General features: G+C 36.5%; 45 protein-coding genes. 32 read left to right on the top strand and 13 right to left on the bottom strand.

All coding sequences use genetic code 11. The features are described 5' to 3' along the window. Both B4D49_RS08440 and B4D49_RS08445 read left to right on the top strand, forming a co-directional pair. Positions 1-475 (top strand): SpaA isopeptide-forming pilin-related protein (locus tag B4D49_RS08440; RefSeq protein ID WP_286784103.1); only part of this gene is annotated, 475 nt, incomplete at its 5' end. Between the two features lie 188 nt (positions 476-663). Next, positions 664-1,491, top strand: coding sequence for a class C sortase (locus tag B4D49_RS08445; protein WP_286784104.1), 828 nt, complete (start codon positions 664-666; stop codon positions 1,489-1,491). 295 nt (positions 1,492-1,786) lie between these two features. Here the strand turns inward: B4D49_RS08445 and treR are convergent, their stop codons facing one another. Further along, positions 1,787-2,500, bottom strand: coding sequence for a trehalose operon repressor (gene treR / locus B4D49_RS08450; protein WP_286784105.1), 714 nt, complete (start codon positions 2,498-2,500; stop codon positions 1,787-1,789). A 195-nt stretch (positions 2,501-2,695) separates the two neighbouring features. Between treR and treP the strand changes: the two genes are divergently transcribed. Beyond that, positions 2,696-4,723 carry a PTS system trehalose-specific EIIBC component gene (gene treP / locus B4D49_RS08455; protein WP_286784106.1) on the top strand — a complete coding sequence of 676 codons (2,028 nt, stop codon included), beginning with the start codon at positions 2,696-2,698 and terminating at the stop codon, positions 4,721-4,723. A gap of 11 nt (positions 4,724-4,734) precedes the next feature. Next, positions 4,735-6,387: an alpha,alpha-phosphotrehalase gene (gene treC, locus B4D49_RS08460; protein ID WP_286784107.1), complete on the top strand. Its 1,653-nt coding sequence runs from the start codon at positions 4,735-4,737 to the stop codon at positions 6,385-6,387. On the opposite strand, the gene B4D49_RS08465 is transcribed toward treC, so the two are convergent. The 7 genes from B4D49_RS08465 to B4D49_RS08495 form a co-directional block, all read right to left on the bottom strand. Next, on the bottom strand, positions 6,361-6,642 hold the full coding sequence (locus B4D49_RS08465; protein WP_286784108.1) for a hypothetical protein: 282 nt from the start codon (positions 6,640-6,642) through the stop codon (positions 6,361-6,363). The two genes, treC and B4D49_RS08465, sit on opposite strands and share 27 nt — an antisense overlap. Positions 6,643-6,784: 142 nt before the next feature. Beyond that, entirely contained in the window at positions 6,785-7,321 is a 537-nt protein-coding gene (locus B4D49_RS08470) for a 2'-5' RNA ligase family protein (protein ID WP_286784109.1), read from the bottom strand. 229 nt (positions 7,322-7,550) lie between these two features. Continuing rightward, a complete protein-coding gene (locus B4D49_RS08475; RefSeq protein ID WP_286784110.1) occupies positions 7,551-8,816 on the bottom strand; it encodes a tyrosine-type recombinase/integrase in 1,266 nt (421 codons plus the stop codon). Between the two features lie 93 nt (positions 8,817-8,909). Further along, positions 8,910-9,170, bottom strand: coding sequence for a MerR family transcriptional regulator (locus B4D49_RS08480; RefSeq protein WP_199545019.1), 261 nt, complete (start codon positions 9,168-9,170; stop codon positions 8,910-8,912). A gap of 69 nt (positions 9,171-9,239) precedes the next feature. Further along, a complete protein-coding gene (locus B4D49_RS08485; RefSeq protein WP_286784111.1) occupies positions 9,240-10,274 on the bottom strand; it encodes a replication initiation factor domain-containing protein in 1,035 nt (344 codons plus the stop codon). 2 nt (positions 10,275-10,276) lie between these two features. Continuing rightward, the gene (locus tag B4D49_RS08490; protein WP_286784112.1) at positions 10,277-10,699 is read right to left on the bottom strand and encodes a hypothetical protein; all 423 of its coding nucleotides are present in this window, start codon (positions 10,697-10,699) and stop codon (positions 10,277-10,279) included. Positions 10,700-10,968: 269 nt separating this feature from the next. Next, positions 10,969-11,412 (bottom strand): hypothetical protein, encoded by a 444-nt coding sequence (locus tag B4D49_RS08495; RefSeq protein WP_286784113.1) that lies wholly within the window; start codon positions 11,410-11,412, stop codon positions 10,969-10,971. Between the two features lie 183 nt (positions 11,413-11,595). On the opposite strand from B4D49_RS08495, the gene B4D49_RS08500 reads away from it, so the two are divergent. Together B4D49_RS08500 and B4D49_RS08505 are read left to right on the top strand one after the other, a co-directional pair. Further along, positions 11,596-12,516: a helix-turn-helix domain-containing protein gene (locus B4D49_RS08500; RefSeq protein ID WP_286784114.1), complete on the top strand. Its 921-nt coding sequence runs from the start codon at positions 11,596-11,598 to the stop codon at positions 12,514-12,516. Positions 12,517-12,521: 5 nt separating this feature from the next. Continuing rightward, positions 12,522-14,060 carry a glycosyltransferase family 39 protein gene (locus B4D49_RS08505; protein ID WP_286784115.1) on the top strand — a complete coding sequence of 513 codons (1,539 nt, stop codon included), beginning with the start codon at positions 12,522-12,524 and terminating at the stop codon, positions 14,058-14,060. 486 nt (positions 14,061-14,546) lie between these two features. On the opposite strand, the gene rpmG is transcribed toward B4D49_RS08505, so the two are convergent. Together rpmG and rpmF are read right to left on the bottom strand one after the other, a co-directional pair. After that, positions 14,547-14,696 (bottom strand): 50S ribosomal protein L33, encoded by a 150-nt coding sequence (gene rpmG / locus B4D49_RS08510; RefSeq protein WP_002262412.1) that lies wholly within the window; start codon positions 14,694-14,696, stop codon positions 14,547-14,549. Between the two features lie 16 nt (positions 14,697-14,712). Beyond that, complete coding sequence (rpmF, locus tag B4D49_RS08515) at positions 14,713-14,889, bottom strand: 50S ribosomal protein L32 (protein ID WP_003066947.1); 177 nt, start codon at positions 14,887-14,889, stop codon at positions 14,713-14,715. 289 nt (positions 14,890-15,178) lie between these two features. Here rpmF and hisS point away from each other — a divergent pair, with 289 nt between their 5' ends. The 5 genes from hisS to B4D49_RS08540 all read left to right on the top strand — a co-directional run bounded on the left by hisS (position 15,179) and on the right by B4D49_RS08540 (position 21,730). Beyond that, complete coding sequence (hisS, locus tag B4D49_RS08520) at positions 15,179-16,456, top strand: histidine--tRNA ligase (protein WP_286784116.1); 1,278 nt, start codon at positions 15,179-15,181, stop codon at positions 16,454-16,456. Positions 16,457-16,611: 155 nt separating this feature from the next. Further along, on the top strand, positions 16,612-18,360 hold the full coding sequence (gene aspS, locus B4D49_RS08525) for an aspartate--tRNA ligase (RefSeq protein ID WP_132869629.1): 1,749 nt from the start codon (positions 16,612-16,614) through the stop codon (positions 18,358-18,360). Further along, on the top strand, positions 18,353-19,291 hold the full coding sequence (locus tag B4D49_RS08530) for a YitT family protein (protein ID WP_074482317.1): 939 nt from the start codon (positions 18,353-18,355) through the stop codon (positions 19,289-19,291). Before aspS ends, B4D49_RS08530 begins: the two co-directional genes overlap by 8 nt. Before the next feature lie 47 nt (positions 19,292-19,338). Then, complete coding sequence (locus B4D49_RS08535) at positions 19,339-20,205, top strand: YitT family protein (protein ID WP_286784117.1); 867 nt, start codon at positions 19,339-19,341, stop codon at positions 20,203-20,205. 103 nt (positions 20,206-20,308) lie between these two features. Then, complete coding sequence (locus tag B4D49_RS08540) at positions 20,309-21,730, top strand: prolyl oligopeptidase family serine peptidase (RefSeq protein ID WP_286784118.1); 1,422 nt, start codon at positions 20,309-20,311, stop codon at positions 21,728-21,730. A 29-nt stretch (positions 21,731-21,759) separates the two neighbouring features. Here the strand turns inward: B4D49_RS08540 and B4D49_RS08545 are convergent, their stop codons facing one another. After that, positions 21,760-22,053 carry a bacteriocin immunity protein gene (locus B4D49_RS08545; protein WP_132869075.1) on the bottom strand — a complete coding sequence of 98 codons (294 nt, stop codon included), beginning with the start codon at positions 22,051-22,053 and terminating at the stop codon, positions 21,760-21,762. 111 nt (positions 22,054-22,164) lie between these two features. Beyond that, complete coding sequence (gene argS / locus B4D49_RS08550) at positions 22,165-23,856, bottom strand: arginine--tRNA ligase (RefSeq protein ID WP_199545044.1); 1,692 nt, start codon at positions 23,854-23,856, stop codon at positions 22,165-22,167. A 189-nt stretch (positions 23,857-24,045) separates the two neighbouring features. Between argS and argR the strand changes: the two genes are divergently transcribed. The 18 genes from argR to nrdG all read left to right on the top strand — a co-directional run bounded on the left by argR (position 24,046) and on the right by nrdG (position 42,012). Beyond that, the gene (gene argR / locus B4D49_RS08555; RefSeq protein WP_074482322.1) at positions 24,046-24,483 is read left to right on the top strand and encodes an arginine repressor; all 438 of its coding nucleotides are present in this window, start codon (positions 24,046-24,048) and stop codon (positions 24,481-24,483) included. After that, a complete protein-coding gene (locus B4D49_RS08560) occupies positions 24,480-24,833 on the top strand; it encodes a YlbF family regulator (protein ID WP_199545058.1) in 354 nt (117 codons plus the stop codon). Before argR ends, B4D49_RS08560 begins: the two co-directional genes overlap by 4 nt. Continuing rightward, complete coding sequence (gene mutS / locus B4D49_RS08565; protein ID WP_286784119.1) at positions 24,820-27,387, top strand: DNA mismatch repair protein MutS; 2,568 nt, start codon at positions 24,820-24,822, stop codon at positions 27,385-27,387. The genes B4D49_RS08560 and mutS overlap by 14 nt, the downstream gene beginning before the upstream one ends. A 119-nt stretch (positions 27,388-27,506) precedes the next feature. After that, complete coding sequence (mutL, locus tag B4D49_RS08570; RefSeq protein ID WP_286784120.1) at positions 27,507-29,450, top strand: DNA mismatch repair endonuclease MutL; 1,944 nt, start codon at positions 27,507-27,509, stop codon at positions 29,448-29,450. A 1-nt stretch (position 29,451) separates the two neighbouring features. After that, a complete protein-coding gene (gene ruvA / locus B4D49_RS08575; protein WP_074482326.1) occupies positions 29,452-30,045 on the top strand; it encodes a Holliday junction branch migration protein RuvA in 594 nt (197 codons plus the stop codon). A 29-nt stretch (positions 30,046-30,074) separates the two neighbouring features. Further along, complete coding sequence (locus tag B4D49_RS08580) at positions 30,075-30,626, top strand: DNA-3-methyladenine glycosylase I (protein ID WP_165941978.1); 552 nt, start codon at positions 30,075-30,077, stop codon at positions 30,624-30,626. Between the two features lie 182 nt (positions 30,627-30,808). Further along, on the top strand, positions 30,809-32,011 hold the full coding sequence (locus B4D49_RS08585; protein ID WP_286784124.1) for an MFS transporter: 1,203 nt from the start codon (positions 30,809-30,811) through the stop codon (positions 32,009-32,011). A gap of 97 nt (positions 32,012-32,108) precedes the next feature. After that, positions 32,109-33,368, top strand: coding sequence for a competence/damage-inducible protein A (locus B4D49_RS08590; RefSeq protein ID WP_286784121.1), 1,260 nt, complete (start codon positions 32,109-32,111; stop codon positions 33,366-33,368). Between the two features lie 49 nt (positions 33,369-33,417). Next, complete coding sequence (gene recA, locus B4D49_RS08595; RefSeq protein WP_074482330.1) at positions 33,418-34,572, top strand: recombinase RecA; 1,155 nt, start codon at positions 33,418-33,420, stop codon at positions 34,570-34,572. A 163-nt stretch (positions 34,573-34,735) separates the two neighbouring features. Continuing rightward, complete coding sequence (gene spx, locus B4D49_RS08600) at positions 34,736-35,134, top strand: transcriptional regulator Spx (protein WP_004233512.1); 399 nt, start codon at positions 34,736-34,738, stop codon at positions 35,132-35,134. A gap of 238 nt (positions 35,135-35,372) precedes the next feature. Further along, positions 35,373-35,642, top strand: a complete 270-nt coding sequence (locus B4D49_RS08605; protein ID WP_003066890.1) for an IreB family regulatory phosphoprotein — start codon at positions 35,373-35,375, stop codon at positions 35,640-35,642. Continuing rightward, positions 35,639-36,058 carry a Holliday junction resolvase RuvX gene (gene ruvX, locus B4D49_RS08610; RefSeq protein ID WP_132869863.1) on the top strand — a complete coding sequence of 140 codons (420 nt, stop codon included), beginning with the start codon at positions 35,639-35,641 and terminating at the stop codon, positions 36,056-36,058. The genes B4D49_RS08605 and ruvX overlap by 4 nt, the downstream gene beginning before the upstream one ends. 32 nt (positions 36,059-36,090) lie before the next feature. After that, on the top strand, positions 36,091-36,408 hold the full coding sequence (locus tag B4D49_RS08615) for a DUF1292 domain-containing protein (RefSeq protein WP_006531413.1): 318 nt from the start codon (positions 36,091-36,093) through the stop codon (positions 36,406-36,408). 295 nt (positions 36,409-36,703) lie between these two features. Beyond that, a complete protein-coding gene (locus tag B4D49_RS08620; RefSeq protein ID WP_199545070.1) occupies positions 36,704-38,278 on the top strand; it encodes a DUF2079 domain-containing protein in 1,575 nt (524 codons plus the stop codon). Between the two features lie 100 nt (positions 38,279-38,378). Beyond that, positions 38,379-40,604 (top strand): anaerobic ribonucleoside-triphosphate reductase, encoded by a 2,226-nt coding sequence (gene nrdD / locus B4D49_RS08625; protein WP_286784122.1) that lies wholly within the window; start codon positions 38,379-38,381, stop codon positions 40,602-40,604. 99 nt (positions 40,605-40,703) lie between these two features. Then, positions 40,704-40,850 carry a hypothetical protein gene (locus B4D49_RS08630; protein ID WP_165941999.1) on the top strand — a complete coding sequence of 49 codons (147 nt, stop codon included), beginning with the start codon at positions 40,704-40,706 and terminating at the stop codon, positions 40,848-40,850. A gap of 11 nt (positions 40,851-40,861) precedes the next feature. Next, positions 40,862-41,365 (top strand): GNAT family N-acetyltransferase, encoded by a 504-nt coding sequence (locus tag B4D49_RS08635; RefSeq protein WP_132869759.1) that lies wholly within the window; start codon positions 40,862-40,864, stop codon positions 41,363-41,365. Positions 41,366-41,397: 32 nt separating this feature from the next. Then, entirely contained in the window at positions 41,398-42,012 is a 615-nt protein-coding gene (gene nrdG / locus B4D49_RS08640; protein WP_199545073.1) for an anaerobic ribonucleoside-triphosphate reductase activating protein, read from the top strand. A gap of 671 nt (positions 42,013-42,683) precedes the next feature. Here nrdG and B4D49_RS08645 read toward each other — a convergent pair. Then, entirely contained in the window at positions 42,684-43,295 is a 612-nt protein-coding gene (locus B4D49_RS08645) for a TetR/AcrR family transcriptional regulator (protein ID WP_199545075.1), read from the bottom strand. A 409-nt stretch (positions 43,296-43,704) separates the two neighbouring features. On the opposite strand from B4D49_RS08645, the gene B4D49_RS08650 reads away from it, so the two are divergent. From B4D49_RS08650 to B4D49_RS08660, 3 genes are all read left to right on the top strand, one after another. Then, positions 43,705-43,983 (top strand): DNA repair protein, encoded by a 279-nt coding sequence (locus B4D49_RS08650; protein ID WP_132869591.1) that lies wholly within the window; start codon positions 43,705-43,707, stop codon positions 43,981-43,983. Positions 43,984-44,001: 18 nt separating this feature from the next. Next, complete coding sequence (lepB, locus tag B4D49_RS08655; protein ID WP_132869592.1) at positions 44,002-44,616, top strand: signal peptidase I; 615 nt, start codon at positions 44,002-44,004, stop codon at positions 44,614-44,616. A gap of 34 nt (positions 44,617-44,650) precedes the next feature. Further along, on the top strand, positions 44,651-48,608 hold a 3,958-nt coding region (locus B4D49_RS08660), incomplete at its 3' end, for a beta strand repeat-containing protein (protein WP_286784123.1).

A 48,608-nucleotide genomic window follows, 5' to 3' on the forward strand; every position in this document is an offset into this window, starting at 1 on the left:
AGTTGTTGTAAATAAAGTTGACCAAAATGGTGAAGCTTTGGAAGGTGCTGAGTTCACACTTTCTAAAAAATTGGCAGATGGCTCACTTCAAGAAGTGGCAGTTGTAAAAAATACTGCTGGAACTACTTTCACATTCTCAGGTCTTGATGATGGAGATTACGTTCTTTCAGAAACAACTACACCAAATGGTTACAACACAATTGATGATGTTGAATTTACAGTAACTGCAGACCACGATGTAGAATCTGATAGCCCAGCATTGAACTCACTTTCAGGTGATGTGACAACTGGTAGCATTGAATTTACTTCAAGCACTACTGATGGTTCTTTAACAACTAATGTTGTCAACAAAAAAGGTTCAGTTCTTCCTTCAACTGGTGGTATGGGAACAACTATCCTTTACGTTGTAGGTACTATTCTTGTTCTTGCTGCTGGTATCTTGCTTGTTACTAAAAAACGCATGGATGCTAAATAAACACTAGGCAGACTGTTGTTATAGGCGTTAGGTTGCAAGGCGGAAAAATAAAGCGTTAATACTTTGTAATGAGTTTTAGACCGATTGGTCGGCTGTTAGAGCCTTGTTACCTAGCAGGGAGTGGATGAGGAGTGTCAACTTTTCTTTCGCTCCCTTTCCTATTGCAATGGTGAGGAGAGCCCTTTATTATGATAAAAAAGATTAAAGAGAATTATTTGACGATTAGCCTCGTCGGCATATTGTTAATCGGGCTGTCCTTGTTATTGTATCCGACAGTTAGCGATTATTGGAATTCATTTCACCAATCAGAAGCTGTGGCTGGCTATGTGCAAGATGTTGAGGATATGAGTGAGCAGAAGAAAGCAGAGATGTTGGCTGCTGCACAAGCTTATAATCAGACGTTGCAAACAGGGGTTATTCCTGATTTGAATTTGTCGAGTGCTGAGACTAAGACCTATGACCAGACGCTTGATGTGACTGGTACGGGGATTATGGCTTATGTTGAAATTCCTAAGTTGAATACGACTTTGCCGATTTACCATGGTACGGACGATAGTGTCTTGCAGGTGGCTATTGGGCATATCCCAGGGACATCACTTCCTGTGGGTGGTAAGGGAACGCACGCTGTGATTTCAGGTCACCGTGGCTTGCCGTCTGCAAAGTTGTTTACGGATATTGACCGCTTGGTTGAGGGCGATACTTTCATGATTCAAGTTCTAGATGAAACCTTGACTTATGAAGTAGATCAGATTTTGACGGTCTTGCCAGATGATGTCTCAGCGTTAGCAATCGACCCAAATCAAGACTATGTGACTTTGGTGACTTGTACGCCGTATGGAGTCAATACTCACCGTCTCTTGGTTCGTGGTCACCGTATCGCTAATCAGGAAAATGCTGCGCGTGTGACATCTGAAGCCAGTCAGGTGAAACCATTGATGGTTGCGCCATTCCTTGGAATATTTATTTTAATCGTGCTTTTATTGATAGTAAATGTTTACCGCAGATTACGACATTAATGCAAAAGCAGCTGGACACGAAATGTCCAGCTGCTTTTTTGGTTGAAGAAAAAGTCTTTTTGAGATGCTTGCTTTGGTTTCCATGCTTTTCAATTTCTAGGTTCAGACTATTGAACGGCGGTAGATATCATTTTTGTGCTTGCTTTGCTAGCAAGTATTTCTGAAATTAGCTAGCAATAATCATTGTTTTTTCCTTAGTTGGTGTGGGTGGTAGGGCTGACAGTTCGGCAGGAAATCCAAGGCATTTCAAAGTTTTCAAGATGTGGGAGAGACTGCGTTTTTCTAGTTGAAAAGGTTACTGTGGGTTTCGGGTTGCGAAGTCAACGAAGCGGAATTTTTCGAGTTTGTGTCTGCTTTCGGTGAATTGGAATTGGTGTTTGTTGGCGAGGTAAACTTTTGATTTGACAGAGACGACATGGTGCTCAGCACCGATGTCAAGGAGTAGTTTATCACGGTCGGTTATCTGGTCAATGGTGATTTCTTTTTGTGCGTAAGCGATGATGAGGTGGAGTTGGTTTTCAAGGTAATCGTAAATGGATTGTTCGGCGATTTCTCGTGTCATATCTGGCACGATTTTTTTATCTAGGTAATCAATATCAAGGACAGAAGCTGTGCCATCAACTACTCGTTGACGAATCACGCGCCAAACTAAACTATTCTTTTTAAAACCAGTCAGCGCAGCTAATTTTTCATCGACAATCAGTTTGTCAATTGAAATGACATTGGTTTTAGAATCAATGCCGTAATTATCGACGAGTTCTTTATAACTGGTCAATTGAGAAACTGGAAAATCAATGGTTTCATGTTTGATAACCTGTGAACCAGAGCCATGTATTTTTTGAATGAGGCCTGCTTCGGCTAACAATTTCAAGGCTTTTCGAATAGTATCGCGGCTCATTTGATAAGTTTGAGTGAGTTCGTTTTCAGTAGGGAGGAAATCTCCAGCCTGATAAACACCTGATGTAATATCTTGTTCAATTTTTTTAAAAACTTGTTCGTATTTTTTCATGATATTTTTTGAAAATCTCTGTAATTTTTAAAGTTGTTTTTAAAATACCATACAACTTGAGAAAATTCAAGAAAATTTAGGGGGATTTTATACAAACAACTTGCCTACAAAATAGAAACCGATTACAATGTTTGGTGTAAATAAAGCTAGCGACTATTTATAGATTAACGAAGGAGTCGGTTTAACCGAAGACATATGGGAAAATTTGAAAAAGATGCCCGTGAAATGCTTGAAGCTATTGGCGGGAAAGAAAACATTGCAGCAGTAACTCACTGTGCAACGCGGATGCGTTTTGTACTAAATGATGACAGTAAAGCAGATATTAAGCGTCTGGAAGCTATTCCTGCTGTTAAAGGAACATTTACAAATGCAGGACAGTTCCAAGCTATCATCGGAAACGATGTTCCTATCTTTTACAATGATTTCACAGCGATTTCTGGCATTGAAGGTGTATCAAAAGAAGCTGCTAAATCAGCTGCGCAGAAGAATCAGAATTGGCTTCAACGTGCTTTGTCAATGCTGGCTGAAATTTTTACTCCAATTATTCCAGCCATTATCGTTGGTGGTTTGATTTTAGGTTTTCGTAATATCCTTGAGGGTGTCCAGATGGAATGGCTCGGTCAAAAGGTTATTGATGGAGTTAAGCAGTATACTGATTCTGGTCAGCCAATTTACAATACAATCGTTGATGTTTCTCAATTTTGGTCTGGTGTGAACTCATTCTTGTGGTTGCCAGGTGAAGCGATTTTCCACTATTTACCAGTGGGAATCGTCTGGTCTGTGACACGTAAAATGGGAACTAGCCAGATTCTGGGGATTGTTCTGGGAATTTGTTTGGTTTCACCAAATCAATTACTAAATGCTTATAGCGTAGCAAGTACTTCAGCAGCTGACATTGCAGCTGACTGGACTTGGGATTTTGGTTATTTTGCTGTTCAAAAGATTGGTTACCAAGCTCAAGTTATTCCAGCGCTCTTAGCTGGTTTATCTCTGGCTTACTTAGAACGTTTCTGGCGTAAACACATTCCAGAAGTGATTTCAATGATTTTTGTACCATTTCTGTCATTGATTCCGGCTTTGATTCTAGCACACACAGTTCTTGGACCAATTGGGTGGACAATTGGTAAAGGAATCTCAGCAGTTGTTCTTGCTGGTTTGACAGGTCCAGTAAAATGGCTTTTCGGAGCAATCTTTGGTGCACTTTATGCCCCACTGGTTATCACAGGATTGCATCACATGACCAATGCGATTGATACACAATTGATCGCTGATGCTGGTGGTACTGGATTATGGCCGATGATTGCTTTGTCAAATATCGCTCAAGGTTCAGCCGTTTTAGCTTTCTACATTATGAATCGACATGATGAGCGTGAGGCACAAATTTCGTTGCCAGCGGCTATCTCAGCTTATCTAGGGGTTACAGAACCAGCTCTTTTTGGGATTAACTTGAAGTACGTTTATCCATTTGTAGCTGGAATGATTGGTTCAGGTCTTGCAGGTCTTTTCTGTACAAGCTTTAATATTACAGCTAATGCAATTGGTATTGGAGGGCTTCCAGGAATCCTTTCTATTCAAGCAAAATATATGGGCTTCTTTGCCATCAATATGTTGATTGCCATCGCTGTACCATTTGCCTTGACTTTTATGTTCCGCAAAATTGGTTTCTTAACAAAAGCAGAAGATGATGCTAAAAAAGGAGATCAGTCACAAGTACAAGCAGTAGTTGAAGCTAAGAAGGATGCTGAAGCACCTGCTGGTACGGTTGTCGCTATTCAAAGTCCCCTTCTTGGGCATGCTAAAAATTTGAGCCAAGCCCCTGACCCTGTTTTTGCACAAGGAGTTATGGGACAAGGACTTGTGATTGAACCAGTCGAAGGTGAGTTAGTGGCACCGGTTGATGGTGTTGTATCAGCAATTTTTCCAACAAAACATGCCATCGGTTTAATCTCACAAGAAGGCGTAGAATTATTGATGCATATTGGAATGGACACAGTAAATCTTGATGGTAAAGGCTTTACAGCTCATGTCAAGCAAGGTGATAAAGTGAGTGTTGGTGATGCCTTGATTAGCTTTGATATTGAGATGATTAAGGCTGCCGGATATTCGGTTGACACTCCTGTCATTGTAACCAATCAAAATGATTTCCAAACAGATATGACAAGACAATTACCGTGTGACATTAAACGTGGCGAAACTATTTTTACAGCTAGCAAATTGTCCTAAAGGAGTAAAAAGTGACATTTGATAAAAGAAAAGTTGTTTATCAGATTTATCCAAAATCTTATAAAGACACAACTGGAAACGGTATTGGTGATTTACGAGGTATTATTGAAAAATTACCCTATTTGGAAGAATTAGGTGTTGATGTCATCTGGCTCAACCCCTTCTACCCAAGTCCTCAACGTGATAACGGATATGATATTTCGGATTACACAGCTATCAACCCTTTATTTGGAAGTATGGCTGATTTTGAAGAATTGGTTCAAGCAGCTAAGGAGCATGGTATCGAGTTGATGCTTGATATGGTTTTAAATCACTGTTCAACCGAGCATGAGTGGTTCCAAAAAGCCTTAGCGGGCGATAAGTATTATCAAGATTTCTTTATTTTACGTGATCAGCCAACGAACTGGGTGTCAAAATTTGGCGGAAATGCTTGGGCGCCATTTGGAGATACGGGAAAATATTATTTACACCTTTTTGATATTAGTCAAGCTGATTTGAATTGGCGTAATCCACATGTTCGTAAAGAGTTATTCAAAGTAGTTAACTTCTGGCGTTCTAAGGGAGTTAAGGGATTTCGTTTTGATGTGATTAATTTAATCGGAAAAGACGAAGAACTCAAGGATAATGATGCCTTTGATGGCAAACCCGAATACACAGATCGTCCGATTGCTCATGACTATCTTAAAGAGTTAAATCAAGCAACATATGGTCAAGATGAAGATGGCATGACAGTTGGTGAGATGAGTTTCACAGACATTCCAAATTGCATTCAGTACAGCCATCCAGACAGTCATGAATTGGATATGGTTTTCAATTTTCATCATCTTAAAGTTGATTATGAAAACGGCCAAAAATGGACCCTAAAACCCTTTGATTTTGAGGAATTAAAACACCTCTTTCATACTTGGGGTCAAGAGATGAGTGAGGAAAATGGCTGGTCAGCTCTCTTTTGGAACAATCACGACCAACCACGCGCCCTTAACCGTTTTGTGGATATCGAGCACTTCCGTAAGGAAGGAGCAACCATGCTTGCAGCAGCCATTCATTTATCGCGTGGCACACCATACATCTACATGGGTGAGGAAATTGGCATGCTTGACCCTGATTATGACACGATGTCTGATTATGTTGATGTTGAATCTTTGAATGCCTATCAAGAACTGCTAACATCAGGTAAGACAGAAGCGGAAGCCTTTGCCATTATTCAAGCAAAATCACGTGATAACAGTCGAATCCCAATGCAATGGAATGGCTCAGAAAATGCCGGCTTTTCAAAGGGGACACCATGGTTAAAAGTCGGTAAAACTTACCATGAGATTAATGTTGAAAATGAAAAAAGCGGACCAATCTTCACTTTCTATCAACAATTGATTAGACTGCGAAAAGCCATGCCAATCATTGCTGAAGGAAGTTATCAGTCAGCTTATCAAGATCATCCTAATGTTTATGCTTTTGAACGTCATTTGGGTGATGAGAGATTATTAGTTTTAAATAACTTTTTTGCTAAAGAGGTTGATATTGATTTGCCAGAATCTTACCAATCTGGGAAAATTCTGCTTAGTAATTACCCAGAAATGGCACTCTCAGAAAAAATCACTTTAAAACCTTATCAAACTCTAGCGATTTATCAAGAAAAATCAGGTAGCAAAGATAATTGCCAGTAAACTAGCGATAATGATGATAATAGCAAGAGCGATAATAAATTTGCCTGCTACACTTTTAGGATTGATGGATGCACCAAGTGTCCTCAAGCGCGTGATGTCATCTGTGTTGGAAAATTGCTCACGTTCATACCGATACCCAGCAATAATCATACCAAGAATAGTAAGGCAAATACCACATAAGATGATTTTTAGCCCAAAAGGTGATAGAACTTTCCTGAGTACCGCAACAATCAGAAAGAGAAAAATAAATAACACTAAAAAAATGAGAACAGGTCCTCTTTTATTCTGATTTGTTTTCATAAAACCTCCCCAAATAAACTTTTTCCTCATTGTAGCACTTTTTAGTTTAGACAGTAAAAATTATCTCCCTCAAGCTCTTACTTGGGGGAGATTGTTTTTATGAGAATGTTTTTTGGAAAATATCTTGAACTTGATTGTCAGGTGTAATAGAAATCAGTTTTATTCCCATTATCTTTCCTTCAGAAAGTGATAAGTGCTTCAGACAATAATGATAAGTCTTAGCCATCTTATCTTCAGCAATTCGGTTAGCAATTGTAAGATGTGGAACCCAGTTATTGGGTGAGTAAAGTGAGTCCTTGCTGAGATAATCACTTAATTGCTGATGGATATCAAAATGAAGTTTACTCATCTGCGGAGTTTTTATAGGGCTAAGAAAAATGATATTGGCATTGATAAAAGAACCGATAGATGTAAATGAAATATCAATTGGACTATTAGGAAGTGTTAAATCTTCCAGGCTTTTTATAATATCATCTTTGGGTGTACCTTCATCAAATGATGCTAAGGTAATGTGTGGTTCTCTATCTGTAACTTCATAAGCATACTGAGAAAGCTGGGCATCACTTAGCTCTTTCCAAAACTCTTTAATAGTCGCTTGTAGGTTATCATCCAACGTTATAATAAGTGCAAACATATCTCCACATCCCTTTAAATATTTTAGGTAATATTATATCATCTTTTGAAGGACAATAAAAAACCACTTTAGCAAAATGCTAAAGTGGTTTCTGTATTCAATTATTTTACTTCAGTAAAGATAAAGCAATCTATTTTTAACCTTAACATAAATATTGATGTATCAATATTTATAGAGATATTTACCTTTCTGATAAAGGAAAGGTAGAGAAAAAGGTAGAGATTATATATCAACTTGTTAACTCTGCTATTTTATTTAAATATAAATCAACAGCTTCATATTTTTTATGAGGGGCGAGTTCTGCATATAAGTCCATGGTTGTCGAAATTGATTTATGTCCCATTCTTTCTTGTAGCTCTTTCCAATTCGCCCCTGCATTGAGCATAAGCGAAGCATGAGTGTGACGAAATAAGTGAAAGCCATAATCTGGTAAACCTAGTTCAGTTAGGCGTTTTTTTAATGTGGCTCGTTCATTTCTATCACACATATAATTTCCATAGATTGTGGGAAAAATCAAATCTGATTTTGGAAGCCCATGTTGCTCAAAATAAGTATTCATTTCATCATGAAATTCTTTTAGGTGCGTTAAAGTTGGAAGTGGCACAGGAGTTCTACGATAACCAGAATCTGTTTTTGGAGTCATTTTACAAATAACTTTTCCCTTTATTCCTAATTTTTTATTAGCATTTTTCCATATTAATGTTTTAGAGACGATAATTTCATTTGTACTAAAGTCTAAATCCTGTATATCAAGAGCTAGAAGTTCATTAATACGTAGAGCAGAAGCTAATAATGTATCGCAAATAATTATAAAACGTCGATTAGCTCTCGTATTAGGTAAGGTTTTAAGATAGTTTATCCATTTAGTTAGTTCTTTATCATGTAGAACCATGATACGTTTTTTATTCGCCTTAGGCTTTGGTGGAATAGTGATGGTTTTTGCTGGATTTGTAGTTAATCCAAAATGTGTTATTCCAAAATCAAAAATATCACTTAGTTTATGGATAATTGCACCATATTCTTTGGAGCTTCCTTTTGGTGCGCGCTTGTTTCCTTTAGCGATAGATTGCTGTGACTTTATAGCAAGTTCATTTACCCACAATTGAATATCAGTAGCTTCAATTTTATCAGGTTTATAGTCGCCAAATTGTGGATTGATATAAGTATCAATATAACCTTTTACACGGTTAACTGTATTTTGAGATGATACCCAAGTTTGAAAGTTACTAAACCAAATATCAACTAGGTCACTAAAACGATTAATTACTACGACTTTTTGCTTAGTATTAGCATTTTTTTCAAAATTAAGTTTAGCTTGGAGTAACTTTCTATCAAGTGCTTTTAAAGTCTTGGCAGTAATAGTAGTTGTAACTTGCTTTCCAGTTTTATTATCTATTCCTAAATAAGCACCTTTAAGTGAGTAGGAAATGTCACCATTATTTTTTATCTTTTTAATAATTTTTTTGTTGTGATGTTCAATTATTTCAGTTTTCATAATAGCCCTTTCGTATCGGATAATCACGAATGAGGCTAAAAAATAGACTTTCTCCCTTTCCTTTTAGGATAAGTCTATTTTAGCATATTTTAATTAATGAGTTAAGAATTGTAAAACACTACTTAATTGATAGTAAACTGTCCGAGTTCCTTCAATGGGAGGTTCTAAACGTTGTAAGCCTTTATTCTCCCATGTTTTAAGAGTGTTAGGCGAAATATGCAATTGTTTTAATAGCTCTTTTTGAGTGATAATGTCTAATTTTGGAGAGTTGCTATTATATTGTGTTGTAACTTCTAGAAGTACATTTAATAGTTCTTCAATTTTCTGTAATTTTACTAGTTCTAATCCACTCAACTGTGATTATCCTTTCTCTTTTTATAGTTTCATGTTATAATATTAGTAGTTATTTTTATGTAAGGCGATTTACTTTTCGGGTAAGTCGTCTTTTTTAATCCCCCAATTATCAGAATTATGCTGTTCACGGATATACTGTTCAATCTCCTTTTCGTCCAGTTCTGATAATTTCTCCATGCCCATTTTTAATAAGTTTTGGATAAACGTTTCAGCTTTCTCTTGGCTATAAGCTTCATATTTGGCGATATAAAGTTTAGCTAATGTTTTTGAGACTTGCTTTTCTGTCCAAACCTCTGACTGTTTTAAGGTCGGTTTATCCCTTTTGATACTCAAAATAGTTTTTTTCTCTGTTTGAACATACTCTTGCCACCACTTAACATTTTTTCTTCGGCGCTTATTCTTATCTTTAGCATTAGGGGTCACAAAGCGATAATGTCCATTAATAGCCTCAAAGTAAATGGCAACTAAGGGCTTTCTTGACTGAATTTGAGTTGCTATAATATTAGCTTTTTCTTGCCAACATCTTAGTTCAGCTCTAATCCATGTTTCTTTATCTGTGATAATTTTCCCTTTACCAATTTGTTCCATAAGTTTATTGTAAACACACCATTGTTGATTTCCGCGAGCCCCAATAACAACAGTTTCACCGACACGTTCTCCCGTCTCTAATTCACCTTTTTCATAATAATCATAATGTCGTGCTCTAGTTACACATAATTTTCGACGACAATAATCATAAATGGTAGGAATAGATAAGCTATCATCATAAATATCATTAGCAATATCAATTCTGGTGAAATTTACTTGATACTGGTATAACCGATTGACTAAGGTAACCCAATTATTTTCATTGCCATTGAGGAATTCTTCATATTGTCGGCAGCCTTGACCTTTTAGCTCTACATAAACCCCCATATTGCTTAGCTTTTGGTTAAAATAAACCTTAATTTCAGAGCAGGCGTAGTGAAATTGATATTTATTATGCCCCCAAGGAAGAAGAGCAAAGTTCTCAAGGGGCATTAATAAAATATCTTCTAATACTTTCTCCGGTGAAGTTTCTTTAACCGTGACAGCGAAGTAATCAATTTTTACGCTATTTTGCATGCCTATTCTCCAAGAACTTTAAGGTCATCTGTGACTAATTTCACTCCAGACCAATTATTTCTTGACATATTCCACATAAGACGAACTTGAGGATTTACCAGCTCAATGGTCTTATCAAGCAAACCGTCGTTTTCTACTAATTTCGTAATTTTGTCAAGGTTGCCATGAATTTCAAGTGTTATTGCTTTGAGTTCTTCAATGGCAATGTTCATTTCTTTTAGAACTTTTACTTTATCAGCATCTTGAACGGTACAAACTAGTTTGGTTGGTTCGTCTGTTCGAACTTGTTCGCCATTTACTTCTTGATACTTATAACTCATACGAGCAGAAAGTATCACTACTTTTTTAGGAAGCATGAATTGACTTTTATCAAGGTTCAATTCGCCAAGTTTAAGTGCTGTGTCAGTTAATGTTAAGTTTGTCATAGTATTCTCCTTTATATTTTTAAAATTTTAAACGTACACAGAAATCGTTCTGAGCCTTACTCTTTCAAGAGTTTTCACTAATCAACAGAACCTATTATCCGTAACCTAAGATGTAGCAAGGATTCAACCTACTTTTCATGTACGTTCGTACCCCCTATTAGTAATTGGGGTACTAATTTAGGGGAGGTTCGCCCGTCCAAGCACGACACGCCATTATGGGCTACCGTATTTCCACACACTCGCCCATGGCGTTGTGCTTCTAGCCGTGCTCACTTCCCAAACAACTTTTTCTTCCTTGATTTCTCCAAATCTTCAATCTGTTCACTTAACTGTTCCATACGAATAGCTAATGCTTGTTCCTGTTGTGTTAAGTCGGTTACTCTTTGACTTAATTTCTTTAGTTGAAACGTTAAGCGATTAATTTTTTGGTTAATGGATAAAGGGGAAGCTCTGCTCGGGGCATAAGCTTTTAGAATTGCCTTGTCAAGTCCAAGACTTCCTTTGGTATCTGCAATTTGTTGGAGTTTTTCAATATCATCAGCGGTAAAGAGAAAGACTTTGCTATAAGAACGTTTTCCTGTTCGTATCCTATCTTCTTGAAAGGTATGTCCTGTTAACTGTTCAATCTTTAAACGCCATTTTTTCAGTGTAGATACTGAATTCAAACCAGAGACCCGTTCAATCGTTTGGGCATAATTATAAGAATTTGCCATTTTTCTCCTTTCTCAGTCTTTAATATACGATATTATATACGTTTGATATAAAATTTTTTTGAGTTCTTAACTCGTTATTATCATATACTATTTCATATACGATGTCAAGCATTTCCCTCAAAAAAAATATACGAAATTATAACCTTTTGTGATATAATTAAGAAAAAAGTCAAGGAGAAAATGATGTTTGAGGTATTGAAGCCTGATAAAAAAGCAGTAGGTATGCGGTTAAGGCAGGTTAAAGATGACCTAGGACTCTCTTTTTCGGAATTTGGTCGACGACTAGGTTTAAAGAAACCCACTATCAATGCCTACGTTAGGGGAGATAACTTAGCCCCTTTAGAAGTTTTGGAAAAAGTCTCTAGACTGTATGGAAAGCCAGTTGATTGGTTTTATTATGGCGAGCTTACTGATTATATTGCTAGTTATATTGAGAAAATCGGATATGGTATCTTTTTAAAAGAGCACCCCAATCTTCCTCAACAAATCGAAGAAGAGCTTTTTAGATTGAAAAATAATCCTAAACGAGTTATTAAAGAACAAGGTGGCTTAATCAGAGAGAGCATAGAGATTAGTTGGAAAAGTGAAACAGGTTATCCAGATGAAGGTTACCTTGAGAATGTGTTTTTTGATTTTTTTGAAAAGCTTAGTAGACAGGATATAAAACAGAGGGCAGAAGATTATTTAGCTACTCATACCAACTTTTCAGAAGCACAGCTAATGGAAGCCGTAAATTATGTAACCAATGCTATCTATACAACATATCAATTAGTGAGAGATTTAAAGGACTTGACTAGTGAAACTATCGCTAGTGAGGTTCAGAATATTAGCGAGGAGCTTATCAAAAGAGATGTTCCAGCTGGTAGCAGCCCAGTTCATTATGATGACAGCTTTCTTTTGGGAAAGTTAATTAATATCTTGGAGGATAGTCAGGAAACACGGCAACTATTATCTAATCTGTCACTTGAATTAACCAACATGCCTTTTTCACAATTTCATTATGGCTATGAATTAGTTGATGCTATGCAGTCTTTACGCCCAAAGTTGATTGAATTATATAATCAAACAAATTATGATGATTGGATTAACTGGGCTGAAAAGTGATATATTTGAAAGGAATTTTGAAGGAGGGAGAGAGAATTATAAATAGACTACGTGATTTATTTTTTTATAGCATTACAAGAATTAATTATGTCATTTTTATATTTGCTATTTTAATTTCAATTGGATTTTTTGGGTGGTTTTCATTAATTGGGCTATCAATTTCAGGAGTGATATTTTTCTTTTTTAGGAAAAAAATATTATCTTGGTTAGAATGGACTTATATAAAGATTATTCATAAAAAAAAAGCTATTGTATTATTAGCTATCATTTTCCAATTAGTTGTTTTAATATCAGCTAAACTTCTAATACGACGTGATGCAGCAGTAGTATTTACAGGTGCTTTTCACTATATTTCAGAAAGTTCAATTGCTGAGTACCTAACTAGGAATCCAAATAATCTTTCTCTCTTTTTATATGAAAGACTATTTTTTAATATATTTGGTGCTAATGGGCTTTGGATTATGATGTTTTTGAATATGATTTACATTAACACTTCTGCTTGTATTAGTTATCATTTTACTAAAAAATATTTTAATCAAGAAGTAGCTAACCTCTGTTTTTTATTTTACATGGTGTTGATTATGTTTTCTCCTCTCTTTTTAACTATGTATACAGATGTTTTATCTTTACCACTCCTATCAATTCAAGTTGGTTTAGCTCTCTCCTTACTTAAGGTTGATAATTTTTATGAAGTGATTAGAAAAATGAGTTTTTTAGGAATAATAACAGGAATAGCTTATTTTTTTCGCCCGACTAGCTTAATCTTAATAATTGCATTTATGATATGTCTATTTTTTCATAAAAGATTTAAAAAAATGTTTTTATCAATTTTAGTTTTCATACTCTCCTTTGGAGTGATTTTTTCAGGTGGGAATTTTATTAAAAAGAATCAAACAGAAGTTCAACTGGTAGAAGGTGAAGGGTTAGCAAAAACAGCTTTAGTATTTGTTGATTTAGGTTTAACTTTTACAGGGACGGACCAGGAGGATATGAAAGATGGATTGCTTCAATATATTGATGAAAGTGAGCATGATAACTATAACAATGGCATGTTTGCCACTGAAAATGTCATTAAAGATATTAAGAGACGTATAGCTAATTATAACATCTTTACATTTAGTGCGCATATTTTAGTAAAACTTGGAGCAACGGTTATGGACGGTAGCTTGGGGTGGACATATTTTGAGGATCTTCAAAAGGAAAAAACGCCCTATATTTCCCCGCTATACGATAAAATAAAAGATAATAAATTTCTAACAATAGTTCGTCACACAGTCATTACAAAAGATACACCAAATTATCAAATAATATTTACTATTGAGCAACTTACATGGCTTGTATTATTATGTGGTCTAGTCTTAAGTATAAAAAAAACAGATAAGAAAGAAATTGAAATAAATTTTTTACATTTAACGATTTTTGGAGGCTTGCTCTTCTTAATGATTTTTGAAGGAGGGAAAACACGTTATCTTATTCAATTCTTACCACAGATAATTTTATTAGCAAGCTTAGGGTGGCATAGTAAAAGTATTGGTATAAAATAAAAAGAGTAAAAGTGAGCTGCCCCAAAAGTTAGACATAAAATCTAACGATTGGGGTGTTTTTTTATGAAACTAAGTTAAGAAAATAAACTAAAGATATTGTATGCGTTTTTATTCAATTATAGTATAAAGAAATTGGAAGGCAAGGAGATATGAACCTTAGAGTCAAATTTATAAAGTCACATAAAATGATATTATTTTATCAGTTCCTAATTAGCTTGCTAATATTTACTGGTATATTTTTTATGTTATATTTTCTAGAGCGAGTTAGGGAAAGTAGTAGTTTCTTATCGGAAGTTATAAAGCTTTTGAAGTGAAAAAAACCACCCATAATTAAGGGGTGGCTAATTATCCGATTCAATTTTCTTCCTAAAAGGTAGAGAAAAAGGTAGAGATTCAATTGATTTTTAATGCAATATACTGAAATTCAAAAAATTAATAATCACATAAAATCAAGGTTTTAAACGTCAACTGACGTGTATTGAATGTCTATTTTACTTCAGTAAAGATTACGTGTTTACGCAATTTTGGTGAGTATTTTTTCAATTGAAGACGGTCTGGAGTGTTACGTTTGTTTTTTGAAGTAAGGTACAAGCGTTCACCAGATTCTTTGTGTTCAAGTGTAATATTTACGCGCATGGTATCTCCCTTCTAATTATTTAGCTGCTTTAGCGATTTTACGTCCTTTGTAGTATCCTTTAAGTGATACACGGTGAGAACGTGAGTAATCTCCAGTAGTTTCGTCAAATTTAACTGATGGAGCAGTCAATTTGTAGTGTGTACGACGTTTGTTTTTCTTCGCTTTTGAAGTGTGACGTGCAGGTACTGCCATGTTTTATTTCCTCCGATAATATTTTTAATTTGTTCTTGATTTTGAATCAACTTTAATATAATAACATATCTTTTTTGTAAAGTAAAGTTACTTGACAAAAAAATTGAAAAAGTTGTTAATTTAACGTTTTCAGGTTAAAAGAGAGTGAAATAAAATGCGAAAAATGGATGGTCTCTCCTTCTTTACCTGCCCTTTTTATGATAAAATAAAGAGTGATTGAATAGCTACTATAGTAGAAAGGAATTAATGGGCTGAATTTGTAAAAATTTGGTGCCGGTATATTTTATTTATGAAATTACAAAAACCTAAAGGAACACAGGATATTTTACCTAGCGAAAGTGCTAAGTGGCAATACGTTGAAGCTGTTGCGCGTGAAACTTTCAAAAAATACAACTACAGCGAAATTCGTACACCAATGTTTGAACATTACGAAGTTATCAGTCGTTCTGTTGGTGACACAACTGATATCGTGACAAAAGAAATGTATGATTTCCACGATAAAGGTGACCGCCATATCACTTTGCGTCCAGAAGGTACAGCTCCTGTTGTGCGTTCTTTTGTGGAAAATAAATTATTTGCACCAGAAGTTCAAAAACCAGTTAAAATGTACTACATTGGCTCAATGTTCCGTTACGAACGTCCTCAAGCTGGTCGTTTACGTGAATTCCACCAAGTCGGTGTTGAGTGCTTTGGTTCAGCAAATCCTGCTACAGACGTTGAAACAATTGCGATGGCTTACCAATTGTTCCAAACATTGGGCATTAAAGATGTGACTCTTCACTTGAATACATTGGGAAGTGCAGCTAGCCGTGCAGCATACCGTCAAGCTTTGATTGACTACCTTACTCCAATGCGTGAGCAATTGTCAAAAGATAGCCAACGTCGCTTGGATGAAAACCCACTTCGTGTTCTTGACTCAAAAGAAAAAGAAGATAGAGTAGCTGTTGAAAATGCACCATCAATTCTTGATTATCTTGATGAAGAAAGCCAAGCTCATTTTGATGCTGTGCGTAGCATGCTTGATACCCTCAACATTCCATATGTGATTGATACTAATATGGTTCGTGGACTTGATTATTACAACCACACAATCTTTGAATTCATCACAACTGTTGATAAATCAGATTTGACAATCTGTGCTGGTGGACGTTATGACAGCCTCGTTGAATACTTTGATGGACCAGAAACACCAGGATTTGGTTTTGGACTTGGTCTTGAACGCTTGCTTCTTATCTTGGAAAAACAAGGTATTGAATTGCCAGTTGAAAAAGAAATGGATGTTTACATCGCTGTTTTGGGACAAGGTGCAAATATCAAAGCTTTGGAATTGGTGCAAGCAATTCGTAACCAAGGTTTCTCAGTTGAACGTGATTACCTTGGACGTAAAATCAAAGCACAATTCAAATCTGCAGATGCTTTCAATGCTAAAACAATCATTACTTTAGGTGAAAGTGAAATTGAAGCAGGTCAAGTAGCTGTTAAGAACAATAAAACACGTGAAGAAGTGACTGTAAGCTTTGATGACATTACAAACAACTTCGCTGATATTTTAGCTAAATTAAGCTAATAAAGTTATCTCGATAAAAATCATAAGCTCTTTATTAATGAAAAGGCTTAATGAGAAAAGAATTTGAAAAACTCCCCCCACATGGGTGGGGTTTTTCTTTGCTTTTTGCTATAATAGATGGGAATGAATAAATTTTAAACGGAGAATCATATCAAATGAAACGTACAATGTATGCTGGTCGTGTTCGCAGCGAACACATTGGTCAAGAAATTACCTTAAAAGGTTGGGTCGGACGTCGTCGTGACCTAGGTGGACTTATCTTCATCGATCTTCGTGACCGTGAAGGTATCATGCAATTAGTCATCAATCCAGAAAAAGTTTCAAGCGATGTTATGGCAACAGCTGAAAAACTTCGTAACGAATTCGTTATCGAAGTAACTGGTGAAGTTGCACAACGTGAACAAGCCAACAAAAACTTGCCAACTGGTGAAGTTGAGTTGAAAGTATCAGCTTTAACAATTTTGAATACAGCTAAAACAACACCATTTGAAATTAAAGATGATGTTGAAGTCAGTGATGATAACCGTCTTCGTTACCGTTACTTGGATCTTCGTCGTCCAAAAATGCTTAATAACTTCAAATTACGTGCAAAAGTTACTCACTCAATCCGTAACTACTTGGACGGACTTGAATTCATCGACGTTGAAACACCAATGTTGACAAAATCAACTCCAGAAGGTGCGCGTGACTACTTGGTGCCAAGCCGTGTCAGCCAAGGACATTTCTATGCTTTGCCACAAAGCCCACAAATCACAAAACAATTGTTGATGAATGCTGGATTTGACCGCTACTACCAAATCGTTAAATGTTTCCGTGATGAAGACTTACGTGGTGACCGTCAACCTGAGTTTACACAGGTCGATATGGAAACTTCATTCTTGTCAGATAAAGATATCCAAGATATCACTGAAGGAATGATTGCTAAAGTCATGAAAGATACTAAAGGAATCGACGTTACATTGCCATTCCCACGTATGTCTTATGATGATGCAATGAACAACTACGGTTCAGATAAACCTGATACTCGTTTCGAAATGCTTTTACAAGACTTGACAGAAGTTGTCAAGGATGTTGACTTCAAAGTCTTCTCACAAGCTCCAGTCGTAAAAGCTATCGTTGTTAAAGGTAACGCAGACAAATACTCACGTAAAAACATTGATAAATTAACTGAATTCGCAAAACAATTCGGTGCAAAAGGTCTTGCATGGCTTAAATTTACTGATGGTGCCATCAATGGACCAGTTGCTAAATTCTTGACAGATATTGAAGGCAAGTTGACAGAACGTTTACAACTTGAAGAAAATGATTTGGTACTTTTCGTAGCAGATACACTTGAAGTTGCTAATAACACACTTGGTGCACTTCGTACTCGTATCGCTAAAGAACTTGATATGGTTGATAATTCTAAATTCAACTTCCTTTGGGTTGTTGATTGGCCAATGTTTGAATGGTCTGAAGAAGAAGGACGCTACATGTCTGCTCACCACCCATTCACATTGCCAACTGAAGAATCAGCTCACGAATTAGAAGGTGACCTTGCTAAAGTACGTGCTGTCGCTTATGATATCGTTCTTAATGGTTATGAACTTGGTGGTGGTAGTCTTCGTATCAACCAAAAAGAATTGCAAGAACGTATGTTTAAAGCTCTTGGTTTCACAGCTGAAGAAGCAAATGACCAATTTGGTTTCTTGCTAGAAGCTATGAACTATGGATTCCCACCACACGGTGGACTTGCTATCGGTCTTGACCGTTTCGTAATGCTTCTTGCTGGTGAAGATAACATTCGTGAAGTTATCGCATTCCCTAAAAATAACAAAGCATCAGATCCAATGACACAAGCACCAAGTCTTGTATCAGACAAACAATTAGAAGAATTGGCTTTAGCAACTAAAACTAATGATTAAAAAAGCATCCCTCAAAAAGAAAACAAAATATATTGTTAGCCGCTGGGCTAAGAAATATGGTCTTTTAAAAACGATGCAAAGCATTTCAAGAGAGAAGTACGCGGAAAAAATTTCCGCTTCTCTTTTTTATGGTTTGCTTTCTGCTATCGCTGTTAATTTCTTTTTCCAACCAGGTCACGTTTATTCAAGCGGAGCAACTGGTTTGGCACAGGTCTTATCAGCTATTAGCGAACGTTTGATTGGATTTAGACTACCGATTTCTTTGGTTTTTTATGCCATTAACTTACCGCTTTTAATCCTAGCTTGGTACAAAATTGGGCATAAGTTCACAGTTTTTACCCTCATTACAGTTTCGATGAGCTCTTTCTTCATCCAAATTGTTCCTGAGATTACCTTAACGACGGACCCTTTGGTTAACGCCATTTTTGGTGGTCTGGTTATGGGGACTGGAGTAGGATTTAGTTTAAAATCACGTATTTCAAGTGGTGGTACAGATATTGTTAGCCTGACCATCCGTAAAAAAACGGGACGTGATGTTGGAAGCATTTCTCTCACGGTAAATGGTATTATTATGGTATTTGCCGGAATTTTGTTCGGTTGGCAGTACGCCCTTTACTCAATGGTGACGATTTTTGTCTCTAGCCGAGTAACAAATGCTATTTTCACCAAACAAAAGAAAATGCAAGCAATGATTGTGACAAGTTGTCCTGAGAAAGTTATCGCTATGATTCATACCAAACTTCATCGTGGTGTGACACAGATAAACGATGCGGAGGGAACTTATAATCACGAAAAGAAAGCAGTTCTATTAGCTATTATTACTCGAGAAGAGTACAATGATTTCAGATATTTAATGAGGAAAACAGATCCAAAGGCTTTTGTTTCAGTTGCCGAAAATGTTCATATTATTGGACGTTTTGTCGACGATTAGTCTTTTGATGTCAGCTTTCTTATAATCAATTTAGGAGGGGTGTCACTATGGCTCAAAAACTTAGACAAATTCGAAGTTTACTATTGATTGCTCTAGGTGTAGCGATTTATACGTTTGGCTTTGTTAAATTTAATATGGCAAACGCTCTTGCTGAAGGTGGTGTTGCTGGGGTAACTTTGATTATTCATGCTCTTTATGGCATCAACCCGGCTTACACTTCCCTCATTTTAAACATTCCCCTATTTATCTTAGGGGCACGTATTTTGGGTAAAAAATCGCTGGCTCTGACTATTTATGGAACAGTTCTATTGTCATTCTTTATTTGGTTCTGGCAACAGATACCAGTGAAGATTGTTCTCCAAAATGATATGATGTTGGTTGCGGTTGTTGCTGGTTTATTTGCTGGTGCTGGTAGTGGACTTGTTTTCCGTTATGGGGCAACGACAGGTGGTACAGATATCATTGGTCGAGTGATTGAAGAAAGATTTGGCTTTAAATTGGGTCAAACCCTTCTCTTTGTCGATGCGCTTGTTCTTTTAGCTTCTCTTGTGTACATTGACTTGCAACACATGCTTTATACTTTGGTAGCAAGTTTTGTTTATAGTCAAGTGTTAACAATCGTGCAAAATGGTGGGTACACTGTACGTGGTATGATTATCATTACGCAAAAATCAGAGGAAGCAGCAGCGGCAATTCTTAATGAAATTAATCGTGGTGTGACTTACCTAAATGGACAAGGTGCTTACTCAGGAAATGAAAAGAATATCTTATATGTTGTTTTGAATCCGAGTGAAGTTCGTGATGTCAAAGCAATTATGGCTGGTTTAGATCCTGATGCTTTTATCTCTATTATTGATGTAGATGAAGTAGTGTCATCCGATTTTAAAATTAGACGAAAAAATTATGATAAATGATAAAAAGACGTGGTGTATTGCACCCGTTTTTTTTAATTGACATCAGAAACAAAAATTCATAAACTATAGGAAAACGATTTCAAAGTTTAGGAAGTGATTTGATATGGCAAAAAGAATAGATGTGGCAATTGCTAAAGTTTCAATGATTATTAAAGGTTATGAATGTGGGCCAGGTGTTCCAAAACTTTTGGTACAGTTAACGCATAAAGTGTCAGGAGTTGTTGCTGATAAGCTCCTAGTCAGGACTGCAGGTAAAGAACGTCAGATTAGTAGAGTGTACTTGTCAGATGATAAGGGACAAGAAGTCAGCAGTGCCAGTGAGTATCTAGTTATCCAAATGCCAGTGACTTTTGATAGTCAAAAAAATGCTGCTGTAGCTTGTCCATTTTATTACAATCTAGAAACCTTGCACAACACTTGGGTGGAAGATTATCCAGTTACTCTAAATGCTTTAGGTGTGATGGTTGATGGCGACTTAGTCGAATTATCTGGTAGTTATGATATTATCAACAATCGCCTCTCACCCGATACGGAAGTTTTCAATAAGCGTGGTTTTTATTCTGGTACTTACCTTAATCCCTTAACAAAGCAAAAAGAAAAACTCACCCTTCAATATGTATCGTATGAGCCCAAAGCCCAAAAGGCAGAAGAAGGCTTTCCTTTGTTAATTTGGCTTCACGGTCAAGGAGAAGGAGGAACAGATACTGATATTACCTTGTTAGGAAATGAGGTGGTAGCTCTAGCTAAGCCCGCTATTCAATCCCGTTTTACAGCTGGTAAGCAAACAGGCGCTTATGTTTTAGCTATTCAGACTCCAACTTATTGGATGGATGAAGGTGATGGGACAAATGGTGCTGGCGCTGGTGATTCATGCTATACTGAGGTTTTGATGGATACGATTAAGACTTATGTTGCGAATACTCCCGCTATTGATAAGAAACGAATTTATCTAGCAGGTTGTTCAAATGGTGGTTACATGACCTTGAATTTGGCGATTCGTAACCCTGGGTACTTTGCTGCCCTTGTTCCACAAGCTGCCGCTTATTCTTATTATCAATATGAGCGTAATAGCGATGGCACCTACGTAATAGCTTTTAGTGATACACCTGCATTTGTTAAGACAGATAAGGTTTATTTTGATAAGGATAAGATTGCTGCTCTCAAGGATACTCCAATTTGGTTCATTCACGCAGCAAATGACACAATTGTTAATCCAAAGGATTACGCACTACCTATTTATAAGGCTTTGCTTGATAGCGGAGCTGAGAACAAGTGGTTTTCTTACTTTGAAAGTGTCGAGGGAACAGACATGCAAGGTGTCTCTTACATTGGGCATTTGTCTTGGATTTATTTCTTTAAAGACCAAGTGTCAGGGGTGCAGGATGTCTCTGCTATCAAAAGTGCGAAAGACTTATCAGGCTTTTCTCCAAGTAATAAAGGAAAAGGCGGCACAAGCACAACTAAAGTCTCAGGGAAAACCTACCACAATATCTTTGATTGGTTAAATGACCAGAAGAAAGCATAAAAAAAAGACCGTTAAAACGGTCTTTTTGACTATGGATGAAAGAGGCTGCCTAACATAATAGCAGTAGCGGCATGACCTTTATATTTTTCAGGGCTGTCAGCAATTTCTTTGTAAAGTGCTGTAATTTCAGGTGATGTCTTGAGTTTATGCGTTAGCAAATACATAGAAATGGCATGAGCCAATTTGGTACGTGCTAGTTGATCGTGTTCGTCTTTTTCTAAATCTTTAGCGAGTGCAAAGATGTCTGCTTTTAGAGGCTCATCATCAGGTAAACTAGCATAAGCTTTACTGAGTAATTCCATGAGTTGATTTTCCTTTACCATAATAGAAATCTCCTTTATGATTATGGCAACAGTTTAATATTTTGCTTGAAAAAGGTCAAGAAAAAAGCTGAAACACTGTCTCAGCTTTTTTATCTATATTATCAGAAATGATTACATTTCGTTTGGTGCTTCAACACCAAGAAGACGAAGAGCTTCTTTAAGAACCGTTGCAGTAGCGTAGCTTAATGCTAGGCGGCTGTCACGTTCTGGGCTTTCATCAAGGATACGTGTGTGTGCGTAGTATTTGTTGAAGCTTTGTGCAAGGCTAATAGCAAATTTTGCAATGATTGATGGTTCAAAGTTGTCAGCTGCACGTTTGATAATACGTGGGAAATCTTGGATAAGTTTTACAATTTCCCAGCTTTCAACATCATCAAGGCTGTAAACGTCGTTTACAGATGGTGTAAACTCAGCTTTACGAAGGATTGATTGGATACGAGCGTGAGCGTATTGCACGTAAGGTCCAGTTTCACCTTCAAATGATACCATAGCGTCAAGGTCGAAGTCGTAACCGTTCAAGCGGTCTGTTTTTAAATCGTAGAATTTGATAGCGCCGACACCGACAGCATGAGCAACAGCTTCTTTATCAGCAAGGTTAGGGTTTTTAGCGTTGATTTGATCTTCAGCTCGTTTAACAGCTTCAGCGATTGTTGGTTCAAGAAGGATAACGTTACCTTTACGAGTTGAAAGTTTTTTACCTTCTTTAGTAACAAGACCAAATGGCACGTGAGTGATGTCTTCATTCCATTCAAAGTCCATTTCGTTAAGAACGGCTTTCAATTGTTTGAAGTGAGCTGATTGTTCGTTACCAACAACGTAAATAGCTTTTGCAAAGTCGTAAGTACGTTTACGGTAAAGAGCGGCAGCTAAATCACGTGTGATGTAAAGTGTCGCACCGTCAGATTTTTTGATAAGGGCTGGGTGTTCGATACCATATTTTTCAAGATTAACGACTTGGGCACCTTGAGATTCTTCAAGAAGTCCTTTTTCTGTCAAGATATCGACAACTTCGTCCATTTTATCGTTGTAGAATGCTTCACCGTTAAAGCTATCAAATGAAACATCAAGTTCGTTGTAAAGACGGTTAAATTCAACAAGACTTTCGTCACGGAACCATTGCCATAGTGAGATAGCTTCTTCGTCACCAGCTTCCAATTTACGGAACCACTCACGAGCTTCTTCATCAAGTTCTGGTTTAGTTTCAGCTTCAGCGTTGATACGAACATAAAGTTTCAATAGTTCGTCGATTGGATGAGCTTTAACAGCTTCTTCGTCACCCCATTTTTTGTAAGCGACGATCAACATACCGAATTGTTTACCCCAGTCACCAAGGTGGTTGATTTTAACAGCTTTATAGCCAAGCTTTTCAAAAATGTTAGCCAAGCTATCACCAATAACAGTTGAACGAAGGTGTCCAATTGAGAATGGTTTTGCGATGTTTGGACTAGACATATCGATAGCAACATTGCGACCGTGTCCTAGATCTTGACTAGCGTAGTCGCTTCCGTTAGCGATAACTTGTCCTAGGACATCAGCAGAGATGCTTTTTTTGTCAAGGAAGAAGTTAATGTATGGGCCAACAGCTTCGATTTTTTCAAAACCTGTTGTATCCATTTTTTCAGCAATATCTGCTGCAATCATTTGTGGTGCTTTACGAAGGATTCGAGCCAATGAGAATGCTGGAAAGGCAAGATCCCCCATATCAGAATTTTTTGGCACTTCAAGCAGATTAACAATTTGTTCTTGGTCTAATTCTGGAACAATAGTTTGAATGCGTTCTGCAATTGTACGTTTAGTATCCATGATTTTCTCCTAAATTAGTTAGTCATATTATTTTAACATAAAAATAAGAAATAAACGAGGTTAGTGACAAGAAAACGTTTGAAGGAGTAAAAATTAGGAGGTTATAGGAAAGATGGGCGATGGAAAGGTGAAAAAATTTCATTTTTTTGGTATAATTTTAAGGATAAATATACACAAAGGGAAAGTTAAATGAATAAAATAGAACGTCAAAATCGAATCAAACGTTTGATTCAGTCAGGCCATATTGGCACACAAGAGGAAATCAAGCGACATTTGCAAGAAGAAGGCATTAATGTTACGCAAGCCACTTTGTCACGAGACCTCCGTGAGATTGGACTTTTGAAATTGCGTGATGCTTCAGGAAAACTTTACTACAGCTTGTCTGAGACTGCAGAAACAACATTTGGAGCTAATATCCGTTCGTATATTTTAAAAGTAGCTCGTGCTGGTTTTATGTTGGTATTGCACACTAATCTCGGTGAAGCAGATGTTTTAGCAAACTTGATTGATAGCAGTGATATTTCTGAAATTCTTGGAACTGTGGCTGGTGCTGATACATTGTTAGTGATTTGTAAAGATGAAGAAACTGCTCAAGCATTTGAGCGCGATTTATCAACAGGACTATGAGCAATTACGATCAAGCCGTTGAAAAACTACTACAAGCTATTAAAATGCATGACAGTGTGGTTGACTTTCAAAAGGTTGAAGAAAAAATGAAAGACTTTCCAGAACTAGAAGAATTGGTCCAGGATATGAAAGCTTACCAGCAGGAAGCTGTACTTTTTCACAAGATAGATAAGTCTTGTGCTGAGAAGAAAGCTGGCGAGCAAGCTGACCAATTGCGAGAAGAATTATCAGATCTTCCAATTGTTAAGGATTATCGTGCTAAAATGCAAGATGCAAGTGATCTAGTTCAATATATTACAAATAGCTTGGAAACTAAAATTAACGAGGAGTTAAATAATGGCAAAAGATAAAATTTCTCCAGGCATGCAACAGTATTTGGACGTCAAAAAAGACTATCCAGATGCTTTTTTACTTTTCCGCATGGGAGACTTTTACGAATTATTTTATGATGATGCAGTTAAGGCTGCTCAAATTTTAGAGATTAGTTTAACTAGTCGTAATAAAAATGCTGACAATCCTATTCCAATGGCAGGAGTACCTTATCACTCAGCTCAACAATACATTGATGTGTTAGTTGAGATGGGATATAAGGTAGCCATTGCCGAGCAGATGGAAGATCCTAAACAGGCTGTTGGTGTGGTTAAGCGTGAAGTTGTCCAAGTGATTACACCAGGAACTGCTGTTGATTCCTCTAAACCTGACAATGCCAACAATTTCTTAGTAGCTATTGATTCTGATGGCAAAAACTTTGGTTTGGCTTATATGGATGTCTCAACAGGTGAATTTTATGCTACAAGCCTCTCAGACTTTACTAGTCTAAAAAGTGAAATTTTAAACCTTAAAGCTCGTGAGATTGTAGTCGGATATGAGCTTTCAGAAGATGAACAACATAGCTTAGTTAAACAACTCAATTTATTACTTTCGTTTGAGCAAGAGCGTTATGAAGATGTGCATTTGATTGATCCTAATTTAACAGCTTTAGAGATTTCTGCTGCTGAAAAATTACTTCAATACGTTCATACAACGCAGAAACGTGAATTGAGTCACTTGCAAAAGCTTGTTCACTATGAAATTAAGGATTATTTGCAAATGTCTTATACGACAAAATCTAGTCTTGATTTGCTAGAAAATGCTCGAACTAGCAAAAAACACGGTAGTCTTTACTGGTTACTAGATGAAACCAAGACGGCTATGGGGATGCGTCTGTTGCGTAACTGGATTGATCGTCCTTTAGTTAATCAAGAACAAATTGAAGAACGCCAAAATATTGTTCAAGTGTTCTTGGATAATTTCTTTGAACGTAGCGATTTGACAGATAGTCTTAAAGGTGTTTACGATATTGAGCGCTTGGCTAGTCGTGTGTCATTTGGAAAAGCTAACCCAAAAGATTTATTACAACTCGGTCATACTTTGGCACAAGTGCCAACGATTAAGGCGATTTTGGAATCGTTTGATAGTCCTCACCTTGACAAGCTTGTCAACAGCATTGACACTTTGCCAGAACTAGAATCTTTGATTAGCTCTGCTATTGATCCAGATGCTCAGGCAGTGATTACAGAAGGAAGTATTATCAAAACTGGCTTTGATGAAACTTTGGATAAATATCGCAAAGTCATGCGTGAAGGCACAAGTTGGATTGCTGAAATTGAAGCTAAAGAACGTGCAGCTAGTGGGATTACAAACTTAAAAATTGATTACAATAAAAAAGATGGTTACTATTTTCATGTGACAAATTCAAATCTTTCTTTGGTGCCAGATTACTTCTTCCGTAAAGCAACTTTGAAGAATTCAGAGCGTTTTGGTACGGCAGAATTAGCTAAAATTGAAGGAGAAATGCTTGAGGCGCGTGAGCAATCAGCGAGTCTGGAATACGATATTTTCATGCGCGTTCGCGCACAGGTGGAACGTTATATTTCACGTCTTCAAGATTTGGCAAAAGCTATTTCTACAGTCGATGTTTTGCAAAGTTTGGCAGTGGTTGCGGAAAACAACCATTATGTTCGTCCAAGCTTTAATGATAGCCATGAAATTAAGATTGAAAAAGGTCGCCATGCAGTTGTTGAAAAAGTCATGGGTACGCAAGAATATATCCCAAATACCATCACATTTGGCATAAATACCAATATTCAGCTGATTACTGGTCCAAATATGAGTGGTAAGTCAACTTATATGCGTCAGTTAGCTTTGACGGTTATCATGGCTCAGATGGGGTCATACGTTGCTGCTGAGAGTGTCAGTCTTCCCGTTTTTGATGCGATTTTCACACGTATCGGTGCGGCGGATGATTTGATTTCAGGTCAATCAACCTTTATGGTGGAAATGATGGAAGCCAACCAAGCCATCAAACGTGCCAGTGAAAAATCTTTGATTCTCTTTGATGAATTGGGACGCGGGACAGCGACTTACGATGGAATGGCTTTAGCACAATCTATCATTGAGTATATCCACGATCACATTGGTGCTAAGACTATGTTTGCGACTCACTATCATGAGTTGACAACTCTGTCAACGACGTTGACACACCTTGTCAACGTCCATGTTGCAACGCTTGAACGTAATGGTGATGTGACTTTCCTTCATAAAATCGCAGAAGGACCAGCTGACAAATCTTATGGTATTCACGTTGCGAAAATTGCAGGTTTGCCAGAAGATTTGTTGCAACGAGCAGATAGTATTTTAACCAATCTCGAATCAGGTGCTGCGCAGCTTCATTTGACAGCAGAAACTGAAGAGAAAACTCAAGTGAAGACAGAAGCGGCAGAACCTGTTGCAGAGCAGCTTAGCTTATTTGCAGATGACTCAAGTAACCAAGAAGTGATTGAAGCTCTTAAAAAAGTGGACTTGATGAATCTAACACCAATGCAAGCTATGAATGTCATTTATGAATTGAAAAACATGTTATAAAAGTAAGAGGCAATCTAAAAGCAGATTGCCTTTTTACTTTGTGTTATAATTAAAGGTAAACAATCCTGAATGAAAGGAAAAGGAATGCCGCTTCAAAACTGCATTCTATCAGATAAATTATGAGTAAAATTATTGAGTTGCCAGAGGTTTTGGCCAACCAGATTGCTGCAGGTGAAGTGATTGAACGACCGGCCAGTGTGGTTAAAGAATTGGTTGAAAATTCGATTGATGCTGGAAGTAGTCAGATTACCATCGAGATTGAAGAATCAGGTCTTAAGAAGATTCAAGTCACTGATAATGGTGAGGGAATTTCTCAAGAGGATGTGGCTTTAAGTTTGCATCGCCATGCTACAAGTAAGATTAAAAGCCAAGCTGACCTTTTTCGTATCAGAACTTTGGGATTCCGCGGTGAGGCCATTCCTTCCATTGCCTCAATTAGCCACTTTACGGTAAAAACAGCGACGGCTGATGAAAATTATGGAACTCTCTTGGTGGCTAAAGGTGGCGAAATCGAAACACAAGAACCGATTTCAACACCGGTCGGAACAAAAATTACGGTTGAAAATCTTTTTTACAACACACCTGCTCGTCTTAAATACATGAAGAGTCTTCAATCAGAGTTAGCTCATATTGTGGATGTGGTTAATCGTTTGAGTTTAGCACACCCAGAAATTGCCTTTACTTTGATTAATGATGGCCGTCAAATGACAACAACTTCTGGTACAGGAGATTTGCGCCAAGCCATTGCAGGGATTTATGGCTTGAATACAGCTAAGAAAATGATTGAAATCTCAAATGCTGACCTTGATTTTGAAGTCTCTGGCTACATCAGTTTACCAGAATTGACACGAGCTAATCGTAATTACATTACAATTTTGATTAATGGTCGTTACATTAAAAACTTTTTGCTTAATCGTGCTATTTTAGATGGCTATGGTTCAAAATTGATGGTTGGGCGTTTTCCGATTGCTGTCATTGACATCCAGATTGACCCTTACCTTGCCGATGTCAATGTTCACCCGACGAAGCAAGAAGTCCGTATCTCAAAAGAAAAAGAGTTGATGAGCTTAATCAGCTCTGCAATTGCAGAGAGTTTGCGTGAGCAAGATTTGATACCAGATGCACTGGAAAATCTAGCTAAGTCAAGCACTCGTAGTTTGCCAAAACCAGAGCAAACGAGCTTGCCGTTGAAACAAACTGATCTTTACTATGATAAAGAACGTCATGATTTCTTTGTAAAATCAGATACGGTTGAAGAGCAACCTGTACAGCTGTTTAATGAGGTTGACACTCCTGTCAAGGAAGTTGACAATCAGTCATCGGTGAAATTTGCACAGCGCTCAACTGTAGAACACCAGGGTGCAGATGAACACGATGAGCTTGATTTTAAAAATAAAAGCAAGCTCAATAAGATGATTGAAAACCTGGATAGTGAAGAAGCATCGACATTCCCAGAATTAGAATATTTTGGTCAAATGCATGGGACTTATCTGTTTGCACAAGGAAATGGTGGCCTTTATATTATTGATCAGCATGCGGCGCAAGAACGTGTTAAATATGAGTATTATCGCGATAAAATTGGAGAAGTTGATGACTCTCTTCAACAACTTCTTATGCCATATTTATTTGAGTTTTCAGGGGCTGATTTTATTAAGCTTCAAGAAAAAATGGAGCTGTTGAATCAAGTTGGGATTAATTTGGAACCATATGGTAACAATACTTTTATTCTCCGTGAGCATCCTATTTGGATGAAAGAAGAGGAAATTGAGACAGCTGTTTATGAAATGTGTGACATGTTGCTGTTGACCAATGAAGTTTCTGTCAAGAAATATCGTGCTGAGTTAGCGATTATGATGTCATGTAAACGATCAATCAAGGCTAATCACACACTGGATGATTATTCAGCACGTCAGTTGATAGTGCAATTATCTCACTGTAAAAATCCTTATAACTGTCCACACGGACGCCCAGTACTTGTCAACTTTACCAAGTCAGACATGGAAAAAATGTTCCGTCGCATTCAGGAAAATCACACAAGTTTAAGAGAGTTAGGAAAATACTAAAATGTACGATTATATCAAAGGAAAACTAACCAAAATTACCGCTAAATACATCGTTGTCGAAGCAGGTGGTTTAGGCTATATTATCAACGTTGCCAACCCTTATAGCTTTTCAGATTTGATGAACCAAGAGGTGCAAGTTTATCTTCACCAAGTGGTGCGTGAAGATGCTCAATTGTTATTTGGGTTTCACACAGAAGATGAAAAAGCAGTCTTTCTCAATTTGATTTCAGTTTCTGGGATTGGTCCGACAACTGCGCTAGCCATCATTGCGGTAGATGATAATGAGGGCTTGGTCAATGCCATTGATACAAGTGATATCAAGTATTTGATGAAATTCCCAAAAATTGGTAAAAAAACTGCTCAACAAATGATTTTGGATTTGGCTGGAAAATTTGTCGATGTTTCTGTGGAAAATGGCAAAGCTTCTCAGACAAAAACAGTTGCCAACGAGCAACTTGAAGAAGCCATGGAAGCTCTTTTGGCACTTGGCTATAAAGCTGCAGAGCTCAAGAAAATTCGTAAGTTCTTTGAAGGAACAAATGAAACAGCAGAACAATACATCAAATCAAGCCTTAAAATGTTGATGAAAGGCTAAGAATCAAGGAATTTTAGGAGATGTTTCACATGAAACGTTGTAGTTGGGTGAAGGAAAGTAATCCTTTATATGTCGCATATCACGATGACGAGTGGGGCAAACCACTTCACGATGATTGTAAACTATTTGAGCTTTTATGTCTTGAAACCTATCAAGCTGGTCTATCGTGGGAGATTGTACTTAATAAACGACAGGCTTTTAACGAGGCTTTTCATCATTATGATATTCAAAAAGTTGCTCAGATGACTGATGATGAACTTGATGGTTTACTTACAAATTCAGCTATTGTGAGAAATCGTCGTAAGATTTATGCGACTAGGGCAAATGCTCAGGCTTTTATCAAGGTTCAGGAAGAATTTGGTTCATTTGATCGCTACCTATGGGAGTGGGTTGATTTTACGCCTCTTGTTAATGAGGTGGAGGATTATGCGACCTTTCCAGCTAGCACGCCTTTGTCTGAAAGACTTTCTAAAGATTTAAAAAAGCGTGGGTTCAAATTTGTTGGGCCAGTATGCGCATATTCCTATCTTCAAGCGGCTGGTTTAGTAAACGATCATGAAATTGATTGTGATTTTAGATAGTTAATGGTCATCTGGAAAGTTATTTCCAGATGATTTTTTGTTAAATAAGAAAAGTTGACAGACTGTGAAAAGAATGAACGTGTAATGCTGATGAAATATAGCAAATAGCACTTGACATTGCTTGTAAATTAGAGTATTTTGGAAGGAAAAAATAAGCAAGGGCAGGTGGGATTATGAAGAAAATGACTAGAAATACTTTTGTCTATTTTTTATCGAATTTTTTAGTAACGGTGGCTTATTCTATGCCGCACTCGATTTTAACGGTTATTTTACTAGCCAAAGGGTTGACCTTGTCACAAATCTTGCTGATTCAATCAGCTTATAGCATTGCGATTGTCTTGTTTGAATTTCCAAGTGGCTTGTTAGCAGATAATTATTCTCGGAAAAATCTTTATAGTCTATCAAAGGTCTTCTTGATAGTCATGTTTTTGATTGTGCTTTTTAGTAGTAATTTTTATCTGATTTTTTTAGCATGGTTTTGTTATGGAATAGCTGCTGCTTTGGATAGTGGGACTCTTGATGCTTACATTATTAATCAATTGAAGTTAGCTGGTCGTGAAAATGAGCTTCAAAGATTTTTAGCCCTTAGCAATCGTTTAGAAATTGTTGGATTACTTCTTGGGAGTAGTTTAGGTGGCATTCTTTATCAGTTTATTGGCATCAACATTTATGTGTTAGGAACTGTTTTCTTAGTAGCTTCAACCTTGATTAGCTTTTTTTTATTTAGAGAAAAGACAAAATCTGCTGGTTTACAAGAGAGTCATGTTAGTGTACTAAAAAATCAGATTAGGGACAGCTTTAAGGAACTGCGCAAGCAACCACGCTTGAGCTTAATTCTGATTTTTGATTTCTTAAGTCAGATTTTCTTTCAAACACATTTTCAATTATGGCAGTCATTTTTCTTAAGCAAGGGGATTAGTAGCCATTATTTCCCTGCCTTTTATATTGCTTTTCAAGTGATTACACTATTTTCTTATTCAATTAATATTGAGGGTATTAAGAAATATAAAGGAATTATTAAATTGAGTCCTTTAATTATTTTTCTCCCTTTGACTTTCTTTTCAAGTCACTTAGGTATCTTTTTATCAGCTTATTTTATCTTTATTTTTGTTTTTTACGTTATTGAGTTTATCTTAAATTATCAGTTTAATAAGATGGTGTCGATTGAGAATATTTCATCATTGGTTTCATTTAAATCAACAGTCAGTCGAATCGGCAGTATTCTTTTGTTATGTGTCTTGAGTTTTATGGTGAAAATAACAGCAGTCGAGATGGTTATGGCTATTAATTTCATGACTTCCTTACTTTTATTATCAGTTTTAGCTGTATTTTTCATGAAAAAAGCAAAGGTTGACACTTCTGTAAAGAAAGTTGACAATAAATGATATGGGGAAACGGATGCTTTATCGCAAAAAGTCATTCATTTTCCATATTTTTTGATAGAATAAAATTAAATTACGAATAGATAAGTAGGTGGCAAATATGAAAGCTGAGATTATTGCTGTTGGGACAGAAATCTTAACAGGACAAATCACAAATACTAATGCACAGTTCTTATCAGAAGAATTTGCAAAACTTGGTATTGATGTCTTTTTCCAAACAGCTGTTGGAGATAATGAAGAACGTCTTTTGTCAATTATTGATTTGGCAAGTAAACGTAGTGATTTAGTTGTTTTGTGCGGTGGCTTAGGACCAACTGAGGATGATTTAACAAAACAAACTTTGGCAAAATATTTAGGGCGTAACTTGTTTTTTGATGAAAAAGCAAGTAAACGTCTAGATGAGTTCTTTGCCACACGTCCACAATTTACGAGAACAGCTAACAATGAACGTCAAGCCCAATTGATTGAAGGATCTACACCTTTACAAAATAGTACAGGTTTAGCTGTTGGTGGTGTGATAGAAGTTAACGGTGTTACTTATGTTGTTCTTCCTGGACCACCAAGTGAACTTAAACCAATGGTTTGGGATTATTTAGTACCTTTGTTATCTAGTGATCACAAGCAGCTTTACTCTCGTGTTTTGCGATTCTTTGGGATTGGTGAAAGTCAGCTAGTGACCGTTTTGTCAGATTTGATTGATAATCAAACAGATCCAACCATTGCTCCTTATGCTAAGACAGGGGAGGTAACCCTTCGTTTGTCAACAAAAGCAGACGATATTGAGTCAGCTAAAGCGAAACTAGATGACCTAGAGCATAAAATTCTTGCAAAGAAAACCTTAAATAGTATTCCACTTGAAAATCTTCTTTACGGTTACGGCGATGATAACAGCATGGCGCGTGTTGTTTTTGACTTACTTAAGCAAAAACATAAGACTATCACAGCTGCAGAAAGTTTAACAGCAGGGTTATTTCAATCAAGTATTGCTGACTTTTCAGGCTCTTCAGCAGTCTTTAACGGCGGTTTTGTGACTTACAGTATTGAAGAAAAAGCCAAAATGCTTCAAATTCCACTCGAAGATTTGCAAGAACATGGTGTTGTTAGTCACTTTACAGCTGAAAAAATGGCAGAGCAATCACGATTATTAACAGATGCTGATTTTGGTATTGGTTTAACAGGGGTCGCTGGTCCAGATAGCTTAGAAGGTCAACCAGCAGGTACAGTTTTCATAGGTATTGCTACTAGAAAAAAAGTTCATTCTATTCGTGTTGTTATAGGTGGACGAAGTCGTTCAGATGTCCGTCATATTGCATGCTTGTATGCTTTTAACTTAGTACGTCAAGCTTTATTACAAGATTAAATTTTGCTATAATAGAGCTAGTATCTCGAACAAACAGAAAGGGAAAAATTTGGCTAAAAAGACAAAGAAAACAGAAGCTATCACGAAGAAATTCGGTGATGAGCGTAAAAAAGCACTTGATGATGCTTTGAAATTAATTGAAAAGGATTTTGGTAAGGGAGCTGTTATGCGCCTTGGCGAACGCGCTGAACAAAAAGTTCAAGTGATGAGTTCAGGTAGTTTGGCTCTTGATATCGCTCTTGGTGCAGGTGGTTACCCTAAAGGACGTATCATTGAAATCTATGGTCCTGAAAGTTCAGGTAAAACAACTGTTGCCCTTCATGCTGTAGCACAAGCTCAAAAAGAAGGCGGTATCGCAGCCTTTATCGATGCTGAACATGCCCTTGATCCAGCTTATGCTGCAGCCCTTGGTGTCAATATTGATGAATTGCTTTTGTCACAACCAGACTCAGGTGAACAAGGTCTTGAAATCGCTGGAAAATTGATTGATTCAGGAGCTGTTGATCTTGTTGTTGTCGACTCAGTTGCAGCTCTTGTTCCACGTGCCGAAATTGATGGTGATATTGGTGATAACCACGTTGGTTTACAAGCTCGTATGATGAGTCAAGCCATGCGTAAACTTTCAGCATCTATCAATAAAACAAAAACAATTGCCATCTTTATTAACCAATTGCGTGAAAAAGTTGGGGTTATGTTCGGTAACCCAGAAACAACACCTGGTGGTCGTGCCCTTAAATTCTATTCTTCAGTTCGTCTTGACGTGCGAGGAAACACACAAATTAAAGGTACTGGTGACCAAAAAGATAGCAACATTGGTAAAGAAACTAAAATCAAAGTGGTTAAAAACAAAGTTGCTCCACCATTTAAAACTGCTGAAGTGGAAATTATGTATGGTGAAGGTATTTCACGTACAGGTGAATTGATTAAAATCGCTAGTGATTTGGACATCATTAAAAAAGCTGGAGCTTGGTTCTCTTACAATGGTGAAAAAATTGGTCAAGGTTCTGAAAATGCTAAGAAATATTTAGCTGATCATCCAGAAATTTTTGATGAAATTGATCACAAAGTTCGTGTTCACTACGGATTGGTTGAAGAAACTGAAGATGAAAAAGCTGCAAATCTTGCTGATGAAAAAGCCGCAGCGACTGAAAAAGTAGATGAAGTTGTCCTTGATTTGGATGATGCTATCGAGATCGAAGAATAATAGTGAAAGCACTTTAAAAGAAGCTGTTAAAGGCTTCTTTTATTTTTACAAAAAAGCAATCTTTTTAATTGACTTTTTAGAAAAATAGGTCTTAGGTCCCATGTGTTCCACAGTGTATGTGTGCTATAATACAACTATCATGGGATAGAAAGTGAGAGTGCACATGATTAAAATTTACACAATTTCAAGTTGTACAAGCTGTAAGAAAGCCAAAACATGGCTCAACGCTCATCAGCTCCCTTATAAAGAACAGAATTTAGGAAAAGAACCACTATCACGAGAAGAAATCTTAGCGATATTAACGAAAACAGAAAACGGTATTGAAAGCATTGTTTCATCTAAAAACCGTTATGCAAAAGCACTTGACTGCGATATTGAAGAATTAAGCCTAAGTGAGGTTATTGATCTCATTCAAGCTAATCCACGTATCTTAAAGAGCCCAATTTTGATTGATGATAAACGTCTTCAGGTTGGGTATAAAGAAGATGATATCCGTGCTTTCTTGCCACGCTCTATTCGTAACGTGGAAAATGCAGAAGCTCGTTTGCGCGCAGCTTTATAAATGTGATTTATATAGTAGAAAAAGGCTCGTTTGGGCCTTTTTTATCTTCCTATTTACGGATAATATAGTGAAAATTTGAAAAAGGTTACATGCTATTTGTGTCAGCTTTTATAACAATTTTTTCTGAAATGGATTTGAAATCAAAATAAACTTTGGTTAAATAAAGTCAGATTCTTGTGAAATCTTAGTGAATAAGCTATAATAATTGGTGACAGCTATTTAGAAAGAAGGTGTAAGTATGGGATTTACAGATGAAACTGTACGCTTTAATTTAGACGATAGCAACAAGAAAGAAATTAGTGAAACTTTAACAACGGTTTATCGCTCTCTTGATGAAAAAGGTTATAATCCAATCAATCAGATTGTAGGATATGTCCTAAGTGGTGACCCTGCTTATGTGCCTCGTTACAATGATGCCAGAAATCAAATTCGTAAATACGAACGTGACGAAATTGTTGAAGAGCTTGTCCGCTATTATCTCAAAGGAAATGGAATTGACTTGAAATGAGAATCATGGGACTAGATGTCGGCTCAAAGACTGTTGGTGTGGCAATTAGCGACCCACTTGGTTTTACAGCGCAAGGTGTAGAAATTATCAAAATTGATGAAGAAGCTGGCGAATTTGGCTTTGAAAGACTTGGAGAGTTAGTTAAACAGTATAAAGTTGATAAGTTTGTGGTTGGTCTACCTAAAAACATGAACAATACTGAAGGACCTCGTGTAGAAGCAAGTAAGGCCTACGGTGACCAAATCGCAGAACTTTTCAATATTCCAGTAGATTATCAAGATGAACGTTTAACAACTGTTCAAGCAGAACGTATGTTAGTAGAACAGGCTGACGTTAGTCGTGGTAAGCGTAAAAAAGTTATCGACAAATTAGCTGCACAGCTTATTTTGCAAAATTATTTAGATAGAATGTTTTAATCTAATCATTAATTCATTTAAAGGAGACAATTATGGCACATAACCATAACCACGATCATAACCATGATCACGAGCATGAAGTTATTACACTTGTAGATGAGCAAGGTAATGAAACACTTTTTGAAATTCTTTTGACAATTGATGGTCGCGAAGAATTCGGTAAAAACTATGTTCTTTTGGTACCAGCTGGTGCTGAAGAAGACGAACAAGGTCAAATTGAAATTCAAGCTTACTCATTCACAGAAAATGAAGATGGTACTGAAGGTGACCTTCAACCAATCCCTGAAGACTCAGATGCTGAATGGGATATGATTGAAGAAGTTTTCAACAGCTTCTTAGATGAAGACTAAGTTTGTAAGATGAGAGATTAGGAGTTATTCCTAATCTCTTTTTTCATAGATAGGATAATACTAAGGAAGTCAAAAATGCCTCCTTTTTATTTTTACGAATAGGTAAATTAAAGGGGGACATTTTATGGAGAAAAATAGTCATTTAAGCGAAGAGGAAAAGGATTTCCTAAAACGCTATCAAAACAAGCCATATCACTGTTTTAGGGAAATTTTAGCTTATTGTGTTATCCTTAACAAATTGACTAATGATTAGTTTCTGTTATACTTAGAGTAAGACAATTCAAGGAGAGAATAAGTGAATACATCAGAACAAGCAAATGTAGATCAGACTGCTGTGTCATCTTACAGCCGATCATCTCGTAAAGTAGGTGAAAGTAGTAGTCATCTAGAACCTTCTAGACGAACAAAAGTACCGCAACCTCATAAACTTTATATTTTATTATTGAGTGTTGTAGTAAGCTGTTTATCAGTAGCTGTACCTATGTTTACCGATATGGCAAATAGCCTACAATCACAAAATCTTTATATTGGATTAATGTTTGCCCAAGGGCATCTTCCATTTACCGATATGTTTGCAACAGGTGGTTTCCTTTATTATGCAGTGATTGCCTTGGCTTACACTCTAGGATCTACTCTTTGGTTAGTTCCAATTCAAATTGTAACTTTCTATTTATCAGGAATTTATTTCTATAAATTAGTTAACTATTTTACAGATAGTCAACGTGTAGCAGTTGCTTTTAGCGGAGCTTTCTATCTGCTTAATGTTGCTCTTGGCTTCGGTGGCTTATATCCTATTCAATTTGCAATGCCTTTTGTTATGGTGTCATTGTGGTTCTTAACAAAATATTTTGCCGATATTATTAAAGATGAAGCCTTTATTTTGTATGGATTTGCTGGCGCGGCAGCAATGCTTTTAGAGCCTCGTACTTTAGTGTTCTGGGCGCTTTCTTTCCTAACAATTATTATATTTAACTTAAAACAAAAACATTTTGCGCGTGGTTTCTACCAACTATTGTGTATCATTTTTGGGACTATTTTGGTATTTTACACAGCTGGTTACTTTATTTTAAATGCTCAAGTATTGTTACCATATATTACGCAAGCTATTGTTTATCAATTTACTTATTTTGCGACAAGTGATGGTAACTTGATTTTGACTTTATTGTTCCAACTTGTTTTGGCCTTAGCGTCTGGAATTTTATTAGGAGCTTTGTCATTTGGTAAAGTACTCAAGGGTGAGGACAAAGTATCTAAATGGCTCATTTTCATAGTATTTTTGATCTTTTTTGTGATTGATTTATTCACACAAAGTTATCAATTTTATAATTTGTTGGCAGCATTGCCATTTGGATTATTGTTGACGGCTGTACTTTTGGGTGAACAATATAAACGTAGTTTGATAAAAACATCACATCGTCGTAGAAAAGCTTCTGATAATGCTGGAAGTTTTGGTTTGTATCTCAGACGTCATTTCTATTTACCAATTTTGGTACTTGTATTTGGTGTTGGACAACCTTTGGTGCAAACTGTTTTAGCAGCTAATACAAATAGTGAACGTACAACCATTGCAAATTATCTTGCTAGAGAAGCATCAAAAGAAGATACGATCTATGTTTGGGATGATTCATCTAAAATTGGGATTGATAGTCAATTGGCAAGTAGTTCACAATTTACATCGCCAGTAGTTAACACAACTAAATCTGCTAATAAGAAAGTTTTAGAAGATGAATTACTACAAAATCTAGGGTCATATATTGTGGTTAATAAGGACCAAAAAATTTCTGATTCACTTAAAAATAATTTTTCTACTAACTACGAAGAGCTCCAAATCGGCGGTATTACAGGCTTTACCGTCTATCATACAAAATAAACAAAAACGCAATATCTTGTGGTCATCAAAAAAAGTGACCACAAGATATTGATTTTTTTTTGTCCCGTGTTATAATAGACGAGTAAGAAGGAGTGTTCATATGATTACATTAGAAAAAGAAAAATTTGCTGCACAACCTACTGTAAAAGTTATCAAACGCGATGGACGTTCTGTAAACTTTGATTCAGATAAAATTTATAATGCCTTGGTCAAAGCAAGCAATAATGTGACAAAAATGTCACCAGTTGTTGAAGCAAAATTGGAAACTATTTCAGATAATATCATTGCTGAAATTTTTGATCGCTTCAAAGACAATGTTAAAATTTATGAGATTCAAAATATCGTTGAGCATGAACTTTTAGAAGCTAATGAATATGCAATTGCTCAAGAATATATTAATTATCGTACAAAACGTGATTTTGCACGCTCTCAAGCGACAGATATCAACTTTTCGATTGATAAACTTTTGAATAAGGATCAAACTGTCGTTAATGAAAACGCTAACAAGGATAGTGAAGTCTTCAATACACAACGTGACTTGACTGCTGGTATTGTTGGTAAGTCAATCGGTCTTAAAATGTTGCCAGCTCACGTTGCCAATGCCCACCAAAAAGGTGACATTCATTTCCATGACCTTGATTACAGTCCATATACTCCAATGACAAACTGCTGTTTGATTGATTTCAAAGGTATGTTGGGTAACGGTTTTAAGATTGGTAATGCTGAAGTTGAGAGTCCAAAATCTATTCAAACAGCAACAGCACAAATTTCACAAATCATTGCAAATGTTGCTTCAAGTCAATATGGTGGTTGTACAGCTGACCGTATCGATGAATTCTTGGCACCGTATGCTGAACTTAACTATAAAAAACACTTGAAAGATGCTGAAGAATGGGTTGCTGAAGATCGTCGCGAAGATTACGCACGTAAAAAAACTAAAAAAGATATTTACGATGCGATGCAAAGTCTTGAATATGAAATCAATACTTTGTTTACATCAAACGGTCAAACACCATTCACATCACTTGGATTTGGACTTGGTACAAATTGGTTTGAACGTGAAATCCAAAAAGCTATCCTTGAAATCCGTATTAAAGGTTTAGGTAGTGAGCATCGTACAGCTATCTTCCCTAAACTTATCTTTACTTTGAAGAGTGGTCTTAACCTTGAAGGAGGTACACCAAACTATGACATCAAACAATTAGCTTTGGAATGTGCCACAAAACGTATGTATCCAGATGTTCTTTCATACGATAAAATTGTTGAGTTGACTGGTTCATTTAAAGCCCCAATGGGATGTCGTTCATTCCTTCAAGGTTGGAAAGATGAAAATGGTGTCGAAGTTAACTCAGGTCGTATGAACCTAGGTGTTGTTACTGTTAATCTTCCTCGTATTGCCATGGAATCAAATGGTGATATGAATAAATTCTGGAATCTTTTCAACGAACGTATGGGAATTTGTAAAGATGCGCTTGTTTACCGTGTTGAACGTGTAAAAGAAGCTACTCCAGCAAATGCTCCAATCCTTTACCAATATGGTGCTTTTGGTAAACGTCTTGGTAAATATGATAACGTTGATGAACTTTTCCGTCACCGCCGTGCGACAGTATCACTTGGTTACATCGGACTTTACGAAGTTGGAACAGTCTTCTTTGGCCCAGAATGGGAAACAAATCCTGAAGCAAAAGAATTCACAGTTGATATCATCCGTAAAATGAAAGATTACTGTGTTGAATGGTCAGATGAATATGATTATCACTTCTCAATCTATTCAACACCATCTGAAAGCTTGACTGACCGCTTCTGCCGTCTTGATACTAAGAAATTTGGTATTGTTAAAGATATCACTGATAAAGAATACTATACAAACTCATTCCACTATGATGTGCGTAAAAACCCAACACCGTTTGAAAAACTTGATTTTGAAAAAGTTTACCCTGAAGCTGGTGCTACTGGTGGATTCATTCACTATTGCGAATACCCAGTCCTTCAACAAAATCCAAAAGCTCTAGAAGCTGTTTGGGACTACGCTTACACACGTGTTGGATATCTTGGTACAAATACACCAATCGACCGTTGTTATAAATGTGGATTTGAAGGAGACTTCACACCAACAGAACGCGGTTTCGTTTGTCCAAACTGTGGTAACAGTGATCCAAAATCAGTAGACGTTGTTAAACGTACTTGTGGATACCTTGGCAATCCTCAAGCTCGTCCAATGGTTAATGGTCGTCACAAAGAAATTTCTGCTCGTGTTAAACACATGAATGGATCAACCATTAAAAACCCAGGTGACTATCATATGCACAAAGATAAAAGCTGTTAATAATTTTAGTTTAGACAGTTTCATGACATATTGAAGCTGGAGACATTTGTCCCAGCTTCTTTATTATATTGATAAAAAAGTTGAAGAAAGGAAAAAATCGTGGGGAAATACCAATTAGATTATAAAGGCATGCAACAAGTTGAACGTTTTCACGAAAAAAATTCAAATGTGAAATCTGACAAAAAAGCGCGTGTTAATCAATTAAAAGCACAATTTTTAGAAAAAGCTAAGAAGAAAAGTAAATAAGAGGTAAGCTTATGCAATTACGAAGACCTGAATTATCGGATAAAGAAGCTGTTATTGACATGATGAAAGAGTTTGAAGTGAGCCAGTCTGCTCACGACGGCGGCTTTTGGGATGTGGATAACTTTGATTATGAGGATTGGATTGAGAATAACCACTTGAGCGAAATGGGCATTAATGTGCCAGAAACATTTGTTCCGGCAGTCCAATTTGTCTCTTTTTCTGATGATGGCAGAGCTTTGGGATTTTTGCATTTACGTTTACGCTTAAATGAAAATCTTTTAAAACAAGGTGGACATATCGGGTATTCTATTCGTCCATCTGAACGCTGTAAGGGATATGCCAAGGAGCAGTTGCGATTAGGTTTGTTAGAAGCTAAGAAGAAAAATATCCAAACTGCTTTAGTGACATGCCATGAAGACAATCCTGCTAGTCGTAAGGTAATATTAGCAAACGGTGGAAAACTAGAAGATATTCAAAATACTGTTGAACGCTATTGGATAACCCTAAATGAGTAATTAAGGGAAATTAGGACAGAAAGAAGGTTAGTATGGAAGAAAAAAACTGGAATACTCCTAAGCCCTGTGAGTGGAAATCAGAAGAACTAAGCCAAGGTCGTGTCATTGACTACAAAGCTTTTAATTTTGTTGATGGTGAAGGGGTTCGTAACTCGCTTTATGTGTCAGGATGTATGTTTCATTGTAAAGGATGTTACAATGCTGCCACATGGTCATTTAAAGCAGGGCAACCTTATACACAAGAGTTAGAAGAACAAATTATGGCTGATTTGGCGCAACCATATGTTCAAGGACTAACGCTTCTTGGTGGAGAACCCTTCTTAAATACAGGTTTTCTCTTACCATTAATTAAGCGCGTGCGTCGAGAACTTCCTGAGAAGGATATTTGGTCTTGGACTGGATATACTTGGGAAGAAATGATGCAAGAAACGCCAGATAAGTTAGAAATGCTTAGCTTAATCGATATTTTAGTAGATGGTCGTTTTGATATTACTAAGAAAAACTTGATGTTGCAATTTCGTGGATCAAGTAACCAACGCATCATTGATGTTCAGAAGTCATTGAAGGCTGGCGAAGTCATCATTTGGGATAAATTAAATGATGGTGATCAAAAATTTGAACAGGTTAGCCGCGATGATTTACTATAAATGTGGAAAAAAGTAGCTGATTTTCAAGAATCAGCTACTTTTTTGAGGAAAATTTTGCTAAAAATGGAAGTTATTAACAGCTGTTTTTTTTAAAATGTGGATAGCTCTTAAAACTTGGTATAAAGGGATTTATAGCTAGATTATACACAAGTTATCCCCAGTCTATAACCACACTTATCCACAAGTTGTGAATAACTGTTAACAAATTTAAAAATGGGAGAATTTTCATGCTATTTTATCTTTTTTTATAAAAAATGCGTGATTGATTTGAAAGTTTCATGCAAAAAAGTCAGTAAGACAATAGTTTTACCGACTTTTTATCTATTTAAGGTCATTGAGACCTACTTTTACGGGAACACAAGAAAAAATACATAGAGCAGGTTTGCTTAACTGAACGATTAAGTTGACTTTAGGGCTTATTGATTAATATTTTTTGTGGATAACTTACTAATCCTTACAGTTAACTGTGATTAATAAGTGTCAAAAAACTGTCAATTAAAATATCAATGTGTCAACTTATAGCAAAATGGAAACGGTAAATCTGTCAATGTTAGCGGTTTTCTTGTCAACTTTATGAAAGAAAGTGTCAAGAAAGGAAATAAAGCAACAGGATTTAGAGACATGGGAGTATGTCATTAAATCATTACAAAAAATTTTAAAAATAAATACCCCTATCTTTTGTTTCTTATCTTTGTTTGTTCTTCTGAGGGAGCATTGAAGTAACTAGGAATAGAATAAAAAAGAAGGGATAGATTTTTTGCAATAAGTTCGGGTTCTTCAGGCTCATCTTTAGTTAACCAAAATTGTAGGATGTTAAGATAGGCACCAAATAAACCTTTTGAGATGTAATCAATGTTGCTATCTACAGTATCATCAACACACCAGGGGAGATTGATGGTTTTGTAAATTTGTGCAGATTTTTGATTGAATTTTTCTGTTAGTAATGAAAAGTGGCCACTTTCAACAAGTGATGAAATAAAAGCTTTATTCGAATACATAAAATTCAAAGTGACTAAGAAAACGTCCTCTACACTCTCCGCTAAGATAAAATTATCTCGCTGTAGATAATAACCTTTAACAAAGTTATCTAAACAGAAATCCATTAAATCGGCTTTGTCATCAAAGTAGCGATAAAATGTGCGTCGTGAAATAGCAGCTTTGTCAAGGATATGATAGATAGTGATTTTGTCATAATGTCGTTCAGTAATCAGTAGATAAAGGGCTTTTGATAAACGGTGTTTAGTCTCTAAGACTTGTTGTTGTTTTTTTGATAAATTTTTCATAAATAATCCCCTACTTGAATGATGTAATATTTCTGAAAAGACAAAAAATTATACCTAATCAATTTAGCATTGTAACATAAACCTAAAAATTAAGCTACATCAATCCTACGATTATGATAACGTTTTACTTAACAAAGTTATCATTGTTAGCTTTTCTAACAGTGATAGAGGACAAAATATTAAGAAAATTAGAACTAGGATACAAAAGTTAAAAAAAAGTATCACTTACACAAAATCCCTTTTCAAAATCGCAAAAAAATATTATAATATTCTCCAAAACACCTAGATATATAAAACGACAAAATGAAAAAATGTTTATTTTATCTTTATTTTTTCAGAATGAGAATAAATATACATTAAGATTTATGTGAGCTTTATGTGAAGAGGAATACTAAGAGGAGGTCCTAAAGTGCTTGATGCTAAACAATTAAGAAAATTACGTCGTTCAGATTTATTTGAGCTGCTTGTAGAACAAGCTAAAGAAATTGAAGAACTTCAAGATCAAGTAAAAAAACTTGAAGGTAAGCTTGAGCGTCGTGAGCTGCAAGTTTCAGATGCTGGCTCAATTGCTGAAGCTGCCCTTGCTATCAGTAAAGTTTTTGAAGAAGCACAGGCAGCAGCGGATACGTATCTTTATAACGTTAAGCGTATGGCAGATGCCAAAAAGAATGTAGATGATGAAGCGTAAGAGGCTGAAATTTTTAACATGAAACCATTAGTTGAAAAAAAATCACAGAAAATTAATTCATCCGATTTACCAAAAGCCGAGGAGCTTTCAAAAGAACTAGGAAAAATTAAATATCGTGAACGCTATATTCGAACTCTACGCAGCACAGTTTTTACCTTAGTGACAGTAGCAGCTTTGGCTGTACTTGTTGCGACAATTTGGTTACCTGTTTTACAAATCTACGGAAATTCAATGACTCCGACTTTGAAGGCTGGAGATATGGTAGTTTCTGTTAGCAAGAAACATTTGAAACAGGGTGATGTTGTGGCATTTTATTATAATAACAAAGTTTTGGTAAAGCGTGTTATTGCAACATCAGGCCAATGGGTCAACATTGACAAAAAAGGTAATGTCTATGTTGACGGAAAGAAAATCAAAGAGCCTTATTTACAAAAAGGTGAAAAAGATTACGGAGAAACCAATATCGACTTACCTTATCAAGTACCAGATGGCAAGTACTTCGTGATGGGAGATCACCGAAAAGTTTCTATCGACTCACGTAATAAAGCTGTTGGTGTGGTAGACGAAGAACAGTTAGTTGGGAAACTAAGTTTTAGGATTTGGCCCCTTCCTCGTATGGGGACAATCGATTAAAGAGTTAACAAATTATGTTTAGAAAGGAGTTCCAATGTTAAAGCTATGGGTAAGGTTAGCAATTTTAGTAAAAAAGCGGGTCCACGATAGTATCATTGCAAAGATTGCTTTGGCACTATCACTGGTAGTTGTTTTCTGTACCACCTATTTACTGATATTACCAGCCCTAACAATTAGTACAGATAGCAGTTCTTCTGTTATTCAGTCAGTAAGTAGTTCGGAAGAAACAACTACTGAAGCTTTGCAAGAAGAAAGCAGTCAAGCAGAAAGTTCAGAAGCATCAGATAGTAGCACAACAACATCAGAAGCAGAGACAGAGTCGTCAGATCCAGATGCTGTCGCCGCGGGAAGTCTCAGTGCTGAAACATCAGATGTTACGGTGACGGCAACATACGAAGATAACACGTTTTCAGAACCTGTTACGTTAAAAGTCAGCCCAGTATCAGATACGAGCGCTATTAATGACAAGCTGACATCTGTTTTGAGTGAAACAAAGCAAACTTTGGCACAAGCTTACACATATGATATTTCGTTTGTCACAGCAAGTGGTGAAGAAGTTGAACCAAGTAAGGATGTCAATGTCTCAATCGCCTTTAAGAATGCCGTTTCAAGTTCTGAACTTGGAGGTAACTGGAAACTTTATCACTTTGTGGACAATGATGTCAATAAGGTGGAGGACCTCACAGGACAGACTGATACAACGATTAACCAAGACAGTTCAGAAAATGTCACAAGCGTTGATTTTAAGTCAGATAGTTTTTCAAACTATACTGTCGCAGATGTCACATATGCTGACTTTTCAGATTACTTAAGTGGTGATTATACAGTGACACCTTCTTCTCTAGATTTGGCAACTGGGATTGTATCAACAAATTTGAGCTTAAGCTTTTCGGGTATTAATGGGGATACTTTGGCATCTAATACCAATTACTATCTTGAAATGCCTGAAGGTGTGACTGTTCAAACAGGGGCGACCTATAATGCTCTGGATAGAAATGGTAATACAGCTGCTACTTTTGAGTTTGTACAAGATGCAGACGGCAAGTATTATATGCTTATTCACTTTTCAGATAGTTATGTAGCACGGCTTGCCTCGGATTCAACTGTTGAAGGTAGTTTCCAATATGATATGGAAATGAGTGAAAGTAATAAACAAGATAATGGAGACTACGTTGCTGACTTTTCAGACAAAGTAACTGTTACCATAAGTGAGGAGAATATCTCTAAAAATTATGATATTACAACAGAGAAGTCAGGTTTCGTTTCATATGATGGTGACATACCTTATATTACTTATACAGTAACTGTGAATTCTTTAAATGGAACACCTGGAAATATTACTGTAACAGATGCTTTGACAGCCTCTGGCGTTTCTATTGATTCTGTTGATAGTGTTTCTGTTACAGAATCGACTTATACAGGTAGTACAAGTAATGTTACTAGTACGGAGACGGTGTCTGCAAGTCCTACTTTCGATACGGCTAGTGGTACTTGGTCAATGACTTTGCCACAATTGGTATCTGGAGGTCTAGACTCGAGTGGCAATAGAATTGGACATTTTTATACAATTACTTATCGTTATAAGGTGACAGGCTTAACTGTTAGTGATGGTACTGTGGCAGTAAATAATACTGTTAGCTCAACTTCTACTGATGGTGAAGATACTGTTACAGACGATGGAAGCTCGTGGAATAGTTTGTCAATTGTCTCTTCTATCAGTAAAACAGGTTCTTATGATAGCCAGACAGGTCTAATTACATGGACTATAACAGTTAATAATAGTAAAAATGATTTATCAGGTTCCTTATTAACTGATGATATGTTTGGAGATATTACGGGTAATGTTTCAGTATCACCTAATTCAGGTTATAGTTTTCAATATTCTAATGGTAAAATTACAGGAATTAAATTTGATGCTGTAACCTCAGATGGCAAGAATACAAATACTTATACTATTACCTACACTACAGAAGCACCAGAGAGTAGCTTTTCAAGTCAGACAGTAAACAATAAAGCAATTATTGATAAAGACGGCGATAATAGTACAACTAATGATCAGTCAAGTTCAACAGGAACCGTTACGATACCAGGAACTGGTGGAGTGTCGAAGTCTTATGTGAATTCGGAAGATACAAGTGATGACAATGTGAAGATAGCGACTTGGTCAACGACAATTTCAAAACCAACGAATGGTATACTTCAAAGTGGAACAACTATTTATGATAGTTTGACAGCTTCGTATAGCGAAAATAACAGTAAGCACTGGTATACAGCTTCTCAGCTAGCTGATGTTTACAATACGATGGTTGGTATTTTTGGTGCAGATGGTTTTACTATGACCGTTTCTAAAAATAATGGTAATCAAATTAGCTATAGTAGCATTGATTCATCTGATACTTATACTCGTTATACTGTCACTCTAACGAAAGACTACCAAATGAGTGCTGATATCAGTTATACCTATAAATCAACTTTAGATATTTCAACTGTTTCAAGTCAGACACAGTTTAGAAATACTGTGAATATTGATGGCGTTACTAGTGATGCAAGTTATCCTGCTAAAAAAGTAACAAAAACAGATGGTAATGGTAATGAAGGAAGTTCAGTAATTACTAGTCCTGATGGATCCTTAACATGGATTATTAAGGTAATATTAGATGATAATGCCACAAGTATGACTGTAACAGACACATTACCAGATGATGTAAGTCTGGCCTCTCTAACTTACGGTACACAGTATGGTCCAGTAACCGCAACAATTAACGGTGATACGATTACTGCAGGTGCAAATACTTATAATACTAAAGATTTGAGCTTGACAGGTAATATTTCGGATAATGTTATTACTTTAGATTTTACAGCACCTGAGGGTGGAACTTTAAAATCAGCCATTAATAATGAATCAACGTTTTATGTTACTGTTAAAGCTCAGTATGATATGACTAAGGTTGAATCAGGGGCGACAGCAACAGTACTGTTAACGAATAGTGTATCTGTAACGAGTGATGGTAAGGATATTGGTTCCGATAATCAAACTCAAGAAGTTACTGTCGGAACAACAACTACCTCAGGTGAAGATGATAGTGTTGTCACTAAGACACAGACTGGGTCTACAGCAAATATGATTTATGATAGTTCCGGTAATGGTACAGTTAATACTAATCAAGTCGGATATACTCATGTGTTAAATTACTCAATTGATATTAACCCTGATGCAGAAGATTTAGCTAGTGGTTCAAATACGTTAACCTTAACTGATACGCTCCAGTACTATAAAGATCAGGTAACCTACACTTTGATTCAGGGTTCTGTAGCTTTGTATGATGATGAAGGAAACGCCGTTCCTTCTAGTGATTGGTCATGGACTTACGAAGATGTTGCAGTCAATGAAGCCTATCCAAATCAGTATCGTCGGGGAATTATGACTGTTACCCTACCAGATTCCAATCACTATGTACTAAAATATAATTATCAAATTAGTGATGCGACTGAGGGCTCTTGGTATACTGTTACTAATACTTCAACACTTGAGGGGGTCAATAATGGCTCAGATTCGACAAGTACTAATTATCAATATATGCATCAGTCAGGTGGAGGTAGTATTTATGCAACAGGGACTTATACTTTAAATAAGGTTGATGCATCTAACTATGGTGTTACATTACCTGGTGCAACCTTTACGGTTTATAAGTATGATGGCGATGATGACGATTCAAATGATGAAGAAATAACAAGCTATACTACTGATAGTAGTGGGGTTGCACGTATTACTAATTCAAGTAGTCATCCTACATATGATTATGATACGCTCTATTATGCTGTTGAAACGAGCGCCCCTGCTGGTTATGAATTGCCAGAAAGTCCTACTAAGTATTACTTCGCTTATACTAAGGAATTGACTCTGGCTCTTATTGCACCATTAGCTTTGCAAAATCAAGTGACCGATTTGAGTAACACTACTGGTGTTGCTTACGTTGAAAACGAAAAGATTA

This window comes from Streptococcus sp. UBA4344 (genome assembly GCF_002393675.1).
Taxonomy (GTDB): domain Bacteria; phylum Bacillota; class Bacilli; order Lactobacillales; family Streptococcaceae; genus Streptococcus; species Streptococcus vicugnae.

Coding starts and splice junctions, on each gene's coding strand:
- B4D49_RS08445 (WP_286784104.1), top strand. CDS start 664: ATGATAAAAAAGATTAAAGAGAATTATTTGACGATTAGCCTCGTCGGC.
- treR (WP_286784105.1), bottom strand. CDS start 2,500: ATGAAAAAATACGAACAAGTTTTTAAAAAAATTGAACAAGATATTACA.
- treP (WP_286784106.1), top strand. CDS start 2,696: ATGGGAAAATTTGAAAAAGATGCCCGTGAAATGCTTGAAGCTATTGGC.
- B4D49_RS08470 (WP_286784109.1), bottom strand. CDS start 7,321: ATGTTTGCACTTATTATAACGTTGGATGATAACCTACAAGCGACTATT.
- B4D49_RS08475 (WP_286784110.1), bottom strand. CDS start 8,816: ATGAAAACTGAAATAATTGAACATCACAACAAAAAAATTATTAAAAAG.
- B4D49_RS08485 (WP_286784111.1), bottom strand. CDS start 10,274: ATGCAAAATAGCGTAAAAATTGATTACTTCGCTGTCACGGTTAAAGAA.
- B4D49_RS08490 (WP_286784112.1), bottom strand. CDS start 10,699: ATGACAAACTTAACATTAACTGACACAGCACTTAAACTTGGCGAATTG.
- B4D49_RS08495 (WP_286784113.1), bottom strand. CDS start 11,412: ATGGCAAATTCTTATAATTATGCCCAAACGATTGAACGGGTCTCTGGT.
- B4D49_RS08500 (WP_286784114.1), top strand. CDS start 11,596: ATGTTTGAGGTATTGAAGCCTGATAAAAAAGCAGTAGGTATGCGGTTA.
- rpmG (WP_002262412.1), bottom strand. CDS start 14,696: ATGCGCGTAAATATTACACTTGAACACAAAGAATCTGGTGAACGCTTG.
- rpmF (WP_003066947.1), bottom strand. CDS start 14,889: ATGGCAGTACCTGCACGTCACACTTCAAAAGCGAAGAAAAACAAACGT.
- hisS (WP_286784116.1), top strand. CDS start 15,179: ATGAAATTACAAAAACCTAAAGGAACACAGGATATTTTACCTAGCGAA.
- aspS (WP_132869629.1), top strand. CDS start 16,612: ATGAAACGTACAATGTATGCTGGTCGTGTTCGCAGCGAACACATTGGT.
- B4D49_RS08530 (WP_074482317.1), top strand. CDS start 18,353: ATGATTAAAAAAGCATCCCTCAAAAAGAAAACAAAATATATTGTTAGC.
- B4D49_RS08535 (WP_286784117.1), top strand. CDS start 19,339: ATGGCTCAAAAACTTAGACAAATTCGAAGTTTACTATTGATTGCTCTA.
- B4D49_RS08540 (WP_286784118.1), top strand. CDS start 20,309: ATGGCAAAAAGAATAGATGTGGCAATTGCTAAAGTTTCAATGATTATT.
- B4D49_RS08545 (WP_132869075.1), bottom strand. CDS start 22,053: ATGGTAAAGGAAAATCAACTCATGGAATTACTCAGTAAAGCTTATGCT.
- argS (WP_199545044.1), bottom strand. CDS start 23,856: ATGGATACTAAACGTACAATTGCAGAACGCATTCAAACTATTGTTCCA.
- argR (WP_074482322.1), top strand. CDS start 24,046: ATGAATAAAATAGAACGTCAAAATCGAATCAAACGTTTGATTCAGTCA.
- B4D49_RS08560 (WP_199545058.1), top strand. CDS start 24,480: ATGAGCAATTACGATCAAGCCGTTGAAAAACTACTACAAGCTATTAAA.
- mutS (WP_286784119.1), top strand. CDS start 24,820: ATGGCAAAAGATAAAATTTCTCCAGGCATGCAACAGTATTTGGACGTC.
- mutL (WP_286784120.1), top strand. CDS start 27,507: ATGAGTAAAATTATTGAGTTGCCAGAGGTTTTGGCCAACCAGATTGCT.
- ruvA (WP_074482326.1), top strand. CDS start 29,452: ATGTACGATTATATCAAAGGAAAACTAACCAAAATTACCGCTAAATAC.
- B4D49_RS08580 (WP_165941978.1), top strand. CDS start 30,075: ATGAAACGTTGTAGTTGGGTGAAGGAAAGTAATCCTTTATATGTCGCA.
- B4D49_RS08585 (WP_286784124.1), top strand. CDS start 30,809: ATGACTAGAAATACTTTTGTCTATTTTTTATCGAATTTTTTAGTAACG.
- B4D49_RS08590 (WP_286784121.1), top strand. CDS start 32,109: ATGAAAGCTGAGATTATTGCTGTTGGGACAGAAATCTTAACAGGACAA.
- spx (WP_004233512.1), top strand. CDS start 34,736: ATGATTAAAATTTACACAATTTCAAGTTGTACAAGCTGTAAGAAAGCC.
- B4D49_RS08605 (WP_003066890.1), top strand. CDS start 35,373: ATGGGATTTACAGATGAAACTGTACGCTTTAATTTAGACGATAGCAAC.
- ruvX (WP_132869863.1), top strand. CDS start 35,639: ATGAGAATCATGGGACTAGATGTCGGCTCAAAGACTGTTGGTGTGGCA.
- B4D49_RS08615 (WP_006531413.1), top strand. CDS start 36,091: ATGGCACATAACCATAACCACGATCATAACCATGATCACGAGCATGAA.
- nrdD (WP_286784122.1), top strand. CDS start 38,379: ATGATTACATTAGAAAAAGAAAAATTTGCTGCACAACCTACTGTAAAA.
- B4D49_RS08635 (WP_132869759.1), top strand. CDS start 40,862: ATGCAATTACGAAGACCTGAATTATCGGATAAAGAAGCTGTTATTGAC.
- nrdG (WP_199545073.1), top strand. CDS start 41,398: ATGGAAGAAAAAAACTGGAATACTCCTAAGCCCTGTGAGTGGAAATCA.
- B4D49_RS08645 (WP_199545075.1), bottom strand. CDS start 43,295: ATGAAAAATTTATCAAAAAAACAACAACAAGTCTTAGAGACTAAACAC.
- lepB (WP_132869592.1), top strand. CDS start 44,002: ATGAAACCATTAGTTGAAAAAAAATCACAGAAAATTAATTCATCCGAT.